This is a genomic window from Pelagicoccus mobilis (genome assembly GCF_016595505.1).
Taxonomy (GTDB): Bacteria; Verrucomicrobiota; Verrucomicrobiia; order Opitutales; family Opitutaceae; genus Pelagicoccus; species Pelagicoccus mobilis.
In genome coordinates this window covers 57672-115342 of record NZ_JAENIL010000019.1, presented here as the reverse complement: position 1 = coordinate 115342, position 57671 = coordinate 57672, and the positions used below count along the sequence as shown (strand labels likewise).

Genomic DNA, 57671 nt, shown 5'->3' with positions numbered 1-57671 from the left:
CTCCGAAATAAACGCCAAAGCAGCAGCCCTCCTCCAAACCACCAATCGCGTCATCCTCTTCACCGCCCCCGAAAAGGAGGACTACGTCAAACCGACGGAAGACCAAATTCTCGCCGCTCTTACCCTAAAGGTGGAAGACAGCCTTTCCGCCTACGACGACGGGATCAGCGACGCCCCTCTCCTCCCCCAACAGCCGGAAGCAGGCACGATCCTCAGCGAAACCTATATCGAGTCGATCGACACCTACGACCTGAAACTGTCAAACGGCATCCGCGTCATCGCCAAATCGACAGACTTCAAAAACGATCAGATACTGATTAATGGATACAGCCCCGGAGGCCACTCCCTCATACCGGACGAACACTTCGTATCAGCTACCTTCGCCAGCGACATCGTTTCACGCAGCGGGATGGGTGACTACGACTCGATCGAGCTCGGCAAGAAACTCGCCGGCAAGATCGTCTCAAGCGGCACTGGCCTGAGCTCCCTCTACGAAAACGTCCGCGGCTCCTCCTCGCCCAAAGACTTGGAAACCTACTTCCAGCTCATGCACCTCAACCTCACCCAGCCAAGGTTGGACATGGGAGCATTCGCCTCCATGAAAAAACGCTTGCTGGCCTCCGTCGAAAACCGGCTTAAATCCCCCAACGCACATTTTTCCGACGCCATAAGCCAAGCCCTCTACGGAGACCACCCTCGCCACCGAGCCCTGTCGATAGAGGTCGTGAACGAGATCGACCCTCATCTTGCCTTCGAACTCTACAAGCAACGCTTCTCCGATCTGGGAGACTTGCACCTAGTGATCGTAGGGTCCTTTGAATTGGACATCCTCAAAGAACACCTGAAACGCTATGTCGCATCCTTACCCACTGGTGGGCGAAGCGAGATCGGGCGCTTTGCTGGAGACCACAAAACAACTGGGCAACAAAACGTGGTCGTCCCCAAAAACGCAGAACAGAAAACCGTAGTGAGCGTGATGTACCACGGCCCTGCCGAATGGTCTCCCGAGAACGCCATGGCTCTTGGCATAGCCAAAGACGTATTAAGTATCAGACTACGCGAAAAGCTCCGCGAAGATGAAAGCAAAGTATACGGCTCCCGGGTAAGCGCCTCCCTCTCACGTTTTCCAATACAAAGGTTCTCAAGTGGCTTCTCCTTCACCTGCGCCCCCGAAAACGCGGACGATCTCATAGCCATGACACGGGCCGAAATCGAAACCTTGCAAACAAACGGCCCCCTTGAAGAGGACCTGGAAAAGATCCGTCAGCAGCAGCTTCGCAGCTACGAAAAGAACCTGAAGCAAAACGGCTACTGGGTGTCATCCTTTTTACGATACCTGAAGCAGGACCGGCCGCTCGACACCATGCTTGAGTTCCCAGAACGAATCCAATCCTTCGACGGTAAAGAAGCGCAACGAGCCGCCCAGCTCTACTTCGACAATACCAACCAGCTCATCGCCAAACTCGACCCGCTCCCCAGCGAAACAGAGTCAGAACCCGAGGAATAATACAATACGCAAGAAGCCCCTAAAACCCGAGGCCTTTCGCCTTCGTACGGATGCGACAAACATACATGTCGACGGTCATGTAGAGAGTGGAACCATCGTCGCCCCAAGCGCAGTTGCTTGCGTGTTCTCCAGGTTCGATTCGCCCTAGCAACTCCCCCTGCGGGGTGAATACGTAAACACCCGCCGGTCCCGTCGCCCAGATGTTTCCCTCCACATCGATCGCCATGCCGTCGGGCATACCAACTCCGTCTCCCTTGTACGTAGATGCATCGAAAAAGACTTTCCCCTCGCCCAATGTTCCGTCCCGCATGACCGGAAACGATTTCCAGATCGGGGCCCTCCCGTCAGATTGCGCGACATACAAAGTCTCCCCATCTGGCGAGAGTCCGATTCCATTCGGGCGACTAAACTCCTTGGTCAGCAACACCACCTCGCCTGAAGGACGCAGTAGATACACCCCACAAAAATCCATTTCCCGTCGCGGATCGTTTTGCCGCTTTGGCAATCCGTAGATCGGATCCGTAAAGTAGAGATTCCCATTCTCGTGGTAGCAGAGGTCGTTGGGACTGTTAAATCTCATTCCCTTGTAGTTGTCCGCCAATGTACGCTTTCCCCCGTCTTGCGTTAAGACCGCCACTCGACGATCTCCATGCTCACAGAGCGTGAGTCTCCCTTGATTATCAAACAACAATCCATTGCTGCCCGGCTCTCCTCCGTAATCGACCCTTCCCGTATAACCAGAAGGCCTCAGATATTCGCTCAAGCCCTCGCTCTCGCTCCACTTCATCACCACATTTCTCGGGATATCCGAAAAGACGAGATAACCACCGTCCCTATTCCAAGCAGGACCTTCCGTCCAATCAAAGCCCGAAGCGATCACTTCGATCTTAGAGCTCGTATCCAAAACAGAATCCAAGCGATCATCGTATTTTGTTATTTTACCAATAGTCGGGTAACGACTCGGTACGTCGGTACCCGCAGTGAGGAATCCCGAAGTAAAAATTGGCAAAACAAGAATCAGAGCAATGCGAGAGGTAGAAAACATGAAGGCATTGTCCCAGCATTGCCGTACAAGTCGACACTTTAGAATTTCAACGCTTCAAGAGCTACAATCAACTCACTCACCCTGTATTCAAATAAAGGCGACACCTCTTTTGCGATTGCGTTTCTCATGCTTCAGAGAATTGAAACCTTGTTTTTCCCTGCGTTGAAGGCTTTGATTATCCCATGTCAGCGTGGGAGCAAGGAATCCAATCGATCTACACGTTCATCCGCAGGACTGCCGAAAAGACAGACTCCGGGATCTGCTGGGAAACGATTGACTACGAAAACCGGCCTCAGCGGAACTACAACCTCTTCAACGGCGTGGGAGGCATCCCCTTTTTCCTGTGTGACTATTTTCGATACAGCGGTGATCAGGAAGCGCTCTCCTTAGCAAAAGGAGCGATCGAATGGTGCAAGTCAGAGAGCGTGTCACCCCCCTCCGAGAATGAGATGAACTACATGCGAGGCTTGCACACCGGCAAAGTCGGCATCGCATACGTGCAGCTCTTCTATGACTCTCTACTCGACAGGCAGCCAAGCTCCTATTGCCACGAATTAGCCAATCATGTCCTCAAGGAGCCGCCTGGGCCGATAACTGATCTCACGGGTGGCGAAGCCTCGAACGGATTTTACCTTCTAAAGCTCTATCAGAAAACGGCGGATCCAAAATACTTAGAGGGAGCCAAACGCTGCGCAGACTGGATCAGTAGCACCTTCATTCAGGAAGGAGAACGCCTTTTCTGTAAGATGATTCCGGGCGAACCGAAGCAAGACGGTAGATACTCACTGGGAGTCTCGCACGGCATGTCAGGTGTATCCTACTTTTTTGGCTTTCTGTATCAGGAAACGAAAGAAGAGCGCTACAAAGAGATAGCGAAACAGCTCATCGATACCGTCATCGGACAAGCGATAGAAAGCAAAGGTGGCCTCAATTGGCCCGTAGTCGCGGGAGCAAAGGAGCTGCCCCGATGCCAATACAGCCACGGAGCGGTAGGCATCGGAATGGTATTAACCAGACTCAGCGAACTCTTAGATCGTACTGAGCTTTCGGAGATCGCCCTCAAGGCCGGAGAAGCAAGTTACCAATACGGCGACTTTCGCAATAACCTCACCATCTGCACCGGAGTCAGCGGCAGCGGACATCTTATGCTGGATCTCTATTGCCAGACTCAAGATCCGCTTTGGCTGGAGCGTGCCAAAGACTTCGCTGCGATTGCCGCGTCCTACAAAGAAGAAACCAAGGCTGGAGACGCTTGGCCGACAGACGAGCCTGGCCTCTATTCCGCCGACTACCTCTACGGCGCCTCCGGCGTTGGCCACTTCTTCCTCCGAATAGCAGATCCAACCCGTTTCAACATGCCGCTTTTCTAAGAGACTGTCCAATAACTCGCTTTCGAGTGGGCGTAGTACAGTTCGAGATAAAAATTTTGGCTTTCGATTTGAGGTATACCCGGAGGGTATATCGAAATGAGAAAGTGAAATTTATATCCGAAAAGTACAGGCACGCGAAGGAATTGGGGTTATTGGACAGTCTCTAAGGTAACAATTCAGTAACCAAGAACGTATAGGCTCTGTATTCCCCTTTCCACCAATCCAACTCAACTCCGCCTGCCCATGAACACTACCCTGCGTCAAGTCTTCCGCCAACTTCGGCAAAACAAGGGATTCACCACCATCACCTTGCTCACCTTAGCTCTCTGTATCGGAGCCACCACCGCCATTTTCTCCACGGTATACTCTCTCATGCTGAAACCGCTCCCTTTCGAGGAGCCTGAGCAAATCGTCGAACTCTACACCTCCGCCGAAAAGGCTGGTTTGGATCGGATGCCTGCAAACATTCCCTTCTACGTCGACTATTCGGAAAACGCCGAATCCTACCAAGAGCTCGCCCTCTGGCGGTCATACGAAGCAATGATCGGCGACGACGACAACCCAAGCCGCGCCCAAGGCGCCAGAATCACTTCCGAGATCTTCTCCATCCTCAAAGTGAAGCCATTGATGGGCAACTTCTTCACCAAAAAAAACAGCACTCCCGGAAACGAGAAGGTCGTTATCCTAACTCAATCGTTCTGGCAGACACACTTCGCGGAACAGCCGGAAGTCATTGACGAAGAACTACGGATCGATGGCGAAACCTTCACAATCATCGGTATCGCGCCTCGCGTTTTCGAGGCCTTCGACGCCCGCGTCCAATACCTGATCCCACTCGCGTGGGCTCCCGACGCAGTCAATCCGCAACGACGCTACGGCGTCGGTATCCAACTTTTTGGACGGCTAAACCCAAATGCCACAATCGCTCAAGCAGATGCCGAAGCAAAGATACTCGAAGAACGCTACGTCGATGCCTCTCCCCCAGGCGTCCGCTCGTTCGTCGACCGTTCTGGCATGACAATGAACGTTGGCGGGGTGCAGGAACAACGCGTCAAACCAGTACGTACCACCTTGCTCCTCTTGCAGGGCGGCGTCGCCTTCGTGCTTCTGATCGGCTGCGTCAACGTTTCCAACCTCCTCCTTGCCCGCTCAAACGCGAGACAATCGGAACTGGCGATTCGCACCGCTCTGGGCGCCGGTCGACTCACCATCGCCCGCCAGCTCATGCTTGAGAGCTTCGTCCTCACCTCCCTCGGCGCCCTCCTCGGACTAGCGGTCGCATGGGGAGCGCTAAACGTGACCAATATCTATTTAGCCAAAATGCTGCCCCAAGCCTTGCCGGCGACTCTAGATCTCCGAGTTCTAGGATTCGCCATGGTCCTCACCGTGATCATTGGCGTATTGATTGGCTTGATACCCATTTTCCACGTCTGGCGTAGCAACCTAAACCAAGTCATACAAAGCAGCTCCCGCAGCGCCTCCTCGGGCCAAGGGGTACGAGCCCTCAGCAGCCTTTTGGTGGTTACGCAAGTAGCAGTTGCATTGATTCTCCTAACGGGAGCTGGACTGCTCATACATAGTTTTGCCAAGGCTTTGGAAGTCGATCCCGGTCTCAACCCGAAAGGTGTCGTCGTAGGTCGTGTCGCATTGCCACGTTCGCATCGGGCTGACAACGATGCAGCGAAACAAATTCGCGATCGCATCATCCAAGGCATGAAAGAGATTCCAGGCGTAAGCTCCGCTGCCTTAAGCTTCGCGACCCCTTTCCAAGGCGGGCTCCCCATCAACGCCTTCACTCTACGCGAGGACACCCTTCCTCCGGGATCGCCTCAACCAGGAGCCTTCCGCGTTCGCACCACTCCCGAATATCTGGATACCATGGGGCTGCGCCTCATCGAAGGGCGATTCTTTGAGGAAGCCGATATTTCAGCCGAACAACCTCGCTTCGTAGTCGACGAGAGTTTCGCCAAAAAGTTCTTCGCCGGAAAATCTGCTGTTGGCGGACAATTCACATTCGGACGCCCTCCAGAAAATCCAGAGGACTGGCCCTCCATCATTGGCGTGGTTGCTGACGTGCCTCACAACGGGGTCGAGGACGAAACGGGCAACCCCTTCATTTACCAAGTCATAAACGGAGGCAGGCCCGGAGGCTTCACCCTCTTCCTTCGTTCCGATCGCCCTGCGAGCGACACGCTCTCGGCAATGCGAGAAAAGTTGCAAAGTATCGATCCCGGTATCGTTCTTTTCGATACAGCTCCTCTGAGCGAGTCCATAGGTTCGTCATTCGATAACCGCCGAGCCATCATGATGCTGCTCGTCGCCTTTGCCTTCCTCGCCCTATTTCTATCCGCCCTGGGCATTTACGGAGTGCTCGCCTACGACGTTTCGCAAAGAGCACGAGAAATCGGAATCCGCGGAGCAATCGGAGCGAGCTCATCTCAAGTGGTGAGCATGATCATCAAGCAAGGCCTCTGGAAGGCCGGCATCGGCCTCGCAACAGGATTGGTCGGGGCGGTTTTGTTAAGCCGCTACATGACAAGCCTGCTCTTCGAGGTCGAAGCGACCGATCCTGCAGTCTACGTTTCCGTATCCCTTTTACTACTACTCGTCGCAGTTCTTGCGAGTTACCTTCCAGCCCGGCGCGCGGCCAAGATAGACCCGATGGTAGCCCTCAGAATTGAGTAGTTAGTCATAGTCTGAAGATCTGCGCATTTTTCCCTTCGCACCAGCCTCGGTTTATTCTAAACCGATACCCCATGCCTTCCCCAACAAACGAGAAACAGCGTCTCGGCTGGCGCGCCCTTGGCCCTGGATTCGTAGTCGCCGCCACAGGTGTCGGAGCCGGAGATTTGATCGCCGCCGCTGTCGCTGGACAAAAATTTGGCCTCGCCGTCCTTTGGGTCGTCGTCTTGGGAGCGTTCTTCAAAGCCTTTCTCAACGAAGGCGTTTCTCGATGGCAATTGGCGACCGGCTCGACCCTAATCGAAGGCTGGATACGCCACCTGCCTCGTTGGGTATCCTGGTACTTTCTGGCCTACCTTTGCTTCTGGGGCTTTCTAGTGGCAGCGGCCCTAATGTCAGCCTGCGGCGTCGCCGCACACACCCTTGTCCCCAGTCTGCCAATACCTGTATGGGCCGCTATTCATACCTTGCTTGGAGCGATTTTGGTCTGGACCGGGAAATACGCGCTTTTCGAGTCGTTCATGAAAACGCTTATCGCGGCGATGTTTGTAATCGTAATCGCCTGCGCGATTTGGATTGGAGCGCCTTTGCCTGACCTATTCTCCGGCCTTTTCCTGCCAAGCGTGCCAGATGGCTCAGCGCATCTTCTATTGGGCGTCATGGGAGGCGTTGGAGGAAGCGCGACCTTGCTTTGTTACGGCTACTGGATACGGGAAAAAGGTTGGACCGGAGCAACTGCTCAACGCCGGACCTGGTTCGATCTGAGCTCAGCTTACTTCATTACCGGGATCTTTGGCATTGCCCTCATCATTATCGCCGCCAGCGCCCAGCCGGGTGACGCTTCTGGTTCGGCCTTGATACTAGCCCTTTCAGAACGACTTGGCGAGATTCTGGGCCCCGTCGGAAAAGGCGCCTTTTTGATCGGTTTTTGGTGTGCCGTCTTCAGCTCCCTGCTCGGAGTTTGGCAAGGCGTGCCGTACTTATTTTCAAACTACATGCACGAAATCGGAAAAGATAAGAGCGATGCTCCAATCAATCGCTCAAAAAGCTACCGTGGCTTCCTTCTATTTCTGGCGATTCCACCACTGGTGATGCTCTTTTTCCAACGCCCCTTGGCAATTGTGATTCTTTACGCGGTAGCCGGAGCCTTTTTCATGCCCTTCCTCGCGTCCGTGCTTCTGATCATGAATAATAACAAGGCTTGGGTAGGCGAAATGAAAAACCGCCTTCTCAGCAATATCGCCCTAATCTGCTCGCTCATCTTATTCGGCGCCCTTTTCGCCTTCGAAATAGCCAGACGCTTTTTCTAAAGAAATCCAACAAGTCCTAGATCTGCCGACACTCAGTAATTTAAACAACGGTAAGATGCCGACGATACGCGACATCATACCATTGAATTCGGGAAGGGAATCAAAGACCGAACTTCATTTCCTCATTAGTTTCAGTTTTTCAAAAAACCGCTGATTGCAAGCAACTCCCGAACCAATGAAGCAGCATCTTCATCAACGGTTGAGTGATTTCCTTCGCCTTGCTGAATGGAAAAGTGGTTGAGTCCCGTGGATGTCTTTGGCCTCATCGAGAGGCTCAAGTTGTATTGAAAAATTCGATCTAAACCGAAGTTACTCAGCTCTGCCTGGAAGGTCTTCGGCGAGCTTGGTTTATGCTGCAATCCTCGTACGAGTTCGTCGATCCGCTGGCATTCGCTAAGCGACAGCTTGCGTTGGTGACCAATTGGGTTGTTCTCATTAGTGTCGTAATAATGGATCCATGGGGCGTCTTTTCCAAACTCACCGATAGTGATTTCTCCTCGCTTGAAAGACCTTCCATCCTCCCTGAGTCCTACAATATTCAATCGAAAGCGAGGAACTTGATAGTATCCGGATGTTAAGTACGATTCGGCGCTAAAACGCGTTAGATCATTATCATTGGTTTGGCTGGCTTCTGCTGGTGTGTCTACCTTATCAAGATCCGATATACCTCCTTTTATATTTTCGAATGCCTTATGAAAGGGGTTGCTTGGGCTCCCTGTTGGTTCTCCTGAGGATGCATCTTGCGGGTTTTCGGTTGGTTGTTTATCTCCGGACGGCACTCCGGCCACTTTGGTCTCACTTTCGTGAGAAGATGCGAGTCCACCTATTTCCACTAAATTGCGGGCTACGGCTTTAATCTCGGGATCAAGCACCCCCGAACCAGAACTAAGGTTAAAAGATGTGAAATTCTGCGAGGGACGCACTCGCATACTAACCGTTAAACGTGTGACTCCAGGCACTCCGATTTGAGCCAGGTCAGTTTTGAACTCATTTGGAATCCGCGCCCTGTCGCGCAGGGCCCAGATTCGATTTGCTAGCAGCTCGAATTCTTCGCTCGTTAAATCACGCTCTTCATACGCTTTAGAGTCATGGCGTTTTACTCGAACTTTGTGCTGGTTTATACGATTGTAGACCGTCACGAAATCCCTTGTTGCGACTTCGCCATTGTGACCGAAGAGCATCAGGACAATCTTGCTGGCCTCGAAGTCTTCAGGAGGGGCACTTTCGCCTGCGGCACTCGCTTTCGTCGCGAATAACATCAATGCTAAAACTGTTCCAAATATAGCTACCGCTAAATCAGAGCCCAGGTAGAATTTTTGTATTCCCTTGTTCATACTATAGTCGATTCCTTGGTGTTGAGTTACTTATTCGGAAATTAAATTCCGTAGAGAAGGATCTCTAATCTTTGGGTGATTGCTCAACTTTGGCAAGAGCTGATCCTTTCTTGGAACGTGGCTCGGGCCTGCCATCTGTAAAAGCCTCCACTTATGGCGGACCAAGAGACGGTCTGAAGGCTTGTCTATCGAAAAAAGAGTTCCCTCGTTTTGAGATGTATCCACTCACACATATCCCTCATATTTCAATAAACCATAGGTCATCATCTACTATATAAGAGCTTGTTTTAGCTATAGCCATCCTCCTACTGCACTCCCAGCAATCGCAAAGCGACCACGGCCATCAAGCCACTCACTCCCATCACTAGCGACTGAAGCGTATAGGTTCGGTACAGAATCCCCACGGGGGCATCGTGCAAACGATTTAGCAGCCAAAAGAAGCTCGAGTTCGCGTGGAAAACGCAGAACGAACCAGCTCCTATCAAGGCAGCCATGATCTCCGGAGAATAGGGCAAGCTTCCCGCGATTGGCCCTACGATCGAAGAGGTTCCAATGAGTGAAACAGTGATCGACCCCGTAGCAGTCGTCAACGCAGCCGCAATCAGAAAGGGCAGTAGAAAACCGAGGGCAGGCACATCACCCAGGTAACTCGCTAGGGAATCTTGCATACCACTGGAGCGAATTACATGCCCGAGCGATCCGCCTGCACCCGTAATCATAATGACTAGCGCAGACTTCAGAATCGCCTGCTCTACCAATTCCCCGAGACCACTCTTTTTATGCAAGCGCCTGAACTGCATAGCTGCGACCCCTGCTCCAACCAAAACGGCAATCATCGGGGTACTGAAAAAGCCGGTCAACTGAGCAGCTAAGGACTCGCTCTCTCCCGAGAAAAAAGTTCCCCCAGCCATCAAAGCGAACGGTATCAGGATAGGCAACAGGTCCATCCAAACCAGCCCTGTTTGCCCGCCTTCTTCCCCAAACGATTCCTTACCATCTGTAGCATCAGCAAGTTTGGCATCAACCGGCAAACGGTATCCACTACAGAAATACAGTACCCAAAGAATCCCCCCTGCCATAGCTGCAACTCCCACAAACCCATTGATCAGCAGCATCCTCCCTACATCCGCCTCCAACTGCGATGCCACCGCCAAGGGGCCAGGTGTCGGCGGGATCAAAGTATGCGAAACAGTTAGCCCCGCAGTCAGCGCCAAACCAATAACCAGCACAGTGCGTTTACTCCGCGACGCCAAGGCCTCCGTCACAGGCTGCAAAATGATGTAGGCCACATCCACGAAAACTGGAATAGAGACGATGTATCCAGTAAACCCCATCGCCCACGGTAAACGTTTCGCTCCCTTCTTCTTTACGACCGCTCTGGCGATCCGAAACGCCCCGCCAGTATCGCGCAGCACCTCACCCACGAATGCTCCCAAAATCACAACGATCGCGATCCACCGAACCGTATTTCCGAAGCCAGTCAGCACCGCATCCACCGTCTCCTTCCCTCCAAACCGCAGCAGCAGCCCGAGACTAAGAGCACTACAGATCAAAGCGACAAACGGATGCACCTTGAGTTTAGTAATTGCGAATACTAGCCCAACGAGGACAGCAAGAAGCGTAAGGAGTTGAAGAAGCATGCGGGTGGGGATCAGGGGCTAACAAAACGACTCGGACAACATACGATGTCCAGTCCTACCAAATCCTCACCAACCTAATTTGCAAGTCGTGCGCTCAAGCCACTAGCATTCCAACGACTAGCGTGCAGCAATCGCTCACCCTGCGGGAAAATACTTCCTACGCTTCGAAGGATTAGTGGCTTGCTCCTCGTTTGATCCTGTCGATTGCCGCCTAAGCCGCCGAGGAACAAAGTCAGGACGCCGATTCGCTTCCGTGCGCTTCAATTGATACTCCTGCATCTTCATGAAATGCGTGAGCAACTGTTCTGGCATTGAATACTCATCCAATCCCCAACGATCCAGCGCCAACAACAACTCATGCGTCGCCTCCAGCGTAGAAAGACAACTGGGCTCGGGTTGCTTCTTGATGACATAGCGACTTGGTGACGCGCCAGAGAACATCACCTTTGGAAGCTTCTGCAGATTGGGACTGAATCGAAGCATGGAGCGGGCGTGCCTCCAGGTGGCATCGAGCAAGAAAACCACCAATCGACGCCCATCAAAATCCGAAGCTTTCAGTTCCCCGTTCGACAGGTCGCGCGCCTCTTCCCCCGGATAAAGCAAAACCGGATGATTGGCGGGATCGTCAATCAAGGCCTGTACTGCCGCATCGCCTCCAAAATCCTCGCCGACATGGAGCTCGCTATCCGCAAGACACAGATGAGTCAGCCGCCCTGTGTTCAGCTTGATTTGCCTGTGCTCGTAGGGATGCATCAAAATGACGATCTTCGTGCGAGTCCGCATGGGGGTGATTTGCTCGCACCAGCATAACTGCTTCGGCCGGTTACATTTATAGCACATCGCTCTCCCCATGTCGCCGACCCTGCCAGGCTCTCATCCGATTTCCAGCAGGAAGTAAGAAAAACGTAGCCACAATTTCCAGTTGATTTAGCTGCACTTTAGTGCAACTGTATTTCGTGCTACATCACCCTTTTTAGATGAAAAACACCCTATCTTCACTTTTTCTGACTCTATCGCTGGCTGTTGTCCTCTCCACTGGAAACGCTCGTGAAAGCGACAAAACGACCGCAAATCTAAGCCCGACTCTAAACAACGGAAAACTGGTCGTAGACGGCACGACATTTGACATAAAGGGCATCTGCTGGAATCCCATCCCCAAGGGAGAAAAGCACCCCGAAGGTCTCGCCTATGTTCCGGGTAGTCCGGGCTACAGTCTAAGTTTCGTTGAGACCGATCTGCGTCTCATAGCCGAAGCAGGCTTCAATACGATTCGCCCCTATAAAGCCATAACCAATCCCGAAGTACTGGATCTCATTCAACAGCACGGCCTGAAAGTCATCGTCCCAGTCTTCAACTACTACAAAACGACAGACGAAGAAATTCGAGAGTCAGTCCTAGCACTGAAAGATCACCCGACCACCCTTCTTCTCGAAGTCGGCAACGAGTGGAACTACAACAATCTCTACAACTATCAGGGCAACTTCGATAGCACGGTAAAGCGTATTCAAGAGGCTATTACAATTATCAGAAGCATAGACGATTCATTGCTAATCGCATCCAACTACGGGGAGATCCCCTCCAAAAAAACAATCGCAAAAATCGATGCGGACCTCTGGGGGCTAAACATCTATCGGTCTGACAATTTTAAGAACCTGTTCACTCAATGGAGAAAGGTCAGCGATAAGCCAATCTACATCGGAGAGTACGGAGCAGACGCCATTGACAACCGGAAAGGCGACGGAAAATACGCCCCGGACGCCCAAGCTCACGCAGTCGAAAAACTCACTCTCCAGATAATCTCCCAATACGCCTCGCAGAACAGAGGACAAGTTCTCGGCGGGGCACTCTTCGAGTTTAGCGACGAGTGGTGGAAGGACGGCAAAGGACTCGCAAGCGAGCACGATATCGGAGGCATCGCCCCCGGTGGCGGTCCCTACCCAGATTTAGAGTTCAACGAAGAGTGGTGGGGCATCGTCGACATCGACCGCAATCCAAGACTCGCCTACCACGCCATCAAGAAAATCTATGCCCCTTGAAGCAGACAAAAACAAGGTCCGCTTCTGGAACGGAAACAAGTCCTCCGCCCGCCAAGAATACGAACTCATCGTCCTTGAGAAAGCCCTCGCAGCTGCCGACGAGCAGCAAGACAGCTGGGAAATTGAAACGGATTGCACCGATTTTCCCACTATAGAAGGCGAAGCGAGCGTTTTCCGGAAAAAGCGCTTCGACGTATTCGCCACGGTTGCCGGAAATCCAAAGTTCACAAACGAGGACAAACGTGTTCTTCCCATCGACTTGATGAACGGTTTGCTCGGGCGCAGGTTGCTCGTCATCCGTTCCGAGGATGCCGACGATTTCTCCAGGATAACCACGGAAGACCAAATGAGGAAGCGCGTCGCGGGGATTCCCTTCAGTTGGGCAGACGCCCAACTCTTTCGCGCAAATAACTACGCAGTCAACGAAGGAGGCAGCTACGACGAGATCTTTCTCCGACTCAAAGACAAGCAGTTCGACTACGTTTCACTTGGAGCCAACGAAATAGAAGATGCCTTCGAAACGCGCTGCGTGCCACTTGGCGGACTGCAAATCGCCCCCAAACTCTCGATACAGTACCCCTACCCCTTACTCTTCTACGTTAACCCAAGAAGCGAGCAAATCGCTCTTGCCTTTAAGAGAGGCCTCGAACTGCTAATCCGAGACAAAGCGCTCGATCGCCTTTTTCAAGCTCACTACGGCAAACTGATTGAACGACTTAAGCTAGGCCAGCGGAAGACCTTCCATCTGAGCAACCCGCTTCTTCCCGCTTGACTCGATCCGTATCCAAATAGCGGATCAACTCCCTCCCCCCCAAAGACAAGACGAACTACGCAGCCGGCCACTAGGATCCCGAAATCGGAAGCTTGTACAAAGAACGGCTCAAAGACGCCACCGTACTCTCTTGGTTCTCATCCATTACGATCATGAGCGAAATCGCTAAACCATCTCGCCTTCGGTAGTAAGTCCTTTCGATGCAGACATAGTTCTCGTCACGAATGATTCGGAAACAAAATCCACGTGACGCATTTATCGACTCTAGTTTCCTTACGACCTCCTCATACGAAGTCCCCTCAGGAATCCAGACCTTCAGCGAGTCCCTCCTCCAACGCTTGTTCAAAGCTTCCTCAGGCAGGCCGATCTCGGAGACGAAATTCGCTTCCGCCTTGGTAACAAACTCGTCCATCTCCTCTCGAGACAACCGGCTCTCATCGGACCTAGCCGGCGAGACGCAAAAACAAAGGCAGAACAGAGCAGGAACGAGCAAACGCACGAAAATTCTCATTTCGGGAAAACAGCAAGAGTTAGAAAACGGGATTCAGAGAGTATAACATCAAAAGAATCTCCCACCGGGCAATCTTCTTTTTGACCAATGCCCCATCACTCGAAACCAGAGAACGCCCAGTTCAACTTAACTGGTTTAGAACATCTAGCTGCTCACGCTCTTGCAATCGATCGAGAAGATCTTACACGTGAAGGGTCGTCTACAATTATGAGTACCCCCAACCCATTTTCACGCAGACGCTTTATCCAAAGCACTGCCCTTCTAGCTGGCGCATTCGCCATCGGATCCGCTCGTGGAGCGAGTCCCAACGGCGACGTCCGCGTGGCAGTCGTCGGTATTCGTTCCCGAGGCATGCAGCTCATCAAAGACGTCATGCGATCTGAAGGAACCGCGATCGTAGCCATATGCGACGTCGACTCCGCAATTCTAAACAAACAGGCCCAAAAGTTAGAGACAGACTTCAACATCACGCCCGACAAGGAGCTAAACTACCGCAAGCTACTCGAGCGCAAAGACATCGATGCGGTAATCCTCGCGACCCCAAACCACCTGCACGCCATCCAGACCATCTGGGCCTGCCAAGCCGGCAAGGACGTCTATGTGGAAAAGCCGGTCTGCCACAATGTCTGGGAGGGCCAACAAATGGTGGCAGCCGCGAAGCGCTATGGGCGCATCGTCCAAGCCGGCCTGCAGAACCGTTCCGACGTCGGTCTCAAAGAAGCCTTTGCCTGGATCAAGCAAGGCAACATCGGCAAGATCAAAGAAGTTCGAGGTCTTTGCTACCGCAATCGCGCTAGTATCGGCAAAGTTAATACACCTTTGATCCCTCCAAGTAGCGTCAATTACGACGAGTGGCTCGGTCCAGCAGCGGACCTGCCCATGTACCGCAAAAGTTTCCACTACGACTGGCACTGGATCTGGAATACCGGCAACGGGGATTTCGGAAACCAAGGGCCTCACGAGCTCGACCTCATGCGCTGGATTCTCGACGAGCCGGACCACCCCAAGGCAATCGAGAGCTATGGCTCGCGATTCGCCTGGAACGATGGTGGCGAAACCCCAAACATGCAGATCACCAAAATGGATTGGGGCACCGTTCCAGCGCACTTCGAGGTACGCAACCTTTGGGTCAGCCCAGAGACCAACGCTGCGCCCAACTACAAAGGATACCGGGTCGGCGTGATCGTGACCTGCGAGGGCGGCGAGTTCCGCGGCGGACGCGGAGGCGGAATCGTCTACTACGAAGGCAACAAGAAAGGCGAACGCTTCAAAGGCAACGGTGGCTTCGACCACATGCCCGCCTTCTTCCGAGCCGTCCGCAGCCGCAAAGAGTCAGACATCGCTTGTACCCTAGAAACCGGATACAAGTCGGCCTGCCTATCCCACTTTGGCAACATCTCCGTACAAATCGGTAAACAAGCCAAGACTCGGACAACCCAGAAATCCCTTCGCAAAGATCCTTATCTGGTGGAAACCTACGATCGCCTCTCCGAACAATTGGATCGCTGGAACGTCGATCGTGATTTGGACCGCTGGACAATCGGACGAAAGCTCAAAATCGACGTCGAGAACGAGACCTTCTACGGTTCAGGATCAGGTAAAGCAAACAAGTACCTGAAACGCCAAGACCGCAAAGGCTACGAAGTTCCAGAGTACGCTTAACGCAATCGCCTCACAAGGGATTGAGGATCTCTCAATCCCTTATCGGTAACGGCCATCGTCCCCAATGGCTAACATGCAAGAGCGTGAGTAGCCTCTACAGGGATCGCCCCTGAGCGAAGGATGCTCTTACCCGCTCCAATACCTTCTGCATCCTGCCAGCCACTTCTGGCTTGTCCGCATAGAGATTTCGCTCCTCTCGAATATCCTCCGCCAGATTGTACAGCTCCGGTCCATGCCGGTCCTTCTGGTGGCGTGCAAATCCCTCGGCAGTGTATTTCCAATCCCCCACTCGAACACCGGTAGCCTTCCCATTGGCAAGAAAGACAAAGACTTCGCGCTCGATCCGAATCGCAGGATTCTCGAAGTGCTTCGTCAAATCTAAGCCATCGATTTCAACATCAGGAAAATCCACATCCGCCAGAGCAACCACGGTTGGCAGTATGTCGATGGTGGATACGACTTCTTCACTAACCGCTCCTTCAGAAAACCTCCCCTTCCAACGGACGATCCCTGGCACTCGGATCCCTCCTTCGTAATTGCTAAACTTGCCATCTCGCAAAATCCCCGCACTGCCGCTCGCATCCCCCAAACCAAGCCAAGGCCCGTTATCGGAAGCATAAACAACCATCGTTTGCTCGCTCAAATTATTTGCATCCAGAAAATCGAGCAAACGTCCTACGTTCCAATCGATTTCCTCTATCGTATCCCCATACAAGCCGCCCTTGCTCTTACCCACGAAATCCTCCGAAGCAAAAAGCGGGATATGCGGCATCGCCGGCGTTAAATAGAGAAAGAACGGTTTTTTCGCATCCCGTTGCTCCTCCATAAAAGCGATCGCCCGATCAAAGTAGCGACGCGTCAAACTCGACTGCTCCGCCGGGTATTCGACGATCAATTCACCTTCCATGAGAGGAACTTTGTCAGCCAAGCCTCGCTCCTTTTTTATCTTCTGATTCTGCCCGAGGTGATCCGCTACGTACTGCCGATCCGCTTTCGCCATCTCGATTGTGTAGCCTTCCAACAGCTCAACATCCTCCGCGAAAGTCTGCCGCGGCCCAATGAACATGTCATTGCTATACGGAATCCCGTAATAGCTATCAAAGCCCTGCTTCGTCGGCAAAAACTCAAGGTCATCCCCCAAGTGCCACTTTCCAATACAGGCCGTAGCGTACCCATTCTCCCCCAATACTTCAGCGATTGTCAGCTCTTGCGGATCCATCCCCCCTCTGCCCGGAAAGTACACTCCCTTCGTCCCATGCCTAGCTGAGTACCGGCCAGTCAAAAGCGACGCTCGTGACGCGCTGCACACAGACGAGCCGACGTAGAAATTCGTAAAACGAATCCCCTCGTCCGCCATTCTATCCAGCCGAGGCGTCCGAATCGTTTCGGACCCATAGGACCCCATATCTCCATAACCTTGGTCATCAACCAGAATCACGACGAAATTCGGCCGAGACTCCGCAAATGAAAATTGAGAGACGACGACCAACACGATCGACAACAAAACCGTAGGCAACTTCTTGATACACATAGGAGGGGGAACAATTCAATTCCCACACTATCATGCCGCACTAAAACTGCAGCAAGCCCCCGTTTCACTGAGCCGTTAAGCTAACGGTTTCACTTTAACGCTTCAGCGAGCTCAATACCGTTTGCTCAAACACAGCGTTTGCGCTTTGTTCGCCCTCAAAGCCCCTCTTTATTCAACCATGAAACGACTTCTACTCACCTGCCCCCTGATCGCCCTCTGCCTCAACCTCGCCGCAATGGATACAGTATCAATAGCGAACTCTCAACTTACCGTCCAAATCGCAACTTACGGAGCCGAGCTCCAAAGCATAAAAGCAAACGAAGGCGGACGCGAATACCTGTGGCACGGCGACCCAGAATACTGGGCAGGCCGAGCTCCAATCATGTTTCCCGTAATCGTTAGATTCAAAGGTGATGAATTCACGCATAACGAGAAGCGCTATAACTTACCTTTACTCGGTCTGGGCCCAAGAAACGAATACAAAATTACGAACAGGACGAAAGACAGCGTAACGCTGACACTCGAGTCTGACAGCGAAACGCTCAAGCAATACCCCTTCCCCTTTCGCCTAGAAGTAACCTATCGGCTAGAAGGCCAAAAACTCGTCAACCACTTCCAAGTCGAAAATCTAGGCTCAGAAACCATGCCCTTTACGCTCGGCGGACACCCGGGATTCGTGTATCCATCCGGTGGAGGCAAGACACGCGACAACTACACTCTCACGTTTTCGACCCCGCAAAACACGGACCGCCCAATCGTCACCGAAGGCCTCATCCAAAAAGAGAGAGTTCCCTTTCTCAATAACGAGTCCCGACTCGACGTAAGCGACGAGCGCGTCCCCAACCACGGCATGTTGCTCATCGGGCACGGCTGCGACCGAATAGGCGTCGCCGAAAAGGACTCACCACCTTTCGTTGAAATCGAATTCGGCGACTTCCCCAACGTGAACATCTGGACTCCTCCCGGAAAACCGTTCGTCTGCATCGAGCCCTTGGTCGGACACCACGACTTTCAAGACACACCTTTGGAGATCAGCGAAAAGAGCTACCTAAGTCAGCTAACCCCCGGAGAATCCAAGAACTACCAATTCTCCATCATCACGCACTAGAGCATCTTTCAAATTGTTAGCCGCGGGAGGTAGGGCTGACTGGCCCAGTCAGCCGCAATGCAGGATCAAGTCTCCACGGCGGCCTGCGGCGAGGCCGCCCTACCTTTCACATCCAATGAGAACGTGCCTATTCATAAGAATAACGCACTAGCTCCACCAAAGTCACACCATCCGTAGGGTCAGCACTCGTCGCCGCACCGCGGAACCCCATATCAAGCAGACGCAGAAGAGCAACAACCTGCCCCTACCAACTTCACCCGACTCACGAACCGCCTAGGCCAAACCAAAATCAGGAGTCTCGCTCGTTGAGCTCCACCCTCCATCTACTACGAGACTTTGGCCGGTGATCTGTGCAGCCTCATCGCTCAGCAAAAACAGCGTCGCAGCCGCGATATCCTCTACGCGGGTAGCACGGCCCGTCGGCGTTTTTTCCGACCACTTCTCATCGAGCCTCGGGTCTCCCCTTAAGGTACGCTCGGTAACCGTAGCCCCCGGAGAAACCGCGTTGGTTGTGATCCCATGCTGAGCCAGCTCAACGACAAGCCCCTTAGCCAGCATCCTCAAGGCCGCTTTGGTCATTCCGTAACAAACAACATTATCGTGCGCCTGATGTCCCGTAACGGAAGACATGAAAACGATTCGCCCACCATCTCCCTGAGCCACCATACGTTCCGCAGCGTATTTGGCCAGAAACACCGATCCCTGAATATTCAAGTCGAGCATGCGCCGCAACGCATCGGGCTCGATATCTAGAATCGTGTTGAACGTAGTGAGACCCGCATTGGCGACGACCAAATCCAACCGCCCAAACCGCTCCACCGCAAACGCCACGAGTTGCTTAACCAAGTCCGGATCACCCGCATCTCCCGCGAAAGCGATACAGCGCTCCCCATCCTCATCCATAGAACGAGCCGCCGTATCGGCAGCCGCAGGATCCAGGTCGTTCAGGACCACTTTCGCGCCTTCCGCGAAAAGCCGCTCTGCGATCGCGAAACCGATGCCATGAGCAGCGCCCGTCACGATCGCAACACGTCCTTCAAACCTTTGTGAACCCATGACAGAGTCGCGTCCTAGATTGCTTGCCCTCTAATGAACCTCCGGCACCTTAACGTCGATCATCCAGTCCACCCCGAACTGATCCTTCACCAGTCCGAACAGCGGCGACCAGAACGTCTTGGTTAAAGGCATTTGAACCGTTCCGGTTTCCGCCAAATTCCCGAACAGTCGCTCAGCCTCCGACTCGCTCTCCACAGCGATCGCGAGAGAAAATCCCTTAAATTCTAGATCCTCTTCGTAACCATCGGAAATCATAAGCACAGAATCGCCCAGCTTAAGCGTAGCGTGCATCACCTTGTCCTCAAATCCCTCCGGTAGGCCTGGCATAGGATCCGGGCTTTCCTTGAAACGCATCATCATCACCACATCGGCATCGACGGCTTTTTTATAGAACTCAATCGCTTCCTCAGCGCGGCCACCAAAAACCAGGTAGGCATTAACGTTTATACTGCTCATAACTTAGTTGGATTAGGGTTAATCAGATCAGGAAACGCCCAACATACCGCAAGCCCGAACAAGAACAAGCTATCCCAACATCTTTTGAAAGACAAACGTCTCTAGAAAAACGAACCACCAAGCCTTACCAACAAAGCTGTAACCAGAACTCCTCCCATTGGGTAGGCCACCAACATATCGAAAACCTTCGATAGCAGACTGTGCCTTCCCATGAAATCCGACTTCATTGCCTCTCTCCGTTTGATCCGGAACCATCCCTGGTTTTCGCTCGCCATAATCGTCACCCTCGCGTTCGGAATCGGTATCAACACCACCGTGTTCACCTTGGCGAACGCCGTTCTGTTCAAGCCAGTGCCATTCCCTGATGGAGAGCGACTCGTATCGGTGTCAGGACGACACCCAAAGAACGAGAATTGGCGGATGAACCTCTCCTACCCGGACTTTACCGAGTTCCAAGCGCAAACCAAGTCGCTCGAACAGCTGGAAGGTGTTAACCGGTTTCAAGCAATCCTCTCCGAAACCGGAGTCGCCCCAGAGAGATTTAGCGCAGCACGAGTGACACCTGATCTCTTCGACATGCTGCAAACGCTTCCAGCTGAAGGACGCCCTTTCAGCGAGCAGGACTTCCTCGACGGGAGCAACCGAACAGCCCTCATTTCTAGCAAAGCCTGGAAAACGCGCTACGGAAACGATCCCGACGTGATCGGTAGCATCGTCAGGCTAAACGGAGAAGCGACCGAAATTATCGGCATCATGCCAGATCAATTCCGCTTCCCTTCCAACGAAGACGTATGGATTCCCTATCGTCCTGAAAATGCGCGAGAGGACCGCAGCAAACGCCCGCTTCAGGCCTTCGCAATGCTATCTCCTGGATCAAACATCAACGATGCCAACGCCGAACTCTCACTCGTCGCAGCAAACATTTCACAAGAGCATCCTGAAACAAATGAGGACATCGGAGTAGACGTCCTCACTTTCCACGAACGCTTCAATGGAGGTCCTATCAGAATCGTCTTTCTAGCGATGATGACCGCGACCGCATTCGTCCTTTTGATCGCTTGTTCAAACGTCGCTAACCTTCTTCTCAGCCGTGCTCTCACGAGACGTCAGGAAATCTCGATACGTTCCGCTCTGGGAGGCAGACGCAGCCAGATCGTCCGCCAACTGCTCACCGAATCCGTCAGCCTCAGCATCCTAGGAGGCATCCTCGGTCTCACGATCACAGCCCTAGGAGTCCACGCCTTCGATCAAGCGACCCAAGACGTCGGAAAACCTTCTTGGATTCTATTCGAGCTCGATCATCGCGTATTCATCTACTTCGCCCTGATCTCTATCGGCAGCGGTTTGCTGTTCGGAATCCTACCTGCTTTCCGAGCTTCCCGGCTCGACTTGAACAATATATTGAAGGACGGCGTACGCGGCTCCGACTCCAAGCGAACGAAACTCTTGTCGAGTGGACTGGTAGCCTTTCAGTTCGCGATGACTTTCGTTCTGCTAACAGGTGCTGGGCTAATGCTACGGAGCTTCTTTCAAGCCCGAGGACTAAACGATTTTCTTCCTGCAGAAACCACCCTAACTGCGAGTATCGGCCTACCAGAGAGAGCCGAAGAACGCTACGCAACTCCAGAGAAGCGACGCGAGTTCTACAAGGAACTGAAAACTCGCCTCGAGAACCTCCAAAGAGCGAAACAAGTCGTTCTCAGCAGTCACCTTCCTGGACTCGGGGCAGCCAAGAAAAACATCGAGATAGATGGCCAAGAAATTACCGATCCAGAAAATCCCCCCAGAGCTTCCTATATCGTTCAAAGCGAGGGATACTTTTCCCTGACCAATATTCCTTTGCAGGAAGGTCGCAGCTTTCTGAATACAGACATCGAATCCAATCAACGAGTAGCGATTGCGAGTGAAGAGTTTGCCAACAAGCACTGGCCCGAGGAGTCTGCTCTAGGCAAACGGTTCTGTTTCCCTGAAAAGGACAAAGAGAGAGACTGGATCACAATTGTTGGAGTCGTATCCGACATTGTACAAGAGGGGCAAAACGAGGATGCGCCTCCGCTCGTCTACCTGCCCCATAGCCAACAGCCATGGGGCTATATGAACATAATGCTCGCGATAGGTGACAATCCCCTGTCCGCGACTTCCGACCTGAAGACTATCGTTCAAGACCTGGATACAGATCTACCTGTATTCAATATTCGCACACTCAAGCAAGCGATGGAGCGGAACTATTGGTTCCTCAATGTATTCGGAACGCTTTTCTTAAGTTTCGCTGCAATCGGACTCATCATGGCTTCCATAGGCATCTACGCCTCGGTCGCTCAGTCTACCGCTAGGCGAGTTCAAGAAATCGGCATCCGCATCGCGTTGGGTGCACACCCCTCACACGTCGCTCGGCTTGTGCTCAAACGAGGCATCCTCCAAATGGCGGCCGGCTTGATTGCCGGTCTCGCTCTCGCCTTTTCAACAACTCATTTACTCAGCGGGAATCTTCTTTTCCGAGTCTCCCCCCGAGATCCAATCGTGTTCACATTTGCGATCGCCATGCTCGCAGCAATCGGAACTGCAGCCTCGTGGCTACCCGCGAGGCGAGCCACCAAGCTCTCGCCTACTCAAGCGCTGCGAGAAGATTAACCGAGCACCTTTCACCCCGAATTTCCTAGCATAAGACCAAAGTCGTATTTCCTCATTCGCCCCATCGTGATAGAGTGTATCCAGATTCAGAAACGCAGAGCCGATAAGAGCTCAGTTCGAGAATCACTCAGTTTCAAGTTTCATAGTTTAGGGTAATACACTAGGGGTAGTAGAACGGCGGTCTCTCAGAGACCGCCGTTTGTATTTCAAAGTTCTGTGGGTGTTCGTCTCCCAAAAATCTAAAAGGTATCGTAAGCGACCACTTTTTCGTCCGGCAAACGGGCACCACGATCCCACGCATCCTTGGCCAGTTTCCCCACCGGAACCATGAAACTCAGGACATAGCCATCCGGCAGCTTTATCAGTTCGGAAACCTTTTCAGGATCAAAACCAACCATCGGGCATGAGTCGTAGCCCATCCCCTTCGCTGCCAGCATCAACGTCATTCCAGCCAACGCCGAGGAACGGATTGCTTCGTCACGAATCAGCTGATCCTTCCCCTCATAAAACGTCTTAATCATCGGACCAAGCATGTCCTGGACCTCCTGAGGAGCATGACTCCAGTAGTCGCTCGGGTCCGCCAGGTGCGAATTGATATCGCCACAAAGGATGAATAGCACGCTCGCGTCCGTGACATGAGCCTGATCCCAGGCTGCCGCGCGAATCTGAGCTCGCAACTCCTTATCTCGCACCACCAGCAAGCGGTAATTCTGCATATTGAACGAGGAAGGAGCGAGTTTCGTTAAGCGAATGAGTTCCGCCAAGTCCTCCTCTGGCATCACATGTTCCGGGTCGTAGTGTTTGATCGAGCGACGGGTTTCGATGGCATCAAGTGTATTCATAAGCAGATTATAGGAAGTTAGAAAAAGAGTATCCAATAGGCACACGGATACCACACGCTAGTGACTTCATTCAGTTCGAGAGAAATCTCAAACGCTCCGCACAAAAACGAAAAGAGCCACACGTCCGCTGCTCTAAAGTGCTTTTCTTCCGAATAGGCACGTTCTCGTTGAATGCGAAAGGTAGGGCGGCCTCGCCGCAGGCCGCCGTGGAGACTCCATCCTGCATTGAGGCCGACTGGGCCACTCAATCTTACCTCGTGCGACCAACCATATGAAAATTGATCTAAAGCTAGAGTCCGTTGCTCGCCTCGCCGAAGCTTAACGCGAAGGCGGGTCCCCAACGGACACAAAGCCCCCCCCCAACAAAACGAAAAAGCCCGCCTTAAAACAGACGGGCCAATCAAACGAAACGAGCTAATTTCTTAACGTTTTCTGGATTCTAACACATCACCACCAAGTTTCCATTTGCAGACCGAAGTTGCCGCCCTCGGTCTCGTCAGCAAAATCGTTTCCGCCGACCATTCCCATGAACTCGGAGCCCCAGTCCGCCCAAGTAGCGTAAGCACGAATAACAGGGCGACTGCTAAAGCGGTTTCCTATGGATAACTGCGGAGCGATCGTAAACTTAAACATGCCGTCACTCACGCCAAGAAAGTCGTCATCCACCCAGTCGTAGCCCCCTTCGAGAGCCAAACTCCAGTTCTTGTCCAAGTGGAAGATAGGCCTAACGCCTGCGGAAATCCATTCACTATTCCCGTAATTGTCACCGTAGTCCGTGTATTGATACACAAAAACAGGTCCCAACGAGAACGAGTCGCTCAAATTAGCGGTGAAATTCTCCGTGACACGCACTCTCCAAGATCCCGGCAAGTCGGGCTGAATAAAACTGCCACTTGAATTCGTAAAGGTTTCGAAACCAGAGGTGAAGGTCTTCGCGGCTTCCTGACCATACTGGATCGAGAACTTGTTGACACCGTCATCACTCAGGAAACCGGATTTCGTATGCACGAGACTGACAGCAAGCCCATCCGTATCCGGCGCCTCCTGACCATTTGCATCTAGGCCACTCTTAACGCTTGAGTAGACCAATCCTGCCTCGAGGTGCCCTGAGAGGAACGGTATATCGTAGGCTCGTAGATCGAAGTTCGTCTTGCTGAACCCTGCCTTATTCTCTGGGTCAGGCTCAGGTACGTCGGTTATTCCGCTACGGGACCCATGTCCGATCCAAGCAAATGCCATCTTAGCCCCGTTTCCGATATCCACATCTTCGATACCACCGCCTCCTCCGCTCATATTCCAGAAGAAGAAATCATTCACGCCGATATCATGGCGACGATAGAACCGGTTCCCCGCCCAGAATTTAGCCTGAGGTTGGCCTTCAAGCACGTTTCCAATCGAGGCCCAAGCTTCAGGAAACCCAAAAGTAGTATCGCTTCCCGAGGAGAAACTTTCATGCGGGTTGTAGAAGTCGAGACGCACCTGCACGTGGGCGATCGGATCATCCTTCGCTCGGGTTTGAGCGTCTCGCGAAAAGCGATCCGCTACAAAGAAGGACTTGGAGAATATCAACTCACCAAAATTTTCCGGCTCATTGCCCAGTCGATACTTGGCCCCGGCTCCCGGGGCTCCGAAACCGACCTGCGGTCCCCCCGTGTCATTCCGCCCGTAACCTGCACGCATGTATCCAGAGATATCCAAGAAGTTTTGCAGTACATTTTCCACGCGCTCATCGAACAGCGTGTCCTCCATGTTCTGTGAAATAGAACGAGACTCCGTCGTGTTCGCGTAGGCCTCCTTCAGGTAGCGCTCAAGCTCTTCCTCAACAGGATCAACCGTAGCCGAGGCAGGAAGCGGATCGGGAACTCTCACCGTCTCAACCTGCTCTTCCTCCATCTGCTGAGCCTGCTCCATACTCTCGAGCCGAGCCTCGAGAGCTTGAATTCTCGTTTCGTAGAGTTGCCGAAGCTCATTGAGCTCCGCCCGAAGCTGAGCAGCCTCATCGGCCGCGTTAGATTGCCCAAACGCCCATACGGGCACAGCAGCAAGTGTAACAACGAGGTTACGTAGTGTCATAGCAGAATGTGGATTTGAGTTTGTTCTACAAGCAAGCGCCGACATCAGCGACGCTGGAATGGATCATAATCGGCAATTCCACCACGTCAAATCTCAGAGCAATTCCACTAAGTTAAAGCGTAGATCACTTATAGGCAGCCCTTTGAAGTACTTCATCACGTCTAAAGAAAAGTCGCCAATTCAGCACTAGCAATTTGAGCAGCAAAGCTCCCCATTTCAAGGGTTAACCCTACCCCGCCCAGTTACGCTTTGTATTCAAAAAGCTCTAAACAAATGGCAATCTCTGCACTATCAAAGCGAGTTGCCCCACGCCTCCACTCTAGCCCGAATGACTGTCCTAATCTGTCTTTCTCACGAGTCCAGGTTCCAAATTTCCGTATCGATTGGCCACTGACGTTTACTCTTCTTGTACACCTTCAAATACTTGCCCTGTTCGCTGATACCGCCCGAGTCGTCCTTCATTTTCGCCTCTAGCGAATAACGCCCTCGCTCGATGGCCGTGTTCCCTGAAAATTCGACCGAGTCGATGGTCGTATGGCTCACCGCGTCATAGGCTTCAAAGAAGGCATCCATATCCTCAACGAACGATCTCCGCCCGAGTATCGTTTCCCTATTTGGCGGCATACTTACAACCTTTGTCGAATACAGATTCGCAAGACGTTCTGCGTCGCCACGATTAAAGGCCTCATCCCATTGGGACCCGATCTCGCGAATCGAATAATCGTTCTCCATAGCGATCCATTTCGGCCAGGGCACTTCACGACCTGGGTAGCCTGGGGTCTTAAACGGCCACTCGTCAGCAACCCATTTCTTAACCGTCTCGTACAACACAGCATCAAAGCCTTTGTCGTATTCACTTTTCCTGACCCACATTTTGACAGTCGCATCGTATTCATTGCTCTTAGCCGGAAGAATGTATACGCAGCCAAGGCATACGGATTCGTCAGGCGTCAATACGGTAAAGGCAAAATCCTCTTTCGCCAGGTGCCGCTTATAGTGCCATTCAAGGTCCTTTCGGTTGCGCTCGACTGTGGATTGTTGAGACGGCCAGTAGAGCCCGTTCGCCTGGTGGTACTCTCCTCCCCTAATGTGGTCTACACTCGTGATAAACGCTTCATAATCCTTGACCGCGTCTTTAGGCATTAGCGGACGCAGGATAAAACTATCAGTCTCCAATCGTTCAGGAACAACGAAGTCGTCTGGAAGGAATGAATCGCGTGATTGAGCCTGAAGGACACTCGTGATCAAGAGTGTAAACAGTAGCCCTGAGAAGACAGTTAACTTTTGAATTTTCATCTGATGTTGGATTAGTGGTTAACGTAACAAATTCGTATTACCTCTATTCAATGCGAAGGGACTTATTAGGAGGGGTCCGCGAAGCTCGTATTGCGGGTAAGATCAGTGCGGTACCCAGTCCTAGTACTAGAGTTGCGAATACGAGTGGATAGGTGTACCCTATTGGTAAGGTATTCAGCTCGATCGAAGACTTAAGGACTGTCGAAGCGAAATGCCCAATTCCAACTCCAAGCGTCCCAGCAATGCAGAGTAAGAAGAGCCCACGCTTCATCGCAGTTTGAAGGATCACAGTCGTGTTCGCTCCCAGAGCCATGCGAATCCCAAACTCTCGCGATCGTTGTTTCGTGGTGAAGTTCACCACTGCATACAGTCCAACGATTCCTAGAATTAGCGAAGCAACGCCAAATATACCGAACATAGCAAAAACGAGATCTTTCGACGCCATTTCTCGATCGATGAATCCAGTTAGCGTCATCGGGTCTCCATTGAAGGCGATATCCGGTGCCAGATCCCTCAACGTTCGCCGCATGGGTTCAATCAGCCGGGTTGGATCACCCTCTGCACGAACCAATATGTTCAAGTGTGGGCGAGAAGCCTGCGAAATCGGAAAATATATTTTCTGATAAACCCCATCTGACAGATTCTCTCCTGGATGCGGTTTAGGCATTATATTTGGCAACACACCAACAACGGTTCGATACCCAGTACCAAACCAATTGACCCCAGGCATTCTGATCCGTTTCCCTATCGGGTTTTCTCCCTTCCAATAGTAATCGACGAAAGTTTGATTAACGACACAAACCTGTTGAGTTTTGTCCGTATCCATTTCCGTCATACTTCGTCCAAGCACCGGTTCTAAACCGAATACCTTTTCGAATTGGTCTGAAATCAGGATCTGAGAGGCGAGCGGTCGCTGGTCACCTGGCTCATACACTACCCCATCGACCTCGAACGCGTTAGTTCTTTCATGCCATTGTCCCTTGGACGCTCCTCCACCGGTTTTGGTTGACCATGCAACAGCTTCTACCCCTGGAAGAGCCATCATTCGGTCATTAAACGTATCTATAAACTCGTTCAGTTTCCCTTTTCGATCTCCCCAGACAAAAGGACTCAAATCTACAGACTCGGTAATTATTGCATCTGAATCATAGCTTAAGTCTCTCGACTTTAAGTGACTCCAAATTAACAGCATAGTGATGCTGATAAATGCCAGTACTGCTGTCGCGGTTATCTGAAAGCCGAGAATAAATTTCGATAGCGAACCTAAAAAAAGTCCTGAAGATGTTCTGGCATCGTCTTTAAGGTTGTTCGCCACCGAAGTATGAGACGCACGTAGGCCCGGTACGAGACTCGATGCAAAGGCTGAGCCCAAAACAAGGAGAACAACAAAAGCGATAACAGTAGCATCCATCTCAATATGCCACCAATAGGGAACGTACTCCTGCTGGGAGAATTTAAACCAAATGAGCTTTAAGCCCCATCCTGCTAGCAATGTACCACCGAGAGCGCCGATTGTTGTTAGTATTAACCCATCCAATACGACTTGCATAATAATGTGGATTTTAGAAGCTCCCACCGCCTTTCGAATCGAAAGCTCCGAAGTCCGGGTTGCGGTTCGTGCCATGATCAGATTGAAAACGTTGGCACAGGCTACTCCTAAAACGAGTAGTCCGCAGAAGAGCAACGCATAGCAAATCGTGTTGAACTGATCCCCGTTTGATGTCTGAGCATACCAACTGACATAGGGTATGATGTCCACCGACTGGAGGTTCTCGTTTGTCTTGGGATACTCTTGCGCTAGCCGCTTGGCAATAGTGTTAAATTCAGTCTTCGCTTGGGCAACAGTGGCACCGTCTGCGAGCACCCCTAACAAATTCAATCGGTGCCAACTCTCGCGACCTTTCTCGATGGCCTCCGGTTGGTTGTTTGCTAACCAAATCTGCTGCACTTCCGGAAAAGTGAATCCGGGTCGCATTACTCCGATAATAGTACGAGGCCTTCCATTTAACATCGCAGTGGCACCAATAGCATCCTCCTTCGCCTCAAAGTGTCGCCGCCATACCGCATGGGAAATGATGACCTTATCCATTTCACCGGATGCTGCATCCTCCTCCGTAAAGGTTCTGCCAAGCATAGGTTCCTCGCCAATGAACTCGAAGAAATCGGGCCGTACAATCGCCAGATCAAGACGTTCGGCTAAGCTGTTTCCTAAGTGGTTGTAGAACGAATGTTTACCCCAACGAAAAGCCGTCAGTTTCTCGAAGCTCTGAGACTCCATTTCAAACACATCCACATCCAGAGGGTGGATTTCTTTCCGATTTCGCAGCTTATCAGCCTCGGTCCATTTGATATGATAAATCTCCCGCTTCTCGTTTAGCTCCAGCGGGCTCCAAAGCACTCCATTTATGAAGGCGAACATGGTGATGGCGACACCCGTGCCGGTCGCCATCACCACTATGGCCAATAGAGTCGACCCCGGATTCTTGGCCAATAATCTAAATGCGAATCGAATATTGCTAAAAAATTTCATATGAGATCCCTTCGGTTTACAGGGTGTTTTGGATACAAAGCTAATTTACCCTTAGAGCCTGACTCGGCGGAGTCCTCGAGGCCTTCCAGGCTGGCACTCCCATCGCGACCCCCATACTCGTAATTAACAGGACAACCACCACTGGATACACGAAGCCGAGTGGCATCACATTTATCTCCAGCGATTCTTGCATGAGAACCGTCAGGGTATGCCCAAGGACAAGACCGAATGAGCTTCCAATTGCTAAGGTTGCGATTCCATTTCGTATCACAGCATAGACTACATTTTTGGAATCGGCTCCAAGAGCCATGCGAATTCCAAACTCTCGAAAACGCCGCCCTGTATCAAAGCTCATAATCGAATAGAGTCCCACTGCTCCCAGAACGAGAGAGGCGGCACCGAACAAGCCAAACATAGTTAACGTCAGATTCTCTTTCGCTAGAAAGCGATACTCGTCCTCCATCACGGTCACAGTGTTGGTGATCAGAGTATACTGAGGTCCGATCTTCGCGAGCTCGCGTCGGATCGTCGGTATCCAGCGACGCGGATCACCTTTTGATCTTAGCTGCATTCCTAGTTCCGCATGCGTTCCCTGGGCAAGTGGTGTGTAAATCTTAATGTCTCCAATGTTGGATAAGTCGCTACTCTCCTTGCCTAGCGGGGCTCTGGTTAGCTTGGGCATAACGCCGACTACTGTAAGGAACCCATCTCGGATCCAATGGATATCGTTAAACCGGATCCGCTTCCCAATCGGATCTTCACCTGGCCAATAATAGTCGACGAAACGCTTACTCACGATGCACACAGCCTCTGTCTCCTTCGTATCCAGGGAATTGAACATCCGTCCCGCGAGCAGTTTCGCGTCAAACACGTCCTCATAGCCTAAGTCGATACCCATAACCCTAGCCTTGGGCTTTTGACGCGAGTTTTCGTAGTCCTCTCCCTCCATTTCGAATGGAAGAAAAGTTCCCCCGTAAATTCCGCAGACAGCTTTGATTGTGAAGCTGACCGAATCCACTCCCGGATACGCTTCTAAGCGTTCTTTCATTGCACGAGGAGCCTCAACCAATATCGGGTCGTGCTCGTCTTCCCCAAGCCCCGCAAGGTTAAACCCGGTACTCAATATTTCGGTTGGTTCAATGGGCCAAGGGCGAGTATTCGACTTGTACCAAACCGCTAGCATTAGGATGCTCACGAATGCGAGCACACTGCTCGCCGAAATCTGGAACCCTAAGATTAACCGAGAAAGGCTACCCACAAATAAGCCCGAAGAGGTTCGAGCATCGTCCTTGAGATTTTCCGCCGTTGCAGAGCGAGCGGCCCGCAACCCCGGAACCAGACTGGAAACAACCGAAGAAACGAACACGAGACCGACAACGAATCCCATTACTTTCGCATCGAGATTCATATGCCACCAATAGGCATCGCTGTAGCCGCTTTTGAAAAAAGACCAGATGAACTTCAAACTCCATCCTGCAATCAGCACCCCGCCCAAAGCACCGATACTCGTCAGGACCAATCCATCCAAAACAACCTGCCCCACAATATGAGCCCTGTTCGCTCCAAGAGCGGAGCGGATGGAAAGCTCCGAGGTACGGCTAGCCGTACGAGACATGATCAGATTGAATGTATTAGCGCACGCAACGGCCAACACCAGGAACGAGCATAAGAAGAGTCCATAGGCACGGTTTTCTACCTCGTCGCGAATGTACCATTCCGTAAAGGGTTCCACGTTCATTCGCAGCAGGTTATCATTGCTTTCTGGATACTCGTTGGCGATTCCCTCGGCAATGGTCGCTAGTTCAGCCTCTGCTTGTCGCGGGGTAACGCCCTCTTTCAGTCGAGCCAACATGTAGACCTTAACCCAATGCCGTCTTCCTGTTCCCGATGGGGACGTACTCATGCGGGGCTCAGGCCAATCCGACGCTTTCCATAGATTATTGTCATCCGGAAACCTGAAACCAGGCCGGGCGACTCCCACGACTTTGTGAGGAAGACCGCCAACCATAAGCGTTGATCCAACCGCTTCTTCATTCGATCCGTATTGCTCGCGCCAGAGCGCATGCGAGATCACTACCGTATCATCTTTCTCACGAGAGACATCTTCCGGTAAAAAGGACCGGCCTAGGTGCATTTTCTCGCCCAAAAATTCGAAGAAATTCACAGAAACTCTCTTGTAGTTGTACTCCTTAGCGAATGCATCGCTAGACGGATTGTACACTGGAGCCCGCCATCCCATGTAAGCAGTCATCTCATCAATTTGCTCAGACTCAGATTCGAAGATTTCGTAATCCAAGGGGCTGACTCTCTGTGAGTTCTTATACTTATCACGCTCCACCCAATCGATGTTGTAGATCGTCCCCTTCTTCGCGAAATCGGGCGAACTCCACAGGACACCATTCACGAAAGCAAACATGGTGATGGCGACACCTGTGCCAGTCGCCATCACCACTATGGCCATTATTGTAGAGCCCGGATTCTTGGCCAATAATCTAAATGCGAAGCGGATGTTGGTAAAAAAGCTCATCACCTTATCATATCCTGTTTTCGAATACATTTTGTCTAAACCGTAACTTCCACCAGCCCCTCCTCATTCACGACTCTTCCATCGAAGAGGCTCAAAACCCTGTCGGCATGAGCATTGTAGCGACTGTCGTGAGTGACCATGCAGATGGTGGTCCCTTCGCCATGAAGCTCTTTTAGTAGATCCATCACTCGATCCCCGTTCTTCGAGTCCAAGTTTCCGGTAGGCTCGTCCGCTAACAGGATCTTTGGAGTAGTTGACAAAGCTCGAGCTACCGCAACCCGCTGTTGTTGACCTCCAGAAAGTTGATACGGCAAGTGGTTTCTTCGGTGGCTCATCTCCACTCGTTCGAGCACTTCCTTGGCACGCTTTTTCCTCTCCTCAGCTGGCATGCCTCCGTAGGCAAGCGGAAGCTCTACGTTTTCTTCAACTGTGAGATCGCCAATCAAGTTGAAACTCTGAAAGATAAAGCCGATCTCGGCGTTTCGCACGTATGCGAGCTCGTTTCGGCCAAGGTCGCGAACGTCCAACCCATCCAAGCAATACCGCCCGTCTGTCGGGGTTTCCAGCAAACCAAGAATCGAAAGCAGAGTGGATTTACCGCAACCGGAAGGTCCAGCTACCGAGACGAAATCCCCTTCTTTGATTGTTAGGTAAACATCAGAGAGAGCATAGGTCTCGATCTCATCACTATAGAAGATTTTCATGATGCCTTCCATTTGAATAATCGGCGCATCTTTCATGGCAGTCGGTGGGCTAGAGCTTGAGTTGAACGTGTAGGAGACACGCTGAGAATTAGGACGGCTTCACATTTGCATTAGATGTGCCAACTCAAAACACCAACACTTCAAGAACTTGCCCAACAGTAGCTTAAAAAAGCGCCATTCAATTCACGCGCCAGTATGCGACCGCTGTGTGCCAGTTTTGGCACAGAATAAATTCCACTTTCGAAACGAGCTCGTCGATACGTATTCATAACCCAACAGGTAGTGCGATAGTCGCTACACACCCCGCCCTATCCGTTCGATTCTCGAGCGTGAGCCGACCATGGTGAGCCTCGACGATCTGACGCGAAAGAAACAGGCCAATCCCGCTCCCTTGCGCCTTGGTGCTAAAGAAGGGCACGAAAATATTATCCTCACCGGCGAGCCCGTGCCCCTCATCCTTGATACGGATGACAGCCTCCTCGTCGACCAGATCCCAGCCGACAGACGTAACCCCATCCCGGCCTTCAAGCGCTTCAGCAGCGTTTTTCAACAAGTTCGTGATAACCAACTCTAGCTGGCTTTCATCTCCGGACAGCTCTACCTCGGGCCCGAACTCCAAATCTACCTTACAACGCGATTCGAACGTAGTAACCCTTTCCAGAAGGTCTTTCAGGAAAAACGGTTCCAGCTGCGGTGCAGGCAGACGGGCCAACTGCGAGTACCCCGTCACGAAGCGACTCAGGCTTTCCACTCGCCGTTCTATAACCGACAACCCTCCGCAAACATCCTCTCGCCACTCGTCCGGAAGCGGATCGCGACGCACAATCCGCTTCAGACTATCCGCCATCGAGCGAAGCGGGGTCATCGAATTGTTCAGCTCATGCCCTAGCACGCGTATCAGCTTTTTCCACGCGTCGAGCTCTTCTTCTCTCAATGGGCCTTGCAGGTCGGCTACCAAAAGCATCGTGTGCGGCATGCCGCCCTCGCGATAAATGCTACGCTTCACCAGCCAACGACTTTTCCGGCCCGGGAACTCGATCTCATGAGAAGATTGCAGCGCTTCCCTTAGGAAAGGCTTGAGGTTTAGTTCGCTCGCTGTGCCGCTGAGCGGGGCATCCCCCTCGCAGGCAAACAACTCTCGACCAAACTCGTTGGCCATCTTGAGGTTCTCCTCCTCGTCAAAACAGAACACCGCCGCCTCCACCTCCTGCAGAATCTTTGAGAGAAGCTCATGCGTCTCGATAACATCCATTCGTTGGTTCTGCAGACAATCGGCAAGGCTGTTCAGCTCCAAAAACGAAAGCTCCAACGGGTCATCAACATTTGAATACTTGATTCTAAGCGTAAAGTCTCGCTCCTTGAAAGCTGAGATCACATTCGCCATAACTTGCCAAGGGTGCACCACCAGCTTGTAGAGATAGACAAAACAGAAGAGGTACACTGCCGACACGACTACCACGATCGTACTTATAGAAAGCATCGAGTAGTCTTCCCGAAAAAAAGTGACCAGCATGAAGATCAGCCCTGGAAAACCGCTAAGCAAACAGAGCCACATCACCTTCGAGTGATTGGTCATCTTCTTTAGAGAGTTCACATCTACACTTGTTTCGAGTCGCTTCTACAAGGAGTACTTTCGCAGCCGCCTATAAAACGCGCTGCGGCTCAAGCCGAGAGCGTCCGCCGCCTCGTTCACGTTGCCATCGCTCCGTCTCAGAGCCCGCTTGATCAAGTAAGTCTCGACCTCCTCGAGGCTCATGTCGTCAAGACTCTGGCTCTTGTTCGGCGAAGCGGACAACACCAGCGATGCCGGTTCCACTCGGTCGCCCGTAGAAAGCAGCACGGCCCGTTCAACCGCGTGATCCATTTCGCGGACATTGCCCGGCCAATCATTGTTTTTAATGATGGCGAGAGCTTCCTTGGAAAAACCGGTAATCTCCTTGCGGTACCGTTTCGTGTACTTTTCCAGAAACATCTGAGCCAGTCCCACGATGTCTTGCTCTCGATCCCGAAGGGGAGGCATGTGTATGGGCACTGTATTCAGTCTATAATACAAATCTCTACGAAACCTCCCATCGTTAACCAGTTGCTCCAAGTCAGCGTTCGTCGCGCTTATAATTCGGACATCCGCTTTGCGCGTTTTCGAAGACCCAAGCCGCTCGAACTCCCCCGTCTCCAACAAGCGAAGCAAGGTTGTCTGATGACTCGCGCTCAATTCTCCAATTTCGTCCAGAAACAATGTGCCCCCATCCGCAAGCTCGAAACGCCCCGTTCGATCAGACTTCGCATCGGTGAACGCGCCTTTCACATGCCCAAACAGTTCGCTTTCAAAAAGGCTATCCGAAATACCGCCCATATTGACCGAGATAAAGGGACCGACCGAGCGTTTGGAAATATCGTGGATACACTTAGCGAAAATGGACTTTCCCGTACCGTTCTCACCGGTAATCAGTATATTGGCATCCGATGGAGCTATCTGGCAGATCGTTTCGCGAACCGCCACCATCGCGGACGAGTCACCGACAATGTCCTGCTTCTCATCGGAACGTCTCAGCACATCGTTTTCATCCACCAGCCGCTGCTCACGCTGCTGCAGCCGAGAGAGCTCATGCATGTTTCTCACGATACTCAACAAACGCTCATTGTCCCACGGCTTCGTTATGAAGTCGTTTGCCCCGTTGCGCATCGCCCGAACCGCAATCTCGACCGTCGCCCAGGCAGTCGTCACAACAATCGGCAGTTTAGTGTCCTCCTCACGAACCCTTTCTATCAATTGAAGCCCTTCGGCTCCAGAGGTCGTATCTCGCGAGTAGTTGAGATCGAGCAACACCATGTCGAACTCATCTTCCCTGATGCTTTCGAACGCGGTCACAGGGTTGGTGACGGTCACGCAATCGACCTCCTCGTTTTTGAATAACAAACGAGCGGAAGCCAGGACATCTTGTTCATCGTCGCACACAAGAATCCTCGGATGGGGCACAGAGTTGGGTTTCATTGGATTTTAATAATGGAGGTCAGATTCTCTAATATTGCAATTCGCCGAGGCAGTGGCTTTCAGCAATTGCTATGCCGCACCTCCAATGTCTCCCTTTACCTCCCTTAACAAAGGACTCAAAACCACCTGCGGTAGGCGTTTTGTGCCAATATCGAAAAGCCCCAGTTCCGAAAATGGCACAAAGCATGATCTCCCCCTTTTTTGCGCTCTACAGGCTTCCGGAACCGCTCTTTTGACAGTTTCGCAAAACGACCTATGGTAGCCCTAGACAATCGAAAGAGACCTGATCCAACCATGACTCCACGCATCCCATCCTCCCCGCTCAAGATCGAGCGATTGCAGACCGCGCTGGCCATAGCCCTATGCTGTTTGCTCACGACTCCCCCCCTTCTCGCCAAAAAGAACAACGGAGAAGCGATTCTTCGTAGAACCCTCCAGATGTATGGCTACGCTGAATACTATAGCTGCAACGTAACCATGATCGAGGAAATCGACATCTACGTTGATCGCGGCCTCGAAGAGACCCAACTCGAATCAGAGAGCATCCCCGTAAACCATAGCTGCTCGCTCGAGTACAACCGTCCGGCTCACTTCTCCGCGTCTTGGCGCCTAGTAGACACCAGCGAAACCCCTTTCGTCGAAGGGCAAATCTACACCGCGGACGACCTATACATCGTCTCGAACCAGTACCCGCAAAACGAGGAGTCCAGAGAAGAGCCGAGGCAGCACACAAACCTCAACCTTGCGATCGATGACGCTGAGTTCGCCAGCAACCGGTTCGTCTCCATCATGAGGGACTTTCTCGACCCCGCATTCCACGACGATCTGCTTACCAACGACATCAAGCACACCGGGACCCGAAAACTCGGTAAAACGCGTTGCCACGTACTCAAACTCGACGGCTACAAATCGATGAGGGTCTGGATCGACACCAACAACTTCGCTCTCCGCCAAATCGAATACGAAGTCAATCGCGACGCCTTGCTGGGAGAGTCCGCATGGCTTGAATGGAAAGTAAGCCAGGCTCAACTGCAACTAGACCCCGATGAACGCCGCATTCAACGCCGCATCGATCGATTCCAAACAATCCGCCTTTCGCGCCCTAATAACTACACCCTAGTCTTTGACTATCAAAACCTCGGCCCCTAGCCCATAGGCACCTCAGACTCGTATCGCTATTTCTACTACATTCGCTTAGAACCCATCAATGGTCTCTAAACCGAGGCCCTTCCCTCTACCCTTTCCCAACAAAGCCCATCAAAGAAATTCTCTAATACCAACTGCAAAAAGGTTTGATATCTTCGCAGTCGAGAAGGTAGCGGCCGTTGTCCCAACGGCCATTTGCTGCGAGTGGGAGCGTGCTAGTCACGCGATTGGTAAGGGAAAAGGCGCTCAGCAATCGCGTGGAAAGCTCGCTCCTAGAACGACTGGTCGACTCTAAGAACGAACTACCATCGTATCGAAACAATCGGTTTTCATACTACGGCGTTATGCTAGCGATTAGTTTGTTAATTTCTACCGCTCGAAAACGAGTCGCAATAGCGATACCGTAAAACTTTTTGAGACCCGGTCCCGACATCAATATCCATGCTCAAAAAGTTCTATTTATTAAATAATACTACTTTACTATTTAATTATGTCATTTTATCTTCTGACCACCCTCAAGAAGCGCACCTAATATTCTCGTTAGTTAAATTAACCTCGGAACTCCTCTCAACTTTCCACCCCCCGAAAAGGAAAAGTGAAGCGAAGACAGTTTGTATTTGGCATGTTTGGCGCCGCAGCAGTCGGTCTGTGCGGTTACCGCTACGCCACAGGGCCTCAGGCCCCCAACCTTGCCCATCTGGTCAAGGTATCTAAGACCGGCCAAGCACTCGGCACCACCGTTACGATCACTGCATACCACGCAGATCGTAAGGTAGCCCGCGATGCTCTTACTGAAGCCTTTGAGGCGATCGAACGCGTCGAACAGACAATGAGTCTCTATCGTCCGGATAGCCAATTGAGCAAACTCAACCGAGACGGTTTTTTAGCGAATCCACAGGCTTCGCTCGTCCAAGTTCTTGAAACCGCTCTACACCTCTCGGTCCAATCGAATGGAGCCTTCGACGTGTCGATACAACCGCTGTGGGCAGCCTACGAAGCGGCCTCACAACAGGAGCGACTCCCTACTCCCACCGAAATAAAGGACGCCAAGAATCTGGTAAACTGGCAGAATATCGAACTCTCCGAAGAGCAGATCTCATTGTCGAACAAGGGGATGGCCCTGACGCTCAATGGAATTGCTCAAGGTTACGCCGCCGACGTCGCGGCCTGCGCTCTCAAAGCACATGGCATCGAACACGCACTTATAGATAGCGGCGAAATCAGCACCGTAGGCGTTCCAGCCCATAAGGACAACTGGACTATCGGCATTAAGCACCCACGTGAAGAGGACGCCTTCCTCGGCGTCGCTTCGTTCAAAGGTCGCTGCCTCGCCACTTCCGGCGATTACGAATCTCATTTTACGGACGACTACGAGCAACATCACTTGCTCGACCCACGCAGCGGTCGTTCCCCTCAAGAGCTCTCCAGCGTTACGGTAGCTGCGCCGACCGCCATGGAAGCCGACGCGCTCTCAACTGCCGTCTTCCTCATGGGCCTCGAAAAAGGCAAAGAGCTCATCGAGCGTCTTCCGAACGTTGACGCTTTGTTCGTCGATAAGGCGAACCATACAAGCCATACCACAAACTTCCCAATCGCGTAGACACATAGGTAGCGGCCGCTGACCCTAGCGGCCACAGCTCTCCAACCATCAGATTTAGATCGGAACCAGCCTTAGTGCTAAACGAATCTACATTCTACATTATTATAGGAGCGCTCCTCTTCATGGGAGCGCTCGGACTCGCGCTCGCAGTTACTCTAACTGTAGCCAATAAAAAACTACACGTCCAAGAGGACCCTAGAATCGACGAAGTCGAGGAACTGCTACCGGCAACCAATTGCGGCGCCTGTGGAAGCCCTGGTTGCCGAGCCTTCGCCGAAGCCTGTGTCGCGGGAACCACCAATCCCTCCAAGTGCACAGTCAGTCCTCCGGAGATGACGGCCTACATCGCCGACTTCCTAGGAGTGGAATTGGGCAACCAAGAGAAGATCGTGGCCCGCCTCGCTTGTGCCGGCGGTAATCACGTCGCACGTATGCGTTCTAAATATAGCGGCATGCAATCCTGTCGTGCCGCGACGGCCGCCGGTGGCGGTGGAAAGGCCTGCGCGTGGGGTTGTCTAGGCCTCGCGGACTGCGAGGTATCCTGTGACTTTGACGCCATCACCATGGACGAGCACGGCCTGCCGGTCGTCGATGAAGACAAATGCGTCGCCTGTAATGACTGCGTGGAAGCTTGTCCACTCGGTCTTTTCTCGCTCGAGCCGGTCAGCCATCGCCTCTGGGTCGCCTGCAAAAGTCTAGCGGAAGGAGACGACGCTCTCGCAGATTGCGAAGTCGCATGTACCGCCTGCGCCCGCTGCGTAGCCGACGCCCCTGATGGCCTAATCGAGATTAAGAACAATCTCGCCACTATCGACTACTCGAAAAACGGCCTCGCTTCCCCACTCGCCATCCAACGTTGCCCCACCGGAGCCATCGTTTGGAAGGACGCCCAGAAAACCGTCAAGGGCTCCGCCGCCAAACGAATCATCCGCAAGGAGCCGCTTCCCATCCAGCCCGACAAATCGTAACCACTTTAAAAATACACGTAACTCGCACAGCACCCGAAAAACGGTGCCCAACACTTAGCCAATCATCCCAAAAAGAAAATGGTCTCATCTAAAAGCACCGTCAAATACCCCGGAATTCCAGCAGCGATGGACGGCAACTCCGTCGTCATCATGTGCGAACGCGAGTCCAGCGACGCAGCTGGCGCGTATCCAATTACGCCCTCCACGCAGATGGGCGAGTATTGGGCGGAAGAGACAGCCAAGGGACACATCAACATCTCCGGCAAGCCACTCATCTTCATCGAGCCAGAAGGCGAACACGCCGCAGCGGGTGTGACTGCAGGTATGTCGATGACTGGTCTGCGCGCGTCGAACTTCTCCTCCGGCCAAGGTATCGCCTACATGCACGAGTCGCTTTATGGTGCGGTCGGTAAGCGACTCCCTTACATTCTCAACGTTGGTTGCCGTGCGATTACAAAGACAACCCTCAACGTCCACGCCGGTCACGATGACTACCACTTGATGGACGACACCGGCTTCTTCCAGGTTCTCGGCAAAAACGGCCAGGCCGCCGCCGACCTCAATATCATTTCCCGTAAAATCGCCGAGCTATCCCTAACCCCTGGTGCTGTCGGCCAAGATGGCTTCCTCACCACCCACCTGATCGAAACCCTCCGCGTCCCAGAGCGCGAATTGATCGAAGAGTACCTTGGAAAACCGAGCGACCTCATCGATTCCCCAACCCCTGCCCAGAAGCTTCTCTACGGTGAAAAGCGTCGCCGTGTACCAATCCTCTGGGATGTGGACAACCCAGTCCTCTCCGGTTCCGCACAAAACCAAGAGGCCTACATGCAGTCCGTCGCTGCACAGCGCCCTTACTTCTTCGAGCATATCCCAGAAATCGCGGACCAGTGTTTCGCCGAGTTCGAAGAACTAACCGGCCGCAAACACGCTCGCGTATCCACCTACCGTTGCGAAGACGCTGACTACTTGCTGCTCGCCCAAGGCAGTATCCTCGGGTCCGCTGAAGCGGTTGTCGACTACCTCCGCGAAACGCGTGGCGTTAAAGTGGGTGTAGTTGACCTCACCATGTTCCGCCCATTCCCAGGCGATCTCCTCGGTCCAATTCTTAAAGGTCGCAAGGGTGTTGTTATCCCCGAACGTACCGACCAACCACTCGCAGAGGACCTTCCTGTCATCCGTGAAGTCCGTGCCACAATCAGCAAGTGCATGGAGAACGGCCTCGCTCCCAAGGGTGAGAAGCCATACGCAGGTTACGACAGCTACACCAAGCAAGGTGATGCTCCACCACTCTACTCTTGCTCATTCGGTATGGGTAGCCGCGACCTTCAGCCAGAAGCAGTTATCGGCGCGATCGAAAACATGCTCCCAGACGGAGCGAAGAAAAAGTTCTTCTACCTCTCCATCGACTTCCTCCACAAGAAGAACGTTTCTCCCAAGAACGAGATTCACCAACAGAACCTCCTCGAGAAGTATCCAAACATTGGAGAACTCGAAGTTAAGGGCTCTGAAAATCCAAATCTCCTTCCAGAAGGAGCGATCACCGTTCGCATGCACTCTGTCGGTGGTTGGGGTGCGATCACTACGGGTAAGAATCTCGCCATCACCCTCAACGAACTGCTCGGCTACGACATCAAGGCCAACCCGAAGTACGGTTCCGAAAAGAAGGGTCAGCCAACAACTTACTACCTCTCCGCTGCTCCAGAGCCGATCCGCATCAACTGCGAGTACTACTTCGTGGATACAGTGCTCTCGCCGGATCCGAATGTATTCAGTCACTCAAACCCGCTCTTCGGTCTGAAGAAAGGCGGGACCTTCATCATCCAGAGCGACCTCGATTCGCCGGAAGCAGTCTGGGAATCCTTCCCGATTCACTCGCAACGCTTCATCAAGGCGAACAACATCAAGGTTGTCTACCTCGACGCCTTCAAGATTGCTCGCGAAGAAGCGACCGATCCGGAACTCCAGTTCCGTATGCAAGGTATCGCCTTCCAAGGCGCGTTCTTCGCCGCCTCCAACTTGATGGAGACTGCGAACTTCACCGAAGAAAGCCTCTTCAAGTCGATCCACGAACAGATCGAATACAAGTTCGGTAGCAAGGGTGCTCGCGTAGTTGAAGATAACATACGCGTTGTCCGCCGTGGTTTCGACGAAATCCACGAGATCAAGGACATGGAGATCTCCACGAAGAAAGAGCCTTCTGCCAAGAAGGAAACCGCTCTTCCTTTGATGCTCAAACGCACCCCTGCAAGCAGCGATCCAAAGACCGACACGCACCGTTTCTGGGAGCAAACCGGTAGCTTCTACCTCGGTGGTCGTCCAAACGATCAGGTCGCAGATCCATTCGCAGCCCTAGCTCTCATCCCAGCTAACACCGGTCTCTACCGCAACATGACGCAGATCCGCTTCCAGCATCCTGTCTGGCATCCGGAAAAGTGTACCTCTTGTAGCGACTGTTTCACCGTTTGTCCCGACGCTGCGATCCCAGGTCTAGCGGGCCCAATTTCCGCAGCCTTTGAAACGACCATCAAGCGTATCCAAAAAGCGGGTCACGAAGTTAAGCTGCTTCCGAAGGCGGTACGCACTGTAGAGAAGAAGCTACGTGCCGCAGCCGCAGGCATCAACGGTAGCCGCGAAACTGCGAGTCTCGACACTCGCCCACTCCTCATCGACGCGATCTCCGACACCATCGCGGAAGCGACCGAGGACAAGGAAAACCTCATTGCCGAGTTCGAACTCTTCCGCGATGCGATCGGCGACTTCAAGTTCGCCCTCACAAAGCCATATTACGATCAACGCGAAAAGTCCCAATCTGGTAGCGGCGGTCTCTACTCCATCACCGTCAACCCATACACCTGTAAAGGCTGTATGCTCTGTGTGGACGTCTGTGAAGACGGAGCCCTCACCACCGAGGATCAAACCAAGGAATCCGTCGCCAAGCTCGAGAAGGAATGGGACTACTGGCTCGACCTCCCAACCACTCCTAAGGACTACATGCGCATCGATGACCTCGACGAAAAGATCGGGGCCCTCGAAACCATGCTCATGGACAAGTCTGCCTACAACTCCATGAGTTGTGGTGACGGAGCGTGTACAGGTTGTGGTGAAAAATCTGTTCTCCACCTCTTCACCGGCACGGTCACCGCTCTCATGCAGCGTCGCGTTAAGAAGCACGTTGAATACATCGGCGGTTTGATCGAAAAGATGGAAACCCATCTCAAGAACAAGCTCGCCGAGACGGTTAACATTTCGGATACAGACGCCATTAAGGCCGCTGTCGCACGTAGCTCCGACAAGGACCTCAATCTATCCTCCCTCGCTGGAGCGCTCGACGAAGGTACCGCTGGAACTCCGCTCGATCAGGAATGGCTCACTTGGATGAGCGATCTGCTCGCAAAGCTGAAGGATCTCAAGTGGCGCTACGAAGAAGGCACCACCAAAACCGGACGCGCTATGATGGGCTTCCAGAACGCCACTGGTTGTTCGTCCATTTACGGTTCTTCCTTCCCATACAATCCGTATCCATTCCCATGGTCTAACCACCTCTTCCAGGATGCTCCATCCGTCGCCCTCGGACTTTTCGAAGGTCACATGCGAGCAATGGGCGAAGGCTTCAAGGCCATACGCCAAGCCGAAGCGGAACTCTCCGGTAAGGACTTCAAGGAATTCGAGAAGACACTCACCTACTTCGACTGGAACAGCTTCACGGACGATGAGTATCTCCTCTGCCCACCAGTTGTAGCAGTGGGTGGTGACGGTGCGATGTTCGACATCGGCTTCCAAAACGTTTCCCGCGTTCTCATGTCAGGGCGCCCAATCAAGATCTTCGTCCTCGATACTCAGGTGTATTCAAACACTGGTGGTCAGGCCTGTACTTCCGGTTACATCGGCCAAGTCTCCGATATGGCTCCATACGGCAAGGCCTGGAAGGGTAAGAAGGAAATCCGTAAGGAAATGGCCCTCATCGGTGCTGCTCACCGTACGGCCTTCATCATGCAGGGCAACATCGCCAATTACACGCACCTGATCGAAGGTTACATCGACGGCATCAACGCCCGCCGCCCTGCTCTCTTCAGCATCTACTCGGTCTGTCAGCCAGAGCACGGTGTACCGGACGACGCTTCGGCTTACCGTAGCAAGATGGCCCTCGAATCACGTGCGTATCCAGTATTCCGCTTCGATCCAGATGCGGGTGAATCTTGGGAAGATTGCATCGAGCTCGAAGGCAATCCTTCCATGGATGACGATTGGCCAGTCTACACGCTCAAGTACGTCGACGACGACGGCAATGAGCAGTCGATGGAGCTTCCAATGACATTCGCTGACTTCGCCGTCCAAGAAGGCCGCTTCCGCAAGCACTTCCGTGTCGCCCCGGCTGATACCTGGAACGACAACATGGTTCCGCTGGTCGAGTTTCTCGATATGGATGAAGACGACCGCGAAGGTCTCTTTCCATACATCTGGTCGGTCGACAAAAAGAACCGTCTCATGCGTGTTCTCGTGGCCGCGGAAATCGTTCAGTCTACTGAAGAACGCCGCGACTACTGGCGCACGCTCAAGGGAATCGCCGGCCTCACTAAGAAGGTCGATCCTGAAGCAATCGCGCAGCAAGTTCGCAGCGAAACCGCTCAGAAGCTGGCCCAAGGCCTCATGAACATGCTCGCTGGAGCAGAAGGAGCACCAATCGATATCTCCGCTGCAGCTGCCCCCGCAGCAAGTGGCGAAGCCCCTGCCGCAGCCGCTTCAAACGGTTTCGAACCAGCTTGGATCGACCAAACAGAATGTAGCTCCTGCGACGAATGCGTGGTCATCAACCCGAAGATCTTCGAGTACGACGACGGCAAGAAAGCCTTCGTCAAGGATCCCAAGGGTGGCCCCTTCAAGGACATCGTCCGTGCCGCTGAAAAGTGCACCGGAAAATGTATCCATCCCGGCACTCCAGCCGATCCAAGCGAGAAGGGAGTAGATAAGCTCATCAAACGCGCCGAGAAGTTCCAGTAAACTCTAACCCACGAATCACTCGAATCTACACGAATTCCAATCACTCAAAGCTTAAAAAGAATTCGAGAAGATTAGTGAGATTCGTGGGAAAAAATATGATGCCACCAAAATCACAAAAGGACAAAGACCGAGCGACGCCTCCGGAACGCGAATTCCAGCGGGACGACCTTCGCAACCAAACCTTCTACCATGTCGGCCTCGAGTACTATCACTACTCGCAAGGCACGCTCGACAAGGCAGCTTCACGCCGCGTGGCTAAAGTCGCACGAACTCGCAAACGGTCATAGCCCACTCTATGTTCCATCTCATCTCCAACCTTCTGCACAAGGGCACGTTTTCACACGGGATTCATCCCGATGAAAACAAGCACTTCACGGAGAATATCCCGATCCGGCGCCTTCCTTTCGCACCGGAATTGGTACTCCCGCTCTCGCAGCATTTTGGAGCACCCTCCGATCTGATCGTCCATCCTGGTCAAGAGGTCGTCCGCGGTGAACCGATTGCGAAAGCGAAAGGCTTCATGTCCGTCCCGCTTCACGCACCAGCCACTGGTCGCATCAAGCGAGTCGAGCTCATGCCCACGGCAAAGGGACCGAAAACGCCTTCGATCATACTGGAAGTCTACCCCGGCGACAGCCAGGAAGTCGGCTACTACTACGAACGCGATATCGATGAGATGTCTCAACAAGAGATTATCCAAGCAGTTCAAGACACCGGCCTCGTCGGTCTCGGCGGCGCCGCCTTCCCGACGCACGTCAAGCTCTCTCCACCCAAGGAGCACACTGTACACACTGTGCTGATCAACGGCTGTGAGTGCGAGCCCTTCCTCACCACCGACCATCGTGTGATGTTGGAACGTACCGAGGATCTCATTACAGGTACCAAGATCCTTATGAAGGCGCTCGGTGCGGAAAAAGCGATCATCGGTACAGAGAAAAACAAGATGAACGCAGTTGAAGCCATCCAGAAGCACTTGCCTGAAGATGGTTCCATCGAAGTCCGAGCCGTTCAGACCAAGTACCCGCAAGGTGCTGAGAAGATGCTGGTCAAAGCTCTGATGGGCTTGGAAATTCCCTCTGGCGGATTCCCCTCTGCAGTTGGCTGCGGTGTGTTCAACGTTGCCTCCACTGCGGAACTCGGCGAACTGCTTCCTAAGAGCCAAGGCGTGATTGAGCGTGTCGTCACCATTACGGGTCCAGGAATCGAGAAACGTGGCAATTATATGGTGCCAATTGGCACCCCTATCCGCTTCATTCTGGATCAGCTAGGCTTCAGCGGCAGTGCGAACTGCCTGATCATGGGCGGCCCCATGATGGGTAGCTCCGTTTCCTCCTTGGACGTCCCAATTACCAAGGGGTCTGGCGGCCTACTCGTATTAACCGAGTCGATACTGGAGGGACAGCACGACCAAAAAAGCTATCCTTGCATAAGCTGCGCTCAATGTCTCGACGCCTGCCCAATGCATCTGAACCCCAGCCAACTCGGAAAGTTGGCAAACAAGCATCGCTACGACGAGATGCAAAGCGACTTTCATCTTATGGATTGCTTCGAATGCGGCTGCTGCAGCTACGTCTGCCCCAGCGGAATCCCCCTCGTACAGTATTTCCGTGTGGCCAAGTCCTCACTCCGCGAAAAAGCGGCAAGAGAAAGGGCAAACGCCTCATGAGTACAGCCTCTCAATCAGTCGTCCTACATACCTCGCCCCACTTGCGGCACGTCCCCGCAGTGGACGAGATCATGCGCAACGTAGTGTACGCCTTGATACCGATCAGCGCCTTCGCGGTCTATCAATTCGGCATCAGCGTACTTGCGCTACTCGTCACTTGCGTTGTCACCTGTCTCGCCACCGAGCACGCGATTTGCCGCCTCTCTGGACGATCCAGCTCAGTAAACGACTGGAGTGTCACCATCACCGGTATCCTGCTCGCTCTGACCTTACCGCCAGGCTTCCCGCTCTGGATGGCTGCAGTCGCTTCGATCGCAGGTGTTGGAATCGGCAAAATGTTCTTCGGTGGTCTCGGATACAACGTGATGAATCCTGCTCTGGTAGGGCGTGCCTTCGCACAAGCTGCCTTCACCGCACCGATCACGACTTGGACTCCGGTCATGGCGGATAACCGCTTCACCGAGTTTATTCCTTCTACGCTCACCATCCCTTTTCTCCGCCCAGTACCAATCAACGATTGGCTCGCCTCCGTTGCTCCAGACGGCTTCACCGGCGCTACTCCTCTAGCGCTGATGAAGTTCGAGCAAATCTCCACGGATTCGGTACAGTTGGCGATCGGCTCAACAGCTGGCTCTGCCGGTGAAACATCCGCACTGCTCATTCTCATCTGCGGTCTCTACCTTGTCTACCGCAAGATGATGGATTGGAAGATCGCCTTCGCGGTCCTCTTCGTGGCAGCGCTCACTTCCGGACTCTTCTACCTGATCGACTCCACTCAGTATCCGGGACCAATCTTCATGCTCTGCTCGGGTGGGCTGATGCTTGGAGCTGTATTCATGGCAACTGACATGGTGGCATCGCCCGTGACCCCGCTCGGGATTTGGATCTACGGCGGCATGATTGGATTCCTCACAATCATCATTCGCCTCTTCGGCGGTCTCAACGAAGGAGTCATGTACGCCATCCTGCTCGCGAACGCTTGTTCGCCGCTCATCAACTCTGTCACCCAGCCTCGCAAGTACGGCTACGTAAAGAAAGGAGCCAAATGAGCGAAGCACCCACCATGCCTAAAAGCAGCAAGCTCATCACCGCCCTCGCTTTGATCGCGATGATGTCAGGCTTGCTGGTCGCAGTGACCTTCCAAGTCACCGCCCCTCGGATCGCACTAAACAAGCAGAAAGCTTTGGAAAAAGCGATCTTCGCAGTTCTCCCCGAAGCGACCTCCGCTGGAAATTTTCTCCTACAAGATGGAGTGCTAACATCGCTCACTGCAGAAGAGTTCAGCCAAGCGAATGTGTTCGCTGGATACAACGACGCGGGCGAACTAGTCGGCATCGCGATGGAAGCCTCTGCCCGCGGATATTCCGACGTCGTACGAATCCTCTACGCCTACGAGCCCAAGAATCAGTGCATCCTAGGCTTCACCGTCCTGCAGAGTACCGAGACACCGGGTATCGGTGATAAGATCGAAACCGATGCTGACTTCCTCAAAAACTTCGACTGCCTCGACGCTAGCCTGAACGCTGATCTAAGCAGTCTCGCGAACGACATCATCACCGTCAAAAATGGCAAAAAGGTAAACGCCTGGGAGATCGACGGTATCTCCGGTGCCACGATCACCTCCAAAGCCATCGGAAACGCTCTCAACCAAAGCGCCAACGCTATGCTTCCCGATCTCGCGAAGAACCAAGCACTGCTCGAAAAGAAAGGAGACAGCTAATGCCAGCCGATCCAAGAGCACCCGCTAAGCTTTCCCTCGAAACACTCACTCAGGGCATCTGGAAAGAGAATCCCGTTTTCGTGATGCTACTGGGCCTCTGTCCGGTGCTAGCGGTCACGAACACAGCGACCAACGCCCTCGCCATGGGACTGGCCACCATGTTCGTGCTTCTCTGCTCCGGCGTATTGGTTTCCTTGCTACGTAACGTCATCCCGAAGCAGGTCCGTATCGCGTGTTACATCATCATCATCGCGACTTTCGTAACGATTACCGACTACGCAATCATGGCGATCAGCCTCGATCTCCACAAGGCGCTCGGAGCATTCATCCAGCTCATCGTAGTGAACTGCGTGATACTCGGTCGTGCGGAAGCCTACGCTTCGAAGAACAAAGTGGTCAGTTCCTTCGTAAACGCTTTCGGCATGGGAATCGGATTCACCGTAGCTCTCCTCTGCCTAGGTGTGGTTCGCGAAGTCTTCGGATTCGGTACTCTCTTCGGCATGGATCTCTTTGGACCAAACTTCCAGCCATGGGCGGTCTTCGCTTTGCCACCGGGAGGTTTCTTCGTCCTAGCCTTCTGGCTCTTCCTCTTCTCATACGTCCGCAAGCGTCGTGCAGCCGCAACTACATTGGAGGAGAAAAAACATGCAGCCTGATTCTCACGCATTCATTTTCCTCAACGCGTTTTTGATCAACAATTTCGTGTTGGCCATGTTTCTCGGGCTTTGCCCTTTCCTCGGGGTTTCGGCCAAGATCTCAACGGCCTGGAACATGGGACTCGCCGTTGTCTTCGTCATGCTCGTCAGTTCGATGTGCGCCTTCGGGATCAACATTGTTCTCGTGAAGTACGAGCTCGAATTCCTACGGCTCATTTCCTACATCGCGGTGATCGCTTCATCGGTGCAGCTGGTTGAGATGTTTGTCAAAAAGTTCAGTCCCTCACTATTCCGTACGCTCGGCATCTTCTTACCGCTGATTACCACAAACTGTGCGATCCTTGGCTTGGCCCTTTTCCAAACCAATCGTTCCTACAATTTCACACAGTGTCTCGCCTTCGCTCTCGGAGCCGGAGCCGGTTTCACTCTTGCTCTCATCCTCATGGCAGGCTTGCGCGAGAAGCTCGAACTCGCTAAGATTCCCGACACCGTCACTCAAGCCGCCCTCAGTCTTATGATCGCAGGCCTTCTTTCCCTCAGCTTCATGGGCTTCGCCGGACTAGGCGGATAGATATTATGATTTCCAATACATCAAAAGGTAGGGCGGCATCGCCGAGGCCGCCGCAACAACCTGATCAAAACTACCGCGGCTCTCTCGGCGAGAGAGCCCTACCCTAACCTTCAAGTGATTCTCAAACTCGCAATTTCAGTCACGGTCATCCTCCTGCTCATGCTAGGATGGATCCTAGTACAGCACCTATCCCGACTCTTCGCTGCCCGGCATCCGGAGCTTGGCCCTGCACGCGAAGAAGGTGGAAGCTGCCTACTCTGCCTCTGCGGCAAAAACGGAAATTGCCCAAAGAAAGAAAATATTTCGCCCACCAAGGACACAGAGAATCACGAAGAGGCTCACGTCCACTAAAATAACTTCGTGAACCTTCGTGCCCTTGGTAGGCAAAAATGAATTTCAAAAACACTAGCCCTCAGCCTTCAGCTTTTAACAAAATGAAACTCGCAGAATACGACATAAGCCACCCGTTCACCGCCACCGTTACCAAGTCCGACCGTATTACACATTCCAATACGGCAGAGGTGCGGCACATCAACCTCAGCATCCGAAACGAGTCCTTCCGTTTCATCGAAGGACAGAGCGTTGCGGTCATTGCCCCGGGCAGCAAAGAGTTCGGTAACGAGCAACACGTCCGGCTCTACTCGATCGCGAGTTCACGGGAAGGTGAAGCCAACCACCCCGATGAAATCTCCCTCTGCGTTCGCCGCTGCTTCTACATAGACCCCATTAGCGGCGAGCGCTTCCCAGGGGTAGCCTCCAACTACCTCTGCAATCTTAAGCCAGGTGATCAAATCTCGCTTGCCGGCCCCTACGGCCGCCAATTCGTACCACCCCGCGATTCGTCCGCGAATCTCCTCATGATCGGTATCGGCACCGGCATCGCCCCGTTCCGTGCTTTCATCAAATACATGTACGAAGACCGCAAGGAGTGGACCGGCAAGGTACGTCTCTTCTACGGAGCGCGCACCGGTATGGACTTGCTCTACCAAAACGAGCAAAACCGCGACCTAGCCAACTACTACGATCAAGAAACCTTCAAAGCCTTCGAAGCAGTCAGCCCGCGCCCACATTTCGACGAACCCGTCGACTTCGACCGCACGCTCGCTGACAATGTCGACGAAGCCTGGACGATGATCCAGGATCCCAAGACCCACGTCTATATCTCTGGCATCAGCGCCCTCGAAGAAAGCCTCGATAAAGCCTTCGCCAAGGCCGCAGGTTCGACCGAGCAATGGGAAGCCAAGAAAGCCGAGATCGTAGCCGACGGCCGCTGGTCAACGCTGCTCTACGAGTAGAAGATCGATAAACAGGGATTGCCTTTGGCAAACAGGATCACGCTTACGCGTGAGCAGGTTCTTTGTAAACTCAGGAGCAGAAAATTCAATTGGCCACAGGCCATCCTGTTTCCGCAAAGCGGAACCCCTGATTCCCAAATTAGCATTTCGCTAAACGCCTCCTTATCAGTCGGATCAACAGACATACTTATTGATACCGCACACTAGTCCTAGGCCATATACGATTGTATACCGCCTAACACTGTCGATACTCTATACTAGGATATCTGCAGTATGAAAGAAGACCCCAGACTTAATTGCGGCGGCCTTTCCTCATCTCGCAAACACAGCAAGCACACCCCGGTTAGTCGTCTCAAAACGTCCAGAATCTCGGAGCCAAACACTCCGATTTTCCCAGACCTTCCGGACGACATCGTAGACGAAATGCTCGCCGAACTCCGCGAAGAGGAAAACGTAGCCCACGAATAGTAAACCTGCTTAACAAGCACTAAGGTTTCATTGAATGATGATTCGGCTACGCCGAAGCTTGATGGCCTTGGACCAACATGATTGCTTGATAACGAATCGTTATTGTCATGCTGCACCGCATCATGCTCCAGCGAAGCTGGATCATCATCCCGAATACCACATCGCCAATTTTTCGGAACTTTTCCTGAATAAGGCTCTGGCTCCTTGCGTCTGAAGTCACGGAATCATGACTTTATCAGAAGCGTACAAAGCGTTGGGGCTGGAAAAAGGGAAATCAGAGTCCGAGCGGCGTCGTGTCTATGACGCCGTTCGGGCACAGCTTAAGGAAAAACATGAGAACGCTCCCACCGAAGGCTTGAAGAGAAAGTACTCCGAAGCCTTAACCCGCACTGACGAAGCGATAGAAGTTATCGAGTCCGAAATCGATGTCCAAGAACTCCCAATTTTAGCCAGCACACATAAATCTCCCTCCGAACCAGAGCCCTTAGAATCTCAGAAAACACCCGCTTCCAAAGATAAGCCCATCCTCTGGATTGTTCTCACTCTAGCGGCAAGCACCTGCTTCGTAATCGTCTTTCTTCAATGGAGGAATCAAGACTCAGCCAATAAACAAATCCTAAGAGAAGCGGCCCAAGCGGCCGATGCAGAACGACTGCTTCTGGAAACGAAAAGAGCGGAAGAGCTTCAAAAACAGAACCTGCAAGCCGAACTGAACCTTGTCCGCAAACCATTCGAAGACACTCTATTGCCGCTACTGCAAAAACTTGAGCAATCACAGGCAACACTCAGAGATCTCCAAGGGGCGGAGCGCGTTACCAAACAAAATGCCGACGAGGCAAGCATCGCGATTGCTCAGTTCCAGAGGAGTCGCTACGACGTATTTGTATCGTGGCTACAACAATATATAAACCAGCAATCGGCTTTCAAAAAACTCGAAGAATCCAATCGGTTTGAAAAGGCCGGAAATCTATCTCAGGCGATCGCCACCTTCGAAAACGCGCAACCTAAGGAACTCTCCAACCTTTCCACAGTAGCCCAGTCAGAGAAGGAACTCTACCAGATTCCGTTCGATCGCTTCACCGCAGAACAAGCCTACAGCAAAACCCAATTAGAAGCAGAGATAGCAGCGATCAAGAGGAACTATGATGAAGCGATCGATCTGCTAACTCCCTTCTCCGCAAATCCTCACACCGCTGAACAAGCGAAAGCAAAACTGGAAGAGTTAAAGCAGCTACGCACCAAAGACCTTTTCGAACGGGCCGAATACGCCCTCGAAATCGGTGACACCTTCGAAGCAAGGAACATCCTAAAAACCTTAGGTTCACTATATGACGATTCTCAGTTCACGGAATTCCAACTCAGTCTAATTTCGAATTTAAATTCTGAATACGCGTACGAACTCGCAGCAGGTGCAGTCGAAGAATCGCTGGACGAAGGAGATTTTGAGAAAGCCCGAGAGTCTCTCGAAGGGATTTCCGAAGACCCGGTCCTTTCCGATCGAATAAAGGTCGACCTCGCTCGAATCGATGAAATCGAAACCATCAAGCGTAGAAACTCAATCCAACTCCCGCCAAGAGAGCTCGCTCAATCACCTTCCACTGAATCGGCTGCCATTAAACCAGACCGAGCTCCTCGACTGCTCAGAAGCGAAAAACCCAAATACCCGGAAAGCCTACGCCGTGAAAAACCAGAGGGTTTTGTAGACATTACTTGGATCGTCGACGTAAACGGACGACCAAAGGACATTGATATAATCAGCTCGAGCCATCCAGCCTTTGAGGCGCCCACGGTTGAAGCTCTCAGAAAGTGGCGATTCAAACCCGCCGAAAAAAATGGCACACCCATAGAGCTTAAGGTCAAGCAACGTATACAGTTCAATCCAGGATGATATCGGGCTGTCTTTTCTGGCGAATACTGGAACAACGTTCATCTACTCGCGATCAGAGCTGTCATTGCCTCAACTCCACTTGCCAATGCCCAGAGTCCCTCTTTGTTACTGCTTTCTCTTCGTCTATTTCGCTTTCGTCACTACGCTATACGCGGATAACAGAGACATTAGCTCGGCGGCCCGTACCCAAATCGGCCGAACAATCAACTACGATCCAAGCTATCGTTCTCTTGCCTACCCTAGAGGTGATGTTCCAATCGAGTCAGGCGTTTGTACTGACGTAGTCATAAGATCACTACGTGATGCCCTCAATTACGATCTCCAGCAGTTAGTACACGAAGATATGAGAAGCAACTTCTCAAGGTACCCACAAAACTGGGGACTCTCCCGTCCGGACAGAAACATAGACCACAGACGCGTCCCTAACCTTCGTACCTTTTTTCTCCCGCCAAGGCTTCCAGATTCCGGTAACACAAGATCCCTCCGATTATTTGCCGGGAGATCTCGTCACCTGTACGGTCGCGGGCAAACTCCCTCACATTATGGTGGTCAGCGACAGACGTACTTCAAACGAAACTCCACTGGTCATCCACAACATAGGTTCCGGCACCCTAGAAGAAGATCGACTCTTCTCGTTTCCAATTACGGGACACTATAGGATATCAAATTCAACTATGAACGTGCACACGACTTCAGAGTTAGAATCGTCACAAAAAAAAGAATACACGGTCGGCAGTCAAAACGACGGAGGCACTCTTTCAGGAATCTCAAAACTCTTCTACGGCACTCCAAACAAATGGGTGGTTATCTACGAGGCAAACCGAGACAGACTCAGTAGCCCCGACCTCATCCGCAAAGGACAAAAACTCCGCATCCCCTAAGGGTAGCGGCCGTGAGCGCGTTGCTATGTCGCTTTGCTCGGTAGTCCCAACGGCCATGGTTCTTAGCTGAGTTCAAAAAAGTAGAAAACTGCCACACATGTCGCCTCACCGCGGCGACCTACAAACATCCTGCCGCGAAGCGATCCTGCCCGGTCGCAGACAGGATCTAGAGAGCGAAGCGAACGAGTGTTAACTAAATCACCTTTTCGATTTCGTTCACTGGCTAACGAACGAAGCATGGATACGGATTTATTGGATGATGATCCGTCACAAGTGCCTGACCAAGATGGCTTCGCCAGCATGATCTATAGGCATCTAGCCCAAAGTATCATGTTGGCAGAGCCATCATTGCTCACGCAGCGATCATCATCCATAGTAATTCCCAAGCGTCCTATTCCTTCACATCAAAGCGACGAATGTAGTTGTAGCTGGTCCGCCAGAAGCCACCACCATAGCGATGGCACAGGCCCCAGCGGATGCCCTCAGTCGGTTTCTTATCGTGATCACCGCCCCTATACAACCCGAAGGCCTTCGGAGTCTTACCAATACGTCCAGTGATCTCGAAATTGATACCATCCGGAGCCCACTGCACCGTGTGACGCTCAGGGCCATCATCGGTATGTATCAATGCAATACCACCATTGTAGTGCCATACGCAAACTTCATGGCCGCTATTCGTTATCGGATTGTATTCTGATCGCACGTACGGACCTTCTGGATTTTCGGCAATCGCCACGCCCCACTTGATCTCGCGTTGACCAAAAATCCGCTGCTCCCCAATACGCTCACCTTTGTAATAGAGGTAGAATTTGTCGCGATAGAACATCAAGCAAGGGTCATGCGTCTTGTGACTATCGAAGTTACCTAATCTCAGAATATCTGCGTCTCCCCCATTCGGATCCCATTTGCCGTTGCTCACGGGCTCCAGGATAGGCTTCGGCGATTTCCGCCAAGGTCCATTTGGCGAATCCGCCACCGCCATGGCGACAGTCTCTTTCACACGATGCACATAAGGATTCACCACGCACTGATAGACGAGGTAGAACTTTCCGTCGTGGGCGAGCACCTCCGGAGTAAACACCGACTGTTCGTCGTATGATCCCGCGGGTCCGCGCTCCACAGCAGGTCCCATTTCCTTCCATTCCCAGCCATCCTTCGAAGTCGCGTACCAGAGATCGCACTCATCCCATGGGAAGAACTTCTCACTTCCATCTTCACGGACACGCGTTCCGCGGGTGTAATAAACGTAGTAGAGATCGTCGACCTTGATCACCGCGCTCGGGTCCCGTCGAACGAGATCCGGATCGGGAGCAAGATCCCCCTTTAGGTTCTCCTCTTCAAACTCGATTTCCCAACCGTCCTCCTCTGAGAAATTCAGCGTATTGTAAGCCTCCTCGCTTTCCAGGTACTCGAGCCAGCGAGCCGTGGCCGCACTCATCTTACGAGGACGCAACTCGACAGTTGAGCCTCCCTCGAAATCCGAAGCCTCCTTCTCCTCAATCAAGTACTGAACGTTCTCGAATACCAGGATTCGAGGCTTTGCTCCGTCTACCGAAAAAGAGAACCGCCCTTGCGAGTCTGTCATGTCAAACTCCTCGCCGTTCTGATCCGCGACACGGACATTCTTAATAACTTCCCCTGTCTCGGCGTTCTTAACTACACCTGAAAAGTCAGGAGACCCATTTTCTGCATTTAAACCCATAGACGCGGACACGACTGCCATGATACCAAGCAATTTCTTCATTTTGAGGCTACGATTGAAAAGCACTCAAACAGACTGGATTGTATGCAACATTCCAATCAAAAATTCCAGATGCGAAAAGAGTCTATCTTTTCTCAGACTCAATCAGAGCGAAAATTGCCATTTCTCGTTTTTAGGATAACCTCTCGCATGAGCAAGGAGCACACCTCAAACGAAAGTCATAAACATCAACATGGCGAAGGTTGCGGACACACCGCCATCCGCCACGGAGATCATGTTGATTATCTCCATGACGGGCACCTTCACCACCAAAACAAGGATGGCTCAGTGGAGGAACACGTCTTGCCCGTCACCAAAGACAACCCCAGCGGATGCTCTGGAGTGAACCACCTTCACCACGAAGACGGGCACGTGCATGGCCCGGGCTGCGGCCACGAGGCTGTCCCACACGGAGACCATATCGACTACATCGTAGATGGACGCCTCCACCACCAGCACGGCGATCATTGCGATGATCATGGCCCGGTAGACATGGTGAAGTAGCGAAACGGATGTTTTTCCTTTCTCGCTAGGAGCAAGCCGACGTTAAACTTAGATCTTCGCTCAATCCTTTGGTTTTGACCGAACGAATTGGGAACTTTCTAACGGCACAGTAGAAGTTCTGTCATCTGGAGCACGCACAAAATCCCCTACAAACGGAATCCAAGTCTCGAGATCGGAACTGGATTCCAACTCGATTTCATCAAGATTCTCAGGCGGACTCACGTTGAGCGATACTCCGTCAGCATCCGCTCCCAACCAAACTCTTGGCTTTGACGATTTACTGAATGCATTCGTACCCACCTTAACTTCGAGCATTGTGGAGATACCATCACCATCGTGGTCCAATCCGTTGTCATAAAAAGCGGGACGTAAGGCAATCGACGGATTCCAACTCACGGAATCCCCAAAGAACCTTGTAATCGGTACCCATCGATTCGATACATAGGGATCCTCCTCTAACGGGTCCAGAATCCTCATCGCTTCAGCCACAAAAGCGTTGTAGTAGTTCATTTCCGTTTCAGTTAGCAAACGACCTTTGCTTTCGATAACAAACAAGATTCGAAAGCGCTTTTGTGGATTCTCAAAATTGGGAGCGTGAGGCTTTTGAGCATTTAAAATGTCTTCGGCTGTTACCGTCCTCTTTATATCTTCAGCCCTTACCACATTTCCGATCGATGTCGGAGCATACAACAAATCTGGAAGATCCTCAGGGGGAATCAATCCCATTGAAAACAGGTCTACCGGACTCGCACGATAAGCTCCGCCTCGGCCAATACTTCCATCCACCAAATACGTTCCGTCCTCTTGTTGCTCCCAAAAGTTACCGCCCAAAAGACTCGCAGCATTCGTTTTCCACTCATAGTGAGCAGTCGGATTTCGTACCTCTAAAGAGGTATCAAAATAAGCGGCCCATCGGTGCAGCATTTCATGAACAAGGGTAGAAGGAATCATCCCCCTCGATTGGTAATCTAGCGCGCAAAGTGCCTGAAGCGTCCCATCGCTGCTGTAAAAATCACTTTGATCCCAGTCTCCCACGAACGGAGCCGCCTGAACTGTCAGGCCCATACCAGAAACCGAATTTCGATTTAGATACTCATAAACTCGCTCCAGCCTGCCGGATGAAAGCAATATAATAAAATCGTAGTCATCCTCAACGATTTCATAAACGGTCTCAAGGTAATCAAACAACAACTCAGTATCCACTCCTCTGAACCATTCCTGCGTTGAAAAGCCGTCCTTCGACACGTTAAGCAAATGGCTCGTCAACTGGGCGTCTTCTCGAATGGGAATTACAGGAGACAACTTGAATCCAGACGGTAAAACGCCAAGAGTAGTTTCAATGATCGAAGTGCTGTAAACATCATCTTCCCCCACTACCTGTATTCTCCCAAACGATACATCATGGGGGAGGTTATCTTGGCTAAGATGCTCCTTTCTCAAGAAAAATGGTCCAAGCGTGTATTCCCCATCTCCCTCTAAGGCATCTCCATTATTTCCATCATCCCGGAAGTTTAAGTCTTCCGGCATTTCAAACGAGTCCCCTGGGAAAACGAGCTTTGCTGTTTTCACGGGCCGATTGGGTCTCAATCGAATATAGATCGGCTCATTTGAATCAATGAAAGTCGCAGACGGGTAAACCTGCCACTCCTGAAAGACTTCCGAACGAACGGACGAAACCTGCATCAATTCAGGTTCACATACGCTACAAACGAGCGAAGCATCATGCGCCCCCCAAGCGTCCGTGTTCGATCCTTCCGCATCACCTGAAAATGCAAATCCCGCTAAAGAAAAAATGAAGAAGCACCATTGATACGTTCTATGACTGCCTAAAGACACCAACACATAAACGCAAAGGTTCCCAAATGGGACAAGTCCTATCGCTCAATAGCGCACAACTTGATTGTGCTTACAAACTCACTCCAGAATAAGGAGCGTATCGTCGCGTTGCACC

The 57671-nt window shown here is 52.3% G+C and carries 43 protein-coding genes and 1 pseudogene (2 of these 44 cut by a window edge); 25 read left to right on the top strand and 19 right to left on the bottom strand.

Annotation, left to right across the window (positions count from 1 at the left end):
* Window positions 1-1507: the 3' portion of a M16 family metallopeptidase gene (locus tag JIN87_RS11935; RefSeq protein ID WP_200355793.1), read on the top strand. The gene continues 1325 nt to the left of window position 1, outside the view; the window shows 1507 of its 2832 coding nt (coding positions 1326-2832); the start codon falls outside the window, past its left edge; it ends in the stop codon at window positions 1505-1507.
* Window positions 1508-1526: 19 nt separating this feature from the next.
* On the opposite strand, the gene JIN87_RS11930 is transcribed toward JIN87_RS11935, so the two are convergent.
* Entirely contained in the window at window positions 1527-2516 is a 990-nt protein-coding gene (locus JIN87_RS11930; protein WP_200355792.1) for an SMP-30/gluconolactonase/LRE family protein, read from the bottom strand.
* A 218-nt stretch (window positions 2517-2734) separates the two neighbouring features.
* Here JIN87_RS11930 and JIN87_RS11925 point away from each other — a divergent pair, with 218 nt between their 5' ends.
* The 3 genes from JIN87_RS11925 (at window position 2735) to JIN87_RS11915 (ending at window position 7914) form a co-directional block, all read left to right on the top strand.
* Complete coding sequence (locus tag JIN87_RS11925; protein WP_200355791.1) at window positions 2735-3922, top strand: lanthionine synthetase LanC family protein; 1188 nt, start codon at window positions 2735-2737, stop codon at window positions 3920-3922.
* A gap of 243 nt (window positions 3923-4165) precedes the next feature.
* Window positions 4166-6607 carry an ABC transporter permease gene (locus tag JIN87_RS11920; protein ID WP_200355790.1) on the top strand — a complete coding sequence of 814 codons (2442 nt, stop codon included), beginning with the start codon at window positions 4166-4168 and terminating at the stop codon, window positions 6605-6607.
* Between the two features lie 71 nt (window positions 6608-6678).
* Window positions 6679-7914, top strand: coding sequence for an Nramp family divalent metal transporter (locus JIN87_RS11915; RefSeq protein ID WP_200355789.1), 1236 nt, complete (start codon window positions 6679-6681; stop codon window positions 7912-7914).
* Between the two features lie 131 nt (window positions 7915-8045).
* Here the strand turns inward: JIN87_RS11915 and JIN87_RS11910 are convergent, their stop codons facing one another.
* The 3 genes from JIN87_RS11910 to JIN87_RS11900 form a co-directional block, all read right to left on the bottom strand.
* A complete protein-coding gene (locus JIN87_RS11910; protein WP_200355788.1) occupies window positions 8046-9248 on the bottom strand; it encodes a hypothetical protein in 1203 nt (400 codons plus the stop codon).
* A gap of 305 nt (window positions 9249-9553) precedes the next feature.
* Window positions 9554-10888 (bottom strand): GntP family permease, encoded by a 1335-nt coding sequence (locus JIN87_RS11905; RefSeq protein WP_200355787.1) that lies wholly within the window; start codon window positions 10886-10888, stop codon window positions 9554-9556.
* A 135-nt stretch (window positions 10889-11023) separates the two neighbouring features.
* Window positions 11024-11728, bottom strand: a complete 705-nt coding sequence (locus tag JIN87_RS11900; RefSeq protein WP_200355786.1) for a tRNA-uridine aminocarboxypropyltransferase — start codon at window positions 11726-11728, stop codon at window positions 11024-11026.
* Between the two features lie 137 nt (window positions 11729-11865).
* Between JIN87_RS11900 and JIN87_RS11895 the strand changes: the two genes are divergently transcribed.
* Window positions 11866-12924 (top strand): glycoside hydrolase family 2 TIM barrel-domain containing protein, encoded by a 1059-nt coding sequence (locus JIN87_RS11895; protein ID WP_200355785.1) that lies wholly within the window; start codon window positions 11866-11868, stop codon window positions 12922-12924.
* Window positions 12914-13696, top strand: a complete 783-nt coding sequence (locus JIN87_RS11890) for a hypothetical protein (protein ID WP_200355784.1) — start codon at window positions 12914-12916, stop codon at window positions 13694-13696. The genes JIN87_RS11895 and JIN87_RS11890 overlap by 11 nt, the downstream gene beginning before the upstream one ends.
* Window positions 13697-13766: 70 nt before the next feature.
* On the opposite strand, the gene JIN87_RS11885 is transcribed toward JIN87_RS11890, so the two are convergent.
* The gene (locus JIN87_RS11885) at window positions 13767-14207 is read right to left on the bottom strand and encodes a hypothetical protein (RefSeq protein WP_200355783.1); all 441 of its coding nucleotides are present in this window, start codon (window positions 14205-14207) and stop codon (window positions 13767-13769) included.
* Window positions 14208-14414: 207 nt separating this feature from the next.
* On the opposite strand from JIN87_RS11885, the gene JIN87_RS11880 reads away from it, so the two are divergent.
* Complete coding sequence (locus JIN87_RS11880; protein WP_200355782.1) at window positions 14415-15869, top strand: Gfo/Idh/MocA family protein; 1455 nt, start codon at window positions 14415-14417, stop codon at window positions 15867-15869.
* Between the two features lie 94 nt (window positions 15870-15963).
* Here JIN87_RS11880 and JIN87_RS11875 read toward each other — a convergent pair whose 3' ends face one another.
* Window positions 15964-17400 carry a sulfatase family protein gene (locus JIN87_RS11875; protein WP_200355781.1) on the bottom strand — a complete coding sequence of 479 codons (1437 nt, stop codon included), beginning with the start codon at window positions 17398-17400 and terminating at the stop codon, window positions 15964-15966.
* A gap of 178 nt (window positions 17401-17578) precedes the next feature.
* On the opposite strand from JIN87_RS11875, the gene JIN87_RS11870 reads away from it, so the two are divergent.
* On the top strand, window positions 17579-18508 hold the full coding sequence (locus JIN87_RS11870; protein ID WP_200355780.1) for an aldose 1-epimerase family protein: 930 nt from the start codon (window positions 17579-17581) through the stop codon (window positions 18506-18508).
* A gap of 273 nt (window positions 18509-18781) precedes the next feature.
* On the opposite strand, the gene JIN87_RS11865 is transcribed toward JIN87_RS11870, so the two are convergent.
* Together JIN87_RS11865 and JIN87_RS11860 are read right to left on the bottom strand one after the other, a co-directional pair.
* The gene (locus tag JIN87_RS11865) at window positions 18782-19564 is read right to left on the bottom strand and encodes an SDR family NAD(P)-dependent oxidoreductase (RefSeq protein ID WP_200355779.1); all 783 of its coding nucleotides are present in this window, start codon (window positions 19562-19564) and stop codon (window positions 18782-18784) included.
* Window positions 19565-19594: 30 nt separating this feature from the next.
* On the bottom strand, window positions 19595-20020 hold the full coding sequence (locus JIN87_RS11860) for a VOC family protein (protein WP_200355778.1): 426 nt from the start codon (window positions 20018-20020) through the stop codon (window positions 19595-19597).
* Between the two features lie 210 nt (window positions 20021-20230).
* Between JIN87_RS11860 and JIN87_RS11855 the strand changes: the two genes are divergently transcribed.
* Entirely contained in the window at window positions 20231-22651 is a 2421-nt protein-coding gene (locus JIN87_RS11855) for an ABC transporter permease (RefSeq protein ID WP_200355777.1), read from the top strand.
* A 239-nt stretch (window positions 22652-22890) separates the two neighbouring features.
* On the opposite strand, the gene JIN87_RS11850 is transcribed toward JIN87_RS11855, so the two are convergent.
* The 8 genes from JIN87_RS11850 to JIN87_RS11815 all read right to left on the bottom strand — a co-directional run bounded on the left by JIN87_RS11850 (window position 22891) and on the right by JIN87_RS11815 (window position 35615).
* Window positions 22891-23493, bottom strand: coding sequence for a nitroreductase family protein (locus tag JIN87_RS11850; RefSeq protein WP_200355776.1), 603 nt, complete (start codon window positions 23491-23493; stop codon window positions 22891-22893).
* Between the two features lie 447 nt (window positions 23494-23940).
* Complete coding sequence (locus JIN87_RS11845) at window positions 23941-25566, bottom strand: carbohydrate porin (RefSeq protein WP_200355775.1); 1626 nt, start codon at window positions 25564-25566, stop codon at window positions 23941-23943.
* A 351-nt stretch (window positions 25567-25917) separates the two neighbouring features.
* Window positions 25918-26862 carry a YybH family protein gene (locus JIN87_RS11840; protein WP_200355774.1) on the bottom strand — a complete coding sequence of 315 codons (945 nt, stop codon included), beginning with the start codon at window positions 26860-26862 and terminating at the stop codon, window positions 25918-25920.
* Window positions 26863-26905: 43 nt separating this feature from the next.
* On the bottom strand, window positions 26906-29392 hold the full coding sequence (locus JIN87_RS11835; RefSeq protein ID WP_200355773.1) for an ABC transporter permease: 2487 nt from the start codon (window positions 29390-29392) through the stop codon (window positions 26906-26908).
* 40 nt (window positions 29393-29432) lie between these two features.
* Window positions 29433-31949 (bottom strand): ABC transporter permease, encoded by a 2517-nt coding sequence (locus tag JIN87_RS11830; RefSeq protein ID WP_200355772.1) that lies wholly within the window; start codon window positions 31947-31949, stop codon window positions 29433-29435.
* A gap of 5 nt (window positions 31950-31954) precedes the next feature.
* Window positions 31955-32659, bottom strand: a complete 705-nt coding sequence (locus JIN87_RS11825; RefSeq protein WP_234033365.1) for an ABC transporter ATP-binding protein — start codon at window positions 32657-32659, stop codon at window positions 31955-31957.
* Window positions 32660-32888: 229 nt separating this feature from the next.
* Complete coding sequence (locus tag JIN87_RS28780) at window positions 32889-34217, bottom strand: ATP-binding protein (RefSeq protein WP_200355771.1); 1329 nt, start codon at window positions 34215-34217, stop codon at window positions 32889-32891.
* Between the two features lie 24 nt (window positions 34218-34241).
* A complete protein-coding gene (locus JIN87_RS11815; RefSeq protein WP_200355770.1) occupies window positions 34242-35615 on the bottom strand; it encodes a sigma-54-dependent transcriptional regulator in 1374 nt (457 codons plus the stop codon).
* A gap of 294 nt (window positions 35616-35909) precedes the next feature.
* On the opposite strand from JIN87_RS11815, the gene JIN87_RS11810 reads away from it, so the two are divergent.
* From JIN87_RS11810 to JIN87_RS28930, 15 genes and pseudogenes are all read left to right on the top strand, one after another.
* Window positions 35910-36764: a LolA-like protein gene (locus JIN87_RS11810; protein ID WP_200355769.1), complete on the top strand. Its 855-nt coding sequence runs from the start codon at window positions 35910-35912 to the stop codon at window positions 36762-36764.
* Window positions 36765-37356: 592 nt separating this feature from the next.
* Window positions 37357-38361 carry an FAD:protein FMN transferase gene (locus tag JIN87_RS11805; protein WP_200355768.1) on the top strand — a complete coding sequence of 335 codons (1005 nt, stop codon included), beginning with the start codon at window positions 37357-37359 and terminating at the stop codon, window positions 38359-38361.
* Between the two features lie 122 nt (window positions 38362-38483).
* Entirely contained in the window at window positions 38484-39329 is an 846-nt protein-coding gene (locus tag JIN87_RS28595) for an RnfABCDGE type electron transport complex subunit B (RefSeq protein WP_267909387.1), read from the top strand.
* A 78-nt stretch (window positions 39330-39407) separates the two neighbouring features.
* Window positions 39408-44330, top strand: coding sequence for a 2-oxoacid:acceptor oxidoreductase family protein (locus JIN87_RS11795; protein WP_200355766.1), 4923 nt, complete (start codon window positions 39408-39410; stop codon window positions 44328-44330).
* A gap of 95 nt (window positions 44331-44425) precedes the next feature.
* Window positions 44426-44617, top strand: coding sequence for a hypothetical protein (locus JIN87_RS11790; RefSeq protein ID WP_200355765.1), 192 nt, complete (start codon window positions 44426-44428; stop codon window positions 44615-44617).
* Between the two features lie 8 nt (window positions 44618-44625).
* A complete protein-coding gene (gene rsxC, locus JIN87_RS11785) occupies window positions 44626-45996 on the top strand; it encodes an electron transport complex subunit RsxC (RefSeq protein WP_200355764.1) in 1371 nt (456 codons plus the stop codon).
* Window positions 45993-47045 (top strand): RnfABCDGE type electron transport complex subunit D, encoded by a 1053-nt coding sequence (locus JIN87_RS11780; protein ID WP_200355763.1) that lies wholly within the window; start codon window positions 45993-45995, stop codon window positions 47043-47045. Before rsxC ends, JIN87_RS11780 begins: the two co-directional genes overlap by 4 nt.
* Window positions 47042-47716: an RnfABCDGE type electron transport complex subunit G gene (locus JIN87_RS11775; protein WP_200355762.1), complete on the top strand. Its 675-nt coding sequence runs from the start codon at window positions 47042-47044 to the stop codon at window positions 47714-47716. The genes JIN87_RS11780 and JIN87_RS11775 overlap by 4 nt, the downstream gene beginning before the upstream one ends.
* Window positions 47716-48372 (top strand): electron transport complex subunit RsxE, encoded by a 657-nt coding sequence (gene rsxE / locus JIN87_RS11770; protein ID WP_200355761.1) that lies wholly within the window; start codon window positions 47716-47718, stop codon window positions 48370-48372. The genes JIN87_RS11775 and rsxE overlap by 1 nt, the downstream gene beginning before the upstream one ends.
* Complete coding sequence (locus JIN87_RS11765) at window positions 48362-48943, top strand: electron transport complex protein RnfA (protein ID WP_200355760.1); 582 nt, start codon at window positions 48362-48364, stop codon at window positions 48941-48943. The genes rsxE and JIN87_RS11765 overlap by 11 nt, the downstream gene beginning before the upstream one ends.
* 114 nt (window positions 48944-49057) lie before the next feature.
* Complete coding sequence (locus tag JIN87_RS11760) at window positions 49058-49294, top strand: hypothetical protein (protein ID WP_200355759.1); 237 nt, start codon at window positions 49058-49060, stop codon at window positions 49292-49294.
* An 83-nt stretch (window positions 49295-49377) separates the two neighbouring features.
* Window positions 49378-50238, top strand: a complete 861-nt coding sequence (locus tag JIN87_RS11755; RefSeq protein WP_200355758.1) for an FAD-binding oxidoreductase — start codon at window positions 49378-49380, stop codon at window positions 50236-50238.
* Window positions 50239-50511: 273 nt separating this feature from the next.
* The gene (locus JIN87_RS11750) at window positions 50512-50706 is read left to right on the top strand and encodes a hypothetical protein (protein WP_200355757.1); all 195 of its coding nucleotides are present in this window, start codon (window positions 50512-50514) and stop codon (window positions 50704-50706) included.
* 226 nt (window positions 50707-50932) lie between these two features.
* Window positions 50933-52594, top strand: coding sequence for a TonB family protein (locus tag JIN87_RS11745; protein ID WP_200355756.1), 1662 nt, complete (start codon window positions 50933-50935; stop codon window positions 52592-52594).
* A gap of 85 nt (window positions 52595-52679) precedes the next feature.
* Window positions 52680-53256, top strand: a pseudogene (locus JIN87_RS28930) (DUF1287 domain-containing protein); the annotation flags it as partial.
* Window positions 53257-53866: 610 nt separating this feature from the next.
* On the opposite strand, the gene JIN87_RS11730 reads toward JIN87_RS28930, so the two are convergent.
* The gene (locus JIN87_RS11730; protein WP_200355753.1) at window positions 53867-55219 is read right to left on the bottom strand and encodes a glycoside hydrolase family 117 protein; all 1353 of its coding nucleotides are present in this window, start codon (window positions 55217-55219) and stop codon (window positions 53867-53869) included.
* A gap of 147 nt (window positions 55220-55366) precedes the next feature.
* Here JIN87_RS11730 and JIN87_RS11725 point away from each other — a divergent pair, with 147 nt between their 5' ends.
* Complete coding sequence (locus JIN87_RS11725) at window positions 55367-55720, top strand: hypothetical protein (protein WP_200355752.1); 354 nt, start codon at window positions 55367-55369, stop codon at window positions 55718-55720.
* A 60-nt stretch (window positions 55721-55780) separates the two neighbouring features.
* Here JIN87_RS11725 and JIN87_RS11720 read toward each other — a convergent pair whose 3' ends face one another.
* Both JIN87_RS11720 and JIN87_RS11715 read right to left on the bottom strand, forming a co-directional pair.
* On the bottom strand, window positions 55781-57289 hold the full coding sequence (locus JIN87_RS11720; RefSeq protein WP_200355751.1) for a hypothetical protein: 1509 nt from the start codon (window positions 57287-57289) through the stop codon (window positions 55781-55783).
* Between the two features lie 345 nt (window positions 57290-57634).
* Window positions 57635-57671: the 3' end of an acyl-CoA carboxylase biotin carboxyl carrier protein subunit gene (locus tag JIN87_RS11715; protein WP_200355750.1), read on the bottom strand. It continues 461 nt past the right edge of the window; the window shows 37 of its 498 coding nt (coding positions 462-498); its start codon lies beyond the right edge, outside the window; its stop codon occupies window positions 57635-57637.

Coding starts and splice junctions, on each gene's coding strand:
- JIN87_RS11925 (WP_200355791.1), top strand. CDS start 2,735: ATGTCAGCGTGGGAGCAAGGAATCCAATCGATCTACACGTTCATCCGC.
- JIN87_RS11920 (WP_200355790.1), top strand. CDS start 4,166: ATGAACACTACCCTGCGTCAAGTCTTCCGCCAACTTCGGCAAAACAAG.
- JIN87_RS11915 (WP_200355789.1), top strand. CDS start 6,679: ATGCCTTCCCCAACAAACGAGAAACAGCGTCTCGGCTGGCGCGCCCTT.
- JIN87_RS11910 (WP_200355788.1), bottom strand. CDS start 9,248: ATGAACAAGGGAATACAAAAATTCTACCTGGGCTCTGATTTAGCGGTA.
- JIN87_RS11905 (WP_200355787.1), bottom strand. CDS start 10,888: ATGCTTCTTCAACTCCTTACGCTTCTTGCTGTCCTCGTTGGGCTAGTA.
- JIN87_RS11900 (WP_200355786.1), bottom strand. CDS start 11,728: ATGTGCTATAAATGTAACCGGCCGAAGCAGTTATGCTGGTGCGAGCAA.
- JIN87_RS11895 (WP_200355785.1), top strand. CDS start 11,866: ATGAAAAACACCCTATCTTCACTTTTTCTGACTCTATCGCTGGCTGTT.
- JIN87_RS11890 (WP_200355784.1), top strand. CDS start 12,914: ATGCCCCTTGAAGCAGACAAAAACAAGGTCCGCTTCTGGAACGGAAAC.
- JIN87_RS11885 (WP_200355783.1), bottom strand. CDS start 14,207: ATGAGAATTTTCGTGCGTTTGCTCGTTCCTGCTCTGTTCTGCCTTTGT.
- JIN87_RS11880 (WP_200355782.1), top strand. CDS start 14,415: ATGAGTACCCCCAACCCATTTTCACGCAGACGCTTTATCCAAAGCACT.
- JIN87_RS11875 (WP_200355781.1), bottom strand. CDS start 17,400: ATGTGTATCAAGAAGTTGCCTACGGTTTTGTTGTCGATCGTGTTGGTC.
- JIN87_RS11870 (WP_200355780.1), top strand. CDS start 17,579: ATGAAACGACTTCTACTCACCTGCCCCCTGATCGCCCTCTGCCTCAAC.
- JIN87_RS11865 (WP_200355779.1), bottom strand. CDS start 19,564: ATGGGTTCACAAAGGTTTGAAGGACGTGTTGCGATCGTGACGGGCGCT.
- JIN87_RS11860 (WP_200355778.1), bottom strand. CDS start 20,020: ATGAGCAGTATAAACGTTAATGCCTACCTGGTTTTTGGTGGCCGCGCT.
- JIN87_RS11855 (WP_200355777.1), top strand. CDS start 20,231: ATGAAATCCGACTTCATTGCCTCTCTCCGTTTGATCCGGAACCATCCC.
- JIN87_RS11850 (WP_200355776.1), bottom strand. CDS start 23,493: ATGAATACACTTGATGCCATCGAAACCCGTCGCTCGATCAAACACTAC.
- JIN87_RS11845 (WP_200355775.1), bottom strand. CDS start 25,566: ATGACACTACGTAACCTCGTTGTTACACTTGCTGCTGTGCCCGTATGG.
- JIN87_RS11840 (WP_200355774.1), bottom strand. CDS start 26,862: ATGAAAATTCAAAAGTTAACTGTCTTCTCAGGGCTACTGTTTACACTC.
- JIN87_RS11835 (WP_200355773.1), bottom strand. CDS start 29,392: ATGAAATTTTTTAGCAATATTCGATTCGCATTTAGATTATTGGCCAAG.
- JIN87_RS11830 (WP_200355772.1), bottom strand. CDS start 31,949: ATGTATTCGAAAACAGGATATGATAAGGTGATGAGCTTTTTTACCAAC.
- JIN87_RS11825 (WP_234033365.1), bottom strand. CDS start 32,659: ATGAAAGATGCGCCGATTATTCAAATGGAAGGCATCATGAAAATCTTC.
- JIN87_RS11815 (WP_200355770.1), bottom strand. CDS start 35,615: ATGAAACCCAACTCTGTGCCCCATCCGAGGATTCTTGTGTGCGACGAT.
- JIN87_RS11810 (WP_200355769.1), top strand. CDS start 35,910: ATGACTCCACGCATCCCATCCTCCCCGCTCAAGATCGAGCGATTGCAG.
- JIN87_RS28595 (WP_267909387.1), top strand. CDS start 38,484: ATGGGAGCGCTCGGACTCGCGCTCGCAGTTACTCTAACTGTAGCCAAT.
- JIN87_RS11795 (WP_200355766.1), top strand. CDS start 39,408: ATGGTCTCATCTAAAAGCACCGTCAAATACCCCGGAATTCCAGCAGCG.
- JIN87_RS11790 (WP_200355765.1), top strand. CDS start 44,426: ATGATGCCACCAAAATCACAAAAGGACAAAGACCGAGCGACGCCTCCG.
- rsxC (WP_200355764.1), top strand. CDS start 44,626: ATGTTCCATCTCATCTCCAACCTTCTGCACAAGGGCACGTTTTCACAC.
- JIN87_RS11780 (WP_200355763.1), top strand. CDS start 45,993: ATGAGTACAGCCTCTCAATCAGTCGTCCTACATACCTCGCCCCACTTG.
- JIN87_RS11775 (WP_200355762.1), top strand. CDS start 47,042: ATGAGCGAAGCACCCACCATGCCTAAAAGCAGCAAGCTCATCACCGCC.
- rsxE (WP_200355761.1), top strand. CDS start 47,716: ATGCCAGCCGATCCAAGAGCACCCGCTAAGCTTTCCCTCGAAACACTC.
- JIN87_RS11765 (WP_200355760.1), top strand. CDS start 48,362: ATGCAGCCTGATTCTCACGCATTCATTTTCCTCAACGCGTTTTTGATC.
- JIN87_RS11755 (WP_200355758.1), top strand. CDS start 49,378: ATGAAACTCGCAGAATACGACATAAGCCACCCGTTCACCGCCACCGTT.
- JIN87_RS11750 (WP_200355757.1), top strand. CDS start 50,512: ATGAAAGAAGACCCCAGACTTAATTGCGGCGGCCTTTCCTCATCTCGC.
- JIN87_RS11745 (WP_200355756.1), top strand. CDS start 50,933: ATGACTTTATCAGAAGCGTACAAAGCGTTGGGGCTGGAAAAAGGGAAA.
- JIN87_RS11730 (WP_200355753.1), bottom strand. CDS start 55,219: ATGAAGAAATTGCTTGGTATCATGGCAGTCGTGTCCGCGTCTATGGGT.
- JIN87_RS11725 (WP_200355752.1), top strand. CDS start 55,367: ATGAGCAAGGAGCACACCTCAAACGAAAGTCATAAACATCAACATGGC.